The organism is Sphingobacterium sp. 1.A.4 (assembly GCF_002734245.1).
GTDB classification, from domain to species: Bacteria; Bacteroidota; Bacteroidia; order Sphingobacteriales; family Sphingobacteriaceae; genus Sphingobacterium; species Sphingobacterium tenebrionis.
In genome coordinates this window covers 1-44,888 of the sequence record NZ_PEAZ01000048.1, presented here as the reverse complement: position 1 = coordinate 44,888, position 44,888 = coordinate 1, and the positions used below count along the sequence as shown (strand labels likewise).

Here is a 44,888-nt window from a genome sequence, read left to right as displayed (position 1 = left end):
TCAGATGAAAAGCAACAACAGGTTTACCCGGTTCACAATGAAAGGACTGGATAAAGTCGCTGTGGAATTCGGTTTGATGGCCATTGCCCATAACCTCAGAAAATGGGCAAAAAAGTGGAAAGACAAAGCTTTTATCGGTAAACCAGGTGGCAAAAACTCCCTATTTGCGATAAATCAAGCCATCAACATGCTGAAAAGTACAAAACATCGACTTGCAGCCTAATATTGCTCATGAAATTATAATGGAGCTCCAGAAAGCTATAAAACAGAAGAAGGTGCCTTTTTAGACACCTTCTTCTTTTTGTTATCGTTGTTTAGTTTAGTTCGTTAATTTCTCTCGCACCAAGTTCAGTACAAAATCCAATTGTTCCTCTTGTGTAAGATCTGTATTATCCAAAACAATAGCATCTTCTGCTTGTCTTAATGGACTTTCTTCTCGGGTACTGTCAATATGATCTCGGTGAGCTAAATTCTCTTTCACCTCTTCCATAGTGATTTCCTCCCCTTTCGCAGCCAGTTCGGCATATCTTCTTTCCGCACGTACCTGTGGACTCGCCGTCATGAAAATCTTTAGATCGGCCGAAGGAAAAACTGTTGTGCCGATATCCCGACCATCCATCACAATATTTCTTTTCTTTCCCAATTGCTGTTGTTGATGAACCATTGCCTTGCGTACCGCTTTAATCGCACTCACTTCACTCACATATTCAGAAACTTCCATCGTACGGATCGCCTCCGAAACGTCTTCTCCATTCAACAGGATCTGTGTCTTTTCTAAATTGGGTACAAAATCGATGTGGATATTATCCAAAGCTTGCTGTATCGCCACATCATCATCCAAAGCGATATCATTGCGTTGTATGAATAAAGTTACCGCGCGGTACATGGCTCCAGAGTCCACAAATACAAAATTCAACTTCTTGGCTACAGCTTTTGCAACCGTACTCTTTCCGCATGAGGAAAAGCCGTCGATGGCTACGGTAAAGTTTTTCTTTGTCATTTTAATTTGTGCCTCCTATCATGACGCCTGGTTTATTGACCAATGGGATTTTGATTAGATTTTCATCCACAATACTTTCTGGAAGGAAAATATATTTTTTATCATAGATGGTTCCATCGATGTAATAGCTTAGCCAATATTCATTGGTAAGCCCAAACACCTGGATATCAATTGCTTCAATCTTTTGAACAGATTCGGCTTCCATATCGCCAATGAAATGTCTTAATGTGGTGGTTTTCACCTGCTTGCCATCCTTCTCGCCGTATCCTTTGGAAGAAACCAGTACGTTTTTGATGCCGACCGGCTTTTCATTGATCAGGTAAACATTCCACACCTTTGCCGTAGGACTTTCATTTTCTAACACCACCGCTATGGAGATATCCTCAACGATATTTAATGGTAAATCCTTTTTCATTAGAACTATTTTTTCTTCGCTCTGCTAGTTTTAGTGGTTTTAGTAGTGGTTTTGGTCGCTTTTGCTTTTTTACCAGTTCCACCTTTACTGTCTTCTTCCGCCCATTTCAACACATCAGCATAGGTAATTTTCTCTACTTCCGTGCCTTTTGGAATCTTCAGATTCTGTTTACCGAAACGAACAAAAGGTCCCCAACGGCCATTCTCTATTCTTGCCTCTGCATTCTCCTCAAATACACGGATCACCTTATCCTTATCTTTCTGACGTTTTTCTTCAATGATCTGAATCGCCTGTTCTTCCTCTACATCCAATGGATCCAATCCTTTCGGTAAAGAATAAAAACTACTATTATGCCTTATATATGGTCCAAAACGACCAATGGCAACCGTCATTTCCTTATCCTCAAATTCACCAACCTTTTTCGGAAGCTTGAATAATTCCAGCGCCTCTTCCAAGGTAATGGTTTCGATCATCTGCCCTTTACGTAAGGAAGCGAACTGTGGTTTTTCTTCATCATCTGCAGTTCCGATCTGCACCAAAGGCCCAAATCTTCCCACACGTACAGAAATCGGTTTTCCTGAAACGGGATCAACACCAAGTTCGCGTTCATGCGTCGCACGATCGGCGTTTTCAATGGTATTCTGCACCTCCGAATGGAACGGACCATAGAAATTGGATAGCATATCGGTCCATTCTTTGAATCCCTGCGCGATCTCATCGAATTCCTTCTCCACTTTTGCGGTAAAGTGGTAATCTACAATACCTTTAAAATGTTGAACTAAAAAGTCATTAACCAGCACACCGATATCTGTAGGGAACATTTTATTCCTTTCAGCACCCGTGATCTCTGTTTTGCTCAAACTGCTGATTTCCCCATCCTGCAGGGTAATGGTTTGATACACGCGCTCTTTACCATCGCGGTCCTCTTTAACGACGTAGCCACGATTTTGGATGGTGGATATGGTTGGGGCATAGGTAGAAGGTCTACCAATACCTAATTCTTCTAACTTTTTAACCAAGGAAGCTTCCGTGAAGCGCGCTGGAGGTCGTGAGAAACGCTCTGTAGCCTGCATGGTCTTTAAGGTTAAAGCTTGCCCCTTAGTTAATGGAGGTAATAAGGAGTTATCTGCATTATCATCTTCTAGGTCCTCTTGGTCATCGTCCGATGATTCAAAATATACTTTCAAGAAACCATCAAATTTCATCACCTCTCCAGTCGCTACAAATGCTTCAGAACGTATTGATACTTCGATGTTTGCAACGGTTTTCTCAAACTCTGCTTCACTCATCTGTGAGGCAATCGCACGCTTCCAGATCAATTCGTAAAGTTTTCTTTCCGAATTATCCCCATCAATGCTATGTTCGCTGAAATAGGTCGGTCTGATCGCTTCGTGAGCCTCTTGTGCTCCCTGTGCTTTTGTTTTATATTGTCGCTGCTTATGGTATTTGGTCCCATATGCCTTAGTAATTTCATCTTGTGCCGCTTGTAAAGCCGTATCGGATAGGTTTACCGAGTCGGTACGCATATAGGTTATACGTCCGGCCTCATACAATCTTTGGGCAACCTGCATGGTCCTGGCTACGGAGAATCCTAATTTACGACTGGCCTCCTGTTGAAGCGTCGATGTTGTAAAAGGTGCCGATGGCGTGCGTTTAGAAGGTTTGGTTTCTAAAGAGGTAACTTGGTAAGCTGCTTGTACGCAATCTTTCAAAAAGGTATTTGCTTCTTCAAAATTGCCAAAACGCTTAGGTAATTCGGCCTTGAATTGTTCTTTACCCTTACCAGTTTTAAAAATGGCAACTACCTTAAAGCTTGCTTCAGCATTGAATCTATTGATTTCACGCTCCCTTTCAACAATAAGTCTTACTGCAACTGATTGAACACGACCTGCTGACAATGAAGGTTTTACTTTACGCCAAAGAACAGGCGAAAGCTCAAAACCTACCAAACGGTCCAATACCCGTCTAGCCTGTTGCGCATTCACTAAGTTAAAGTCTATTTTTCGAGGTGATTCAATTGCTTTTAGAATAGCTGGCTTTGTAATCTCATGAAAAACAATACGTTTGGTGTTGTCATCCTTTAAACCCAAGGTTTCATATAAATGCCAGGAAATGGCTTCTCCCTCGCGGTCCTCATCGGATGCTAACCATACTGTTTCTGCTGCTTTAGCTAATTTCTTGAGTTCCGAAACGATCGCTTTTTTATCAGAAGGTACTTCGTATTTCTGTTTGAAGTTATCATTGGTATCGATGGCATCATCGGTCTTTACCAGATCCCGAATATGGCCATAACTTGATTTTACTAAAAAATCTTTCCCCAAATATCCTTCAATTGTTTTTGCTTTCGCTGGAGACTCAACTATCAATAGATTTTTCGCCATTTACTATAAGATTTCATGCAAAGAAAACGATTTCAAAACGGAATGCAAATTAAAATATGATATCTGCCAAGTAAAAAACAGCAAATACCACAGAAGCAATACCATTAGCAGTCATAAATGCGCGGTCTACCCGACTGAGGTCTGTAGGGCTTACAATGCGATGCTGATAGATCAACATCAGGCCATACAACGCGACACCAATATAATAGAAGATACCCGTAGGCATAAACCAGATCGGCAATAGTACAAAAATGAAAGATAATATATGTAGCACTTCGGATATCCGTAAGGCGTTCTTTGCTCCAAAATTGGCCGGAATGGAGTTCAATCCATTGGCCTTATCAAATTCCTCATCCTGTAGGGCATAAATGATGTCAAAACCACTCACCCAGGTCAGCACTGCTAAACCATAAAAAATGGGAACAATATTAAAATGACCTGTTACGGCCAAATAAGCTCCAACAGGTGCCAAGCCCAAGCCTATTCCCAGCACGATATGGCATAAGGGTGAAATCCTTTTCATGTAAGAATAAAAAAGGATCACGAACAGGGCGACCGGTGATAACATCAAGCACATCGGATTGATGAAATAACAGGCCAACATAAAGATCAAACAATTGATGATGGTGAAAAGTAAGGCCTGTTTGGGCGCAATCCTTCCAGCTGGAATATCCCGAACCGCTGTTCTTGGGTTGAGGGCGTCGATATCCCTGTCAAGGTATCTATTAAAGGCCATAGCGGCATTTCTAGCCGTAACCATACATAACAACACCAAAAGAAATAATTTCCATTCAAACTGATAATTTGTGGTGTGGATGGCCAAGAAGAAACCGATGATGGCAAATGGTAAAGCGAAAATACTATGTGCAAAAAGCACGAGAGACATGTATTTCTTCATAATTACTCAATCGGCGATACAAAATTTTGATTGACATCGTCTATGGCCTGAAGCACTTTATCGCAACCTAATTTGGTTTCGGCAGAGGTCAGGAAATTCGGAGGGATTTCTTCGAACCATTTTTTTAAGGCACGACGGAATTTCGCTACGTTCTGATCCGATTTTACGCCAGACTGTTTATCCGCCTTCGTGAATACCAACATAAATGGAATCCCCTCTTCACCCAACCAGCAACAGAAATCCAAATCGATCTTTTGAGGTTCATGTCTACTATCGATCAAAACAAAAACACATTGCAGGTTTTCACGGTGTCTTAGGTAGGCGCGAATAAACTTTTCCCATTCTGCCCGGCTTTTTTTGGAAACCTGTGCAAAACCATATCCCGGCAAATCCACCAGATACCAGGTGTTATTGATGATGAAATGGTTGATGAGTTGGGTTTTTCCTGGCTTCTGCGATGTTTTTGCCAAGTATTTACGACCCGTAATGGCATTGATCAACGAGGATTTTCCTACATTGGATCTTCCGATAAACGCATATTCTGGTTTATCAGCTAGCGGTAGTTTTGATACCTCTGTATTGCTACTTACAAATTCGGCCTGTTTGATGATCATGGCACAAAGGTACAATAAATAAGAAAAAATTTATTTACATTCATGCCCAAATTACCTCAAGATGCTAGATATACGACACATTGTGAAGCAGTATGCCAATCATACGGCATTAAATGATGTTTCATTTATAGTCCCTAAAGGACAGATATTCGGTTTGTTAGGTCCTAATGGTGCCGGAAAGACCTCACTGATCCGTATCATCAATCAGATTACTGCACCTGATGCCGGTGAAATCTATTTTGATGGCGAACGGCTTTCTCCCAAGCATATCGGAAGAATTGGTTACCTGCCGGAAGAAAGAGGCCTCTATAAAAAAATGGAGATCGGCGAACAGATGATCTATCTAGCCCAATTGAAAGGCCTTTCGAAACAGGATGCCAAACAACGCATTAAATATTGGTTTGAAAAACTGCAGATTGAATCCTGGTGGAATAAGAAAGTGGAAGATCTCAGTAAGGGAATGCAACAGAAGGTGCAGTTTGTTGCTACGGTATTGCACGAGCCAGACCTAATCATATTGGACGAACCCTTCTCTGGATTTGATCCGGTAAATGCGCAGATCATTCAGGACGAGATCCTGGAACTGAATAAAAAAGGGGCTACCATTATCTATTCAACCCATCGGATGGAATCTGTAGAAATGCTCTGCGACCATATCGCCTTGATCAATAAATCCAAATTGATCTTGGAGGGATCGGTAAAACAGATCAAAAATCAATATAAAAACCAGACGTATAAGATTCAATATGTTTTGAAGCCCGAGCATACATCTCTTCTTGAACATTCCAGCCTCTATGAGATCATCCAACATGAAGTTGGCGAGGAATCTAAATTGACGATTCAATTAAATCCTGGTATCAACCTGAATGAAGTATTGCTTCACCTGATACCGATGATGGAAATCCATCAAATTTTTGAAATCGTTCCAACGATGAATGAGATATTCATTGATAAAGTAACATCAAATTATTAAGAAGACAAGAGCCTAGTTATGAATAAGATTATATTAATCATTCAAAGAGAATATTTAAGTAGGGTTAAAAAGAAAACTTTTCTATTGACTACTTTTTTAGTTCCCTTATTTTTTATTGGTATCTACGTAGGTGCATTCTATCTGACGAAAAAAAGCTTTGAAGACAACAATGCCATTGTCTATGTATTGGACAACACCAACCAGGTCGGCAAGGAGTTGGTGAACAATAAAAACATCACCTTCACGCATTCTGCGGATGAATTGGGTGTTCAATTGAAAAAGGTCAAAGATGCAGGAGATAATACCAGTCTATTGATAATCCCTCAGGATTTCTTCGAAACCCAGAAAATCGAATTTCTATCCTCCGGTAAGCCCAATATCAATACGCAATCCGAAATTGAGAAGCAGTTGGAAACGGTCATGCTGAATTACCAATATGCTAAATTGAATATTGACCCGGATAAAATCAAGAACATCGATAGCTCGGTCAAGATTTCCGCTAAGGAGATCACCGATTCGGGCGAAGCCAAAGAAAGTGATACCCGCATAGCTATGGGTATTGCCATGGCCTTGTCCGTATTGATCTACCTTTCCCTCTTTTTATATGGCGCTCAGGTAATGCGTGGTATTATTGAGGAAAAATCCAATAGGATTGTCGAGGTGGTTATATCCTCGGTAAAACCTTTCCAATTGATGATGGGAAAAATCATTGGTATTGGTCTAGTCGGTATTACCCAATTCATCCTATGGATCATTTTAAGCTTTGGATTAATCAGTTTGGCAACTTCCACGCTGATCGACAAGGATGAGTTTATTGCCCAAACGGAACAACAAGCCGCTCAAAATGTCAATCCGGAGAATGAGGATATGTCGATGGTTGCCAGTTTAGGAAGTGCTTTGGATTCCGTGAATTTCCCTGAGCTATTGACCTGTTTCTTCTTGTTCTTTTTAGGCGGTTATATGCTTTATTCAGCCCTGTTTGCTGCAGTAGGTTCTGCGGTCGATAATGAAACAGAGGCCAATCAGTTTACCATGCCTATTACCGCCCCTCTCCTGTTGGCCTATGTGCTCTCTTTTGGGGTGTTGATAAATGATCCGCACGGAAGCATTGCAACTTGGTTAAGTTTTATACCTTTGACCTCTCCTATTGCCATGTTGGTCCGCGTTCCATTTGGGGTACCAGTATGGCAGATCGCTTTATCATTTGCTTTATTGGTAGCTGGATTTATATTCACCACTTGGGTAGCAGCCCGAATCTATCGCGTAGGCATTTTGATGTATGGCAAAAAAGCCAGCTTTAAGGAGCTGATCAAGTGGTTTGGCTATAAGAATTAAACATAATAGAATTAGAAATCAATAAACGAATTAGCGGCAATACCATCCTATGTCAAGTCTGATCAATCTTACTGTATTCAAGAAGTTCCTATCCTCCAATACTTCCGGAGGAATATTATTGTTTGTCTGTGTGATTTTATCCTTGATAATAGCCAATACTGGGCTTGCTTCTGGATTTAACAACATCCTGCAGACTACTTTTGGTTTCGAGAACGACAGTATCCAACTGAAATATTCCATAAAGGCTTGGATTGACGATGGGTTGATGGCTATATTCTTCCTCTTGGTTGGATTGGAGATCAAAAGGGAATTGGTAGAAGGAGAATTGTCCTCGCCTAAAAAAGCCGCACTGCCTATTCTGGCCGCTATTGGTGGAGCTATCGTTCCTGCCATTATCTATTCGGTTTTAAATAAAGGGGAAGCCACTTTCCATGGCTGGGGAATCCCGATGGCTACCGATATTGCATTTGCCTTAGCGATCATGACCTTATTAGGTAACCGCGTTCCCGCAAGTTTAAAGATCTTCCTAGCGGCTTTAGCTATTGTGGATGATTTATTGGCCATCCTGGTTATTGCTATATTCTATTCCACAGAACTTCATTATACGTATTTGATGTACGCTGCAGCCTTATTGGCGCTTTTGGTAGCCTTTAATTTTTTTGGGGTCAAAAGTATTTGGGCATATATCATCCCTGGTATCTTCATCTGGTATTTTATCCATCATTCGGGAATCCATGCGACCATTGCTGGTGTATTGGTTGCCATGACCTTGCCCACCACGCCGGATGCAACGGAATCTCCTTTGGAAAAATTAGAACATGCTCTGGCAAATCCCGTAAACTTCATCATCATACCTTTGTTCGCCTTGGTCAATACCAATATTACCATACACGGCGAAATGGTAAGCGGATTGACAACTCCACTGGGATTGGGAATTATCCTCGGGCTTTTCTTTGGTAAGGCGATTGGTATTTTTCTCACTTCTTGGTTATGCGTAAAATCAAAGATCGCAAACCTGCCGGAACTGGCTTCTTGGAAACATATGATCGGTGTGGGCATGTTGGGTGGTATTGGGTTCACGATGTCCATTTTTATCTCCATGCTATCCTTTAAAGATCCTGTTTTCATTGAAGAGGCTAAATTTGCCGTGCTTATTGGTTCCTTGATTTCTGGATTTCTAGGCTATCTATGGTTATCAGCGCTCAGCAAAAAGAAAGACAGCTAGCCGGCATCCTTCAAAAATTATCTTCTCATCAACTATCGTCAAAGTAGAATTACAGCTACAAATTGTCGGGCATATTGTTATGGAAATGGTGTAAAAATAATAAAGCTTGAGTCAATCGGGCGATCGCTCAAGCTTTAAAAAATAACCTCTTTATGAGGTAATCAACCTAAACCTAAGACAAAGGTAGATAAATTCTATTAATAAATCCAAATGTTTTGTGGGAATTAGCTTCTGTACTCTGGTCTAAAAATTTTAACTATCTGGAAATCAGAAGATTAAATTTCAAAAAAAAAGGTTTTCAAACGGGGAGAATGAAAACCTTTAATAACCAATTATAAACCTAAATTATGATGATACAAAGATAGTGTACAATTTACACTTTTGCAAATATTTTTTTTTTTTTTTTAAATCCGCTTTTAACCTGAACTAAATGGCTAAACAATATTCGGTTTTTGAAGCTGGGCAGCTTAAAATAATATCTTAACTTTGTATCAAAGAATCAATATATGTTTACAGGTATCATAGAAACTTTAGGACGCGTTACGAAAATAGAACATGAACAATCCAACATCCATTATTTTGTGGAATCCCCTATTAGTTCAGCTTTAAAAATCGATCAGAGTGTTTCCCACAATGGGGTTTGTTTAACAGTGGTCGGTATGGAAGGTGATGTTCACCAAGTAACCGCAATCAAAGAAACTTTGGAAAAGAGTTCGCTTGGCCTGTTAAAAGAAGGTGATCAGGTGAACTTAGAGCGCTGTACACAAATTGGTGGTCGTTTAGATGGACATATTGTTCAGGGCCATGTAGACCAAACGGCGATCTGTGTGGCTGTCGAACCCCAGGATGGTAGTACCCTGTTTACTTTTGAATATGATCCGGAGAAACAAAATGTAACCGTGGAAAAAGGTTCGATTACAGTTAATGGAATCAGTTTAACAGTGGTTAATTCTGGAAAGAATTCATTTTCTGTCGCGATTATCCCCTATACCCTGGAGCATACCAACCTACATCAGGTGGAAGTTGGATCAACGGTCAACTTGGAGTTTGATATCATTGGTAAATATGTAAGCAAGTTGCTTGCTCTGAGATCCTAAAGCGCGAAACCCATTACTTCTTTTTTCCGTTTCGTTTTAAAGCGATCCGGTACCAATTGTAGGATTTCATTTTTCAATAAATTGATGGCCTGTTTCTTCACATAATTCTGTGGAGTGACAATACTGATCTCCCGTACCGGTTCCGGAGCGCGGAAGTAGCGTACATTCTGTAATTGATCTTCATCATAATTACTGATACTCAATTCCGGAAGGATAGTCATACCGCCATTCAGATCAACCATTCTTTTTAAGGTTTCCACACTCCCGGTATTGTAATCAAAAGAACCTTCCTTCGATTGGTTGTGCTTGTAATTGCAGATATTCAAGACCTGTCCGCGCATACAGTGCCCTTCGTTCAATAACCATAGTTTTTCATCAGCAATCTCTTCTGCGCTGAGTATTTTCTTCTGGTATAAGGAACTCTTTTCGGAGACATACGCCACAAAGGTCTCGTAAAATAAGGGAATCTCATTGATGGATGAATCATGTATAGGGGTAGATAATAACCCGCAATCCAAGGTGCCTAATTTTAGTTCCTGTACGATCTGTTCCGTGGTATATTCCCAGATCTGAAGCTTAAGTTTATCGTGTTTTTTTAGGAAGTTAGAAATAACAGCGGGCAATAAATAAGGTGCAACAGTAGGGATTACACCGATTCGTAGTTCTCCAGTGAGCTCTCCTTTCTCGGTCTGTAGCAGTTCATTTATTTTTTTGCTCTCCGTGAGCACGGTCCTTGCTTGTTCTAGAATCTTTTCGCCAATCTCTGTAGGTACTACCGGTTGTCTGCTCCTATCAAAAATCTTCACCCCTAAGGATTCTTCCAGCTTTTGGATCTGCATACTCAGGGTTGGTTGGGTTACATAACATTTTTCGGCGGCAGCAACAAAACTTCTATAGGTATCTACGGCTATAATATATTCTAATTGTACAAGTGTCATTCTATAAATTTTGATTATACAAACATACGACGACTATAGCCGAATTGCTACAAAATTCCTGAAAAAAAGAAGCCTTCAGAAAAAAGGCCTGTTTTAGTATGGTAAAACGATGATTTCGGTAAAAAAACATGGTTAAAGCATACTTAAAGCATGTTTTTGTAACCCAACCATAGGAAAAGCATACTTTCACATTACTTTCAGTATGCTTTTACAATGAAGAAAAGGCTATTCCATGTATCATGAAATAGCCTTTTTTAATGATTATTAATGAGAGAGATTCTTTTTAATCTTGCTTGCGATGCTTGATTTCCAACTCCAGGATAATATCTCTTTTCTTACCTTCTAAAAAGGAAAGGTTGCCAGCCACAAAAATACCTTTTTCATCGGTATTGATGTTTCTGATGCCGTAAACCGAACTTTCATCGTCCGGGTTGCTCATGCCTTCATAGCGATATAGATAATCGATGGTATAATCAGCTGCCTCTGCCAGTAAGCCATCAAACTCAATATTGTAATCTACGGTATATCCTTTTGCCTGTAGATGATCTAAGGCTTCCTTTGCATTTGCATAGTCGTTTTTAGTGGTCATATCAAATCCTTTTTTTGTTTTAAAACAGTTAACTTTGGCTATTGTTTCATTAAATATACTAAATCGAAATCTATTCTGAACATATGGCCCATTCCATTCCTCCCGCAAAAAACACCCCCAGCGAAGCATTTGAAAGATTATTGGAAGTTTTATATACCCTACGTTTGGAATGTCCTTGGGATAAAAAACAGACGATGGAATCCCTACGACATCTGACCATCGAGGAAATGTATGAATTGGCGGATGCCATATTGGATAAGGACCATAAAGAGATCAAGAATGAACTGGGGGATATATTGATGCATTTGGTGTTCTACGCGCGGATTGCCGAGGAAGAACTGCAATTTACCATAGTTGATGTGCTGAATGGTATCTGCGATAAATTGATCAGTAGACATCCCCATATCTATGGAGATGTACAAGCGGAAACCGACGAAGTGGTGAAACAGAATTGGGAAAGCATAAAATTGAAAGAGGGAAATAAGTCGGTCCTTTCCGGCGTGCCTAAAAGTCTTCCTGCATTAGTAAAAGCTTATCGGATTCAGGATAAGGTCAGAGGCGTCGGTTTTGATTGGGAAGATAAAAAGCAGGTTTGGGAGAAAGTAGAAGAAGAATTGGCCGAATTTAAGGCGGAATTCAATATAGAGCAGGAAAACATCAATTTAGAACGTGCAGAAGCCGAGTTTGGTGACCTGTTGTTCTCGTTGATCAATTATGCCCGACATCTGGGTATCAACCCGGAGAATGCCTTGGAGAAAACCAACAAAAAATTCATGTTCCGTTTCAATTATCTAGAAGAGAAATCCAAAGCCGATGGTAAGATCTTGTGTCAGATGAGCCTGGAGGAGATGGATGTTTATTGGAACGAAGCTAAACGTTTAAAATAGCAGGTTTTCCATTCTTATTTCCTTATCTTTAGGCTGATACAAAACCTATATATGAAAATTTTGATAAAGATTTTGAAATGGTTGGGGATCCTGCTGGGTTCTTTCCTACTCTTGACCATTGTTTCACTCTATGTTTTCAAGGTCGATTATATCCTAAAAGGCATTTATGTCATTTACATGAAAGGCCATACAACAGCCTATCTGGACGATTACCACTATTTTGATAACCATACCGTCAAGCATGGCACACCTCAACCATGGCCAATCTCAGCATCCTATAATCAAGTGCCGATCACGGATTCATTGAAAAGAATCCATGAACGATCTGGTTCTATAGCGTATATGATCATTCATCAGGATAGCATCTGGTTTGAGGAGTATTATGGTGGATATTCGGATTCCTCCAGTTCCAACTCCTTCTCCATGGCAAAAAGTATGGTCGCGGCCCTACTAGGAAAGGCCATTGAAAACGGTTTGGTAAAAAGTATAGATCAGAAAGTAAAAGATTTTGTACCTGAGGTGCAAGGTCCATTTGCTGATTCCTTGACGTTAAAAGATCTGGTTTCCATGAGTTCAGGGATGAAATGGGAGGAGAAATATTATGATCCTTTCTCGATCACCACCAGGTTATACTTTGATAAGGATATTGTTGGCGCCTTAGATGCGATGCCGATCAACGCCAAACCAGGACAAGGATTTAAATACCAAAGTGGAGACACCCAATTATTGGGTATAGCCCTGCAAAGAGCAAGTAAGAAATCACTTTCAGCGTTGATGACCCAGTATTTTTGGGAACCCATGGGGGCAGAACATGATGCCCTATGGCAGTTGGACAGTAAGGAAAAGGGCATCGAAAAGGCTTACTGTTGTTTTGCAAGTAATGCCAGGGATTTTGCCCGCTTCGGAAGGCTCTATCTTCAGCATGGAAAATGGAATGGACAGCAATTGCTGGATTCTAGCTATGTTTCGCAATCATTAACCAATCGATTTCCGGATTCTCCGGAGTATGGCTATGGCTGGTGGATGGGGAATTATCAACAAAAGCCTTATTTCTATATGGATGGGCATTTGGGGCAATTTGTGATCGTGGTTCCTGAAGATGACCTGATCGTGGTGAGACTCGGACATAGTAACGACGGTAAAAACAAGGCAGATCCAGCTTCTTCCTTCTATAATTTCATTCATCAGGCTTATATCATGTTGGGCGATCGGATAAAAAGTAATACTTCCGAATAGGATTTCTTACCTTTGCAGCATGAAAAATTTAGCTGTTATCTTTGATATGGATGGGGTTATCGCTCATACGAATCCCTATCATGCCAAAGCCTTTGAAGTCTTTTTTGACCGTCACGAAATCACTTATAGCGAAGAGGAATTTGAAAAGCACATGTACGGTAAACATAACAGCCATATTTTTACCTATTTCTTTAAAAGACCTATACAAGGCTCGGAGTTGTTGACTTTAGAAGATGAAAAGGAAGGTTTGTTCCGTGAAATCTATCAGGAAGAGGCCAAGCCTATCCCCTTTCTCCCCGATTTTCTAGCTGATCTAAAAGCTCATGATTTTAAATTGGGAGTTGCTACTTCCGCACCTCGAGCAAATATGGATCTGATACTCGACCGCCTTTCTATCCGTGATTTCTTTAGTTCTACCTTAGGAAGTGAAAATGTGGAACTGCACAAACCCCATCCAGAAGTTTACCTGAAATCCGCTGAAAATCTTCAAATTGATCCTTCGTCATGTTTCGTTTTTGAAGATTCTTTCTCTGGAGTGACCGCAGGATTAAATGCCGGAATGCATGTGGTGGGCGTATTGAGCTCCCATCAACAAGCAGATCTCCCCATCTGTAAAGCGTATATACAGGATTATAAAGGTTTGAATGCCGATTTTCTATTGAAATTGATGGATTAGGAACATTTTTTCGTTTTTATTAAATTTCAATTTCCACCTAACATATTGACTCTTAATTTGTTTAAATTTATAGAAGCCTAATAGACCTGTAATTTTGACATGAAATTTTTAATATTTATGTCATAATTGCAGTTTATATCCTTTTAAATGGGCTGGGCATTGGTTTTGATGCATACGTTAGAAAAGAAAATAACTAATCTATGAATTTTAATAATTTTACGATAAAGGCTCAAGAAGCCATACAAAAAGCCTCAGAGATTGCTGTGGGGAACCAGCAGCAAGCGATAGAACCCATTCATATTTTAAAAGCATTGTTGACCGTTGATGAAAATATCATCGGGCATCTCTTGAAAAAACTGAATGTCAATCTGAACTATGTGAATTCAGAGGCCGACAAGCAGATTGCCGCACTTCCAAAGGTTAGCGGTAGTAATGTTTATCTGAGTAATAGTGCCAATGCGGTATTACAGAAGGCCCAAAGCTATTTGAAAGAGTTTAATGATGAGTTTGTTTCTATTGAACATATTCTATTGGCTTTATTAACAGCCAATGATAAGGCTTCTGCCCTATTAAAAGATCAGGGCGTAAATGAGAAGGATCTTAAATTGGCCATCAAGGAATTGCGAGGAAACAACAGGGTAACGGATCAGAATGCGGAAGCTACTTACAATGCTTTAGGAAAATATGCTCGGAATCTGAATGAATATGCAGAATCAGGAAAATTAGATCCTGTCATCGGGCGTGATGAAGAAATTCGCCGGGTAATGCAGATCCTTTCCCGCAGGACCAAAAACAATCCGATTTTAGTGGGTGAACCCGGTGTTGGTAAAACTGCCATCGCGGAAGGAATTGCCCATCGGATCATCAAAGGTGATGCACCGGAGAATTTAAAATCCAAAACGGTGTTCTCCTTGGATATGGGTGCTTTGATTGCAGGAGCCAAATATAAAGGTGAATTTGAAGAACGCTTGAAAGCGGTAGTGAAAGAGGTATCAGATAGTGATGGCGAGATCATTCTTTTCATTGATGAGATCCATACCTTGGTTGGTGCAGGTGGTGGCGAAGGCGCTATGGATGCAGCTAATATTTTAAAACCAGCCTTGGCAAGAGGAGAATTGCGTGCCATTGGTGCGACTACCTTGAATGAGTATCAGAAATATTTTGAGAAAGATAAAGCCTTAGAGCGTCGTTTTCAGAAAGTTATGGTGGAAGAGCCTGATACCCAGGATGCGATATCTATCCTTCGCGGATTGAAAGAGCGCTATGAAACCCATCATAAGGTAAGAATATTGGATGAGGCGATCATCGCGGCTGTTGAACTATCACAACGCTATATTACCGATCGTTTCTTGCCCGATAAGGCCATCGACTTGGTGGATGAAGCTGCTTCAAAGTTGAGGTTGGAAATGGACTCCGTTCCAGAATCCGTGGATGAATTGGATCGTCGGATCATGCAGTTGGAAATTGAAAGAGAGGCTATCAAAAGAGAAAATGACGAGAAGAAGGTAAAAGAACTATCTGAAACCATTGCCAATCTTTCCAACGAGCGTGATTCCTTGAAGGCTGCTTGGCAATCGGAGAAGACCCTGGTTGATCAAGTTAACCAAGAAGCGCAAAATATTGAAGATTACAAATTAGAAGCGGAACAAGCTGAGCGTGCAGGTGATTACGGTAAAGTAGCGGAATTACGTTATGGAAAGATCAAGGAAGCGCAGGATGCCGTAGAACGTTTGAAAAAAGAACTGGCAGAAAAACAGGATAGCAGCCGCATGTTGAAAGAGGAAGTAACCTCGGAAGATATTGCAGACGTGGTTTCTAAATGGACCGGTATCCCTGTCAATAAAATGATTCAATCGGAACGCGAAAAACTATTGAATCTGGAGGAAGAATTGCACAAACGTGTGGCCGGACAAGATGAAGCCATTGAGGCGATATCAGATGCGATTCGGAGATCCAGAGCAGGATTGAGTGATGCTAAAAGGCCGATTGGTTCGTTCATTTTCTTGGGAACCACCGGTGTGGGTAAAACAGAATTGGCTAAAGCCTTGGCCGAATTCTTATTTGATGATGAGCAGGCTTTGGTTCGGATCGACATGTCGGAATACCAGGAACGTCATGCCGTTTCCAGATTGATCGGAGCGCCTCCAGGATATGTTGGTTATGATGAAGGTGGACAATTGACAGAAGCTGTTCGTCGTAGACCGTATTCGGTGGTGTTATTGGATGAGATCGAAAAAGCACATCCAGATGTGTTCAACATTTTATTGCAGGTGTTGGATGATGGCCACTTAACGGATAATAAAGGGCGTGTGGTCAATTTCAAGAACACCATTATTATCATGACCTCGAATACAGGATCCCATATCATCCAGGAGAATTTTTCTAAATTGATGGATGGAAACCGTGAGGAAATCATCGCGAAAACCAAGGATGAGGTGTTTGAATTATTGCAGAAATCCATCCGTCCGGAATTCTTGAACAGGATTGATGAAATTATCATGTTTACTCCGCTTTCAAGGGATGAAATTGGAGATATCGTTCGGATGCAGTTTGGAAAGGTCCAAAGGCAATTGGCTGAACAGAATATTTTCTTAACAGCCACTGATGAAGCGTTGGATTGGTTGGCACAGCTGGGTTATGACCCAGTATATGGTGCAAGACCATTAAAACGGGTAATTCAAAAACGTATTCTGAACGAATTGTCGAAAGAAATCCTTTCTGGAAAAATCACTTCGGATTCGGTTATTGAATTGGATAGTTTTGACCATCAATTTGTATTCATCAATAAGGATAAGAACAAAGAAGGATAAAATAGTTTTTACGATTATTCATTGATCTTTAGGTCAGCTAAATTATATTAAACAGGGGAACAGTGGTGTTCCCTGTTTTTTTTATTTTTGAAAGGATTAGGATTGAACCCATGCTTAAGATTTTAGAAAAACATATTAATGCTATCGTTCCTATGCCTGCGGCGGACTTTCAGGAACTAACAACTTATGTAGAAGTTGTTTCCTTAAATAAAAAAGAATACCTGCAGGAACTGGATCACTATTCGAATGACCAATATTTTGTGTTACAGGGATGTTTAAGGATGTTTACCCTGAATGAAAAAGGGGTAGAAATGACTACCGACTTTGCCTTGGAGAACTGGTGGATCTCAGATCATAAATCGTTGTTGCAGGAAACCAAATCCTTATGTGCCATACAGGCAGTTGAAAAAAGTGTGGTCTTACGGATGAGTAAACAGAATGAAGTGAAAATATGCGAACGATTTCCTGTCATGTATGGTTATTTTTCGGCAGTTTATCGAAAAGCATATGCCGCTGCTCAATACCGAAACATCTTATTTAAACTTTATTCTAAAGAGGAAATCTACCTACAGTTCAGTAGGAATTTTCCTGATTTTATGCAACGTGTCCCTCAGTATTTAATAGCTTCCTATTTGGGCTTAACGCCGGAATATGTTAGTGAAATACGCAAGAAAAGTATTTCTTAAACTGGTTTAAGATTTCTTTGGCGCTAATGGATTTACTTTGTGGTATTAAATAATTGAAAAAATTAATTAGACATGAAAGCAAGAATGAACATTTCGGCGATTGAGCCAAAGGGATATCAAGCGGTATTGGGATTAGAAAATTTCGTACAGCATTCTGGTTTAGAGAAATCGCATATTGAATTGATTAAGATCAGAGCTTCCCAGATAAATGGTTGTGCGTTTTGTATTAATATGCACACAAAAGATGCGTTGAAACAGGGGGAAACGACTCAACGAATTTTTTTATTGGATGCTTGGAGGGAAACCAATCTTTATGATGAGAAGGAACGTGTGATTCTGGCGATGACGGAAGAAATTACGATGATTTCTAAGGCAGGATTAAAGGAAGAGACCTATGCGGAGGCGGAAAAGGTTTTTGATGAGGGGTATATCGCGAAGATAATATTGGCTATTGCTACGATTAATGTTTGGAATAGAATAGCGATCAGTTCTTTGACACAGCCTTTGTAGAGGGGTGCGGTGTAAAGATTGCTTCGTTCCTCGCAATGACGCGGGGTGGTGATAAAGATTGCTTCGTCGTACCTCCTCGCAATGACGTGGGACTCCTCGCAATGACGCGGGGTGGAAAAAATAAAAAGAGGAACAAATGTTCCTCTTTTTCAATATCCACATAGGTCTAACGTCTAAAATCTATCATCTAACGTCTAAAAAACCTACCCAAACACATACCTTATCTCATCCCTTAAATTATACCGGGATGCCATGACTTCACCATAGGCGCCGGCGGTACGGATAGCGATCAGGTCTCCCCTTTCTGAAATAGGAAGGGTAACTTCCTTTCCAAAGCAGTCGGAGCTTTCACAGATAGGACCTACCACATCATAATTAAGTAATTCTTCCTGGTTTGAGCTGCCTAATTTTTCGATCTTATGGTAGGCTTGGTATAAAGCTGGACGCATTAATTCCGTCATTCCTGCATCTAAGATCAAAAAGTTCTTTTTGATTCCGCTTTTGGTGTACAGCACCTGGCTTACCAAGGTTCCGGATTGGGCCACAAGCGCTCTACCTAATTCAAAATGTACTTCCTGATTGGGATTTCGCTCCAAGAACTTATCAAAAACATCAAAATAGGCTTCAAAGTCAGGCATCGGGTTTTCATCAGGCTGTTGGTAATCAACGCCTAATCCCCCTCCTACGTTCAATACTTTAATGGTCGTTCCACGCTCTTCGAACCAATTCTTCCATTCATTCACCTTTACACAAAGGCTTTTGAATACATTCATATCGGTGATCTGCGAACCAACATGAAAATGCAGACCCAACAGGTTCACATGCTCACATGATCGTAGTACCGAAGCCGCTTTCTCCAATTCGGAATTGGGAACACCGAATTTATTCTCATCCAGACCGGTGGTGATGTAATGGTGTGTATGCGCATCCACATTCGGATTGATCCGAAGGGAAATATTCGCTTTTACACCCAATTTACCAGCTAATTCATCAATGATCAACAGCTCTTGGATAGATTCCACGTTGAACGCAAATATTTGTTGTTCCAAAGCCAGGATGATCTCCTTATCGGATTTGCCTACGCCAGCAAAAGTGATCTGCGAAGCTGGGAAACCCATATCGATGGATTTTTGTACCTCATTGCCACTCACACAGTCGGCCCCATATCCCTTTGATTGGATAAGTTCCAAAATACGGTCGTTGAAGTTCGCTTTAAGGGCGTAGTGTAAATGAAATCCCCGCTTGTCAGCAGCTTTTTTAGCGGCATCCAAGGTATTTGCCAAAAGCTCCATATCATAATGGTAGAATGGCGTTTCTAAGGATTTCAAATGATTGATATCTAATTGATGTATGTTCATTATAGGTTTAGAAAAGTCTGTTATGTAAAGATCTTAGTGCTTCCACTTTATGTTCAGAATCCAACAGGATGGAAACGTTATAATCGGAACCGCCATAAGACACCATGCGTAATGGAAGATGTTTTACAGCATCTAATACGCGCGCGGCATAGCCATGGGTGTTGGCACCAAAATCACCAACCACACAGATGATAGTCTGATTTCTGTCAACACTTACCCTACCGAAGTCTTCCACTTCGCGGATGATGTCGCCCAGGTTCTTGGTATCGTCGATGGATAAGGACACAGCCACTTCGGAAGTGGTAATCATGTCTATCGGTGTTTTATAACGCTCAAAAATCTCAAAGATCTTGCGTAGGAAACCATAGGCCAAAAGCATTCTGGAGGAATGGATATGGATAGCCGTAATTTCATCCTTAGCAGCTACCGCACGGATAAATCCTTTCTGTCCACCATCTTTCGAAATCAGGGTTCCATAGGCATTAGGATCCATGGTGTTCAATAACCGTACTGGCACATTATATTTTTGTGCTGGGAATACGCTTTGAGGATGCAGGATCTTAGCTCCAAAGTAGGCTAATTCTGCCGCTTCATCAAAGCTAAGGTTAGCGATTGGAGTCGTGTTCTTCACGATACGAGGGTCATTGTTATGCATCCCATCAATATCCGTCCAGATCTGTACCTCATCAGCTTGAATTGCTGCACCGATCAAGGAAGCGGTATAATCTGATCCACCGCGACGCAGGTTATCTATCTCACCGAAGGAATTGCGACAGATAAAACCTTGCGTGATGAACAGGGTGTTTTCTGGTGTTTCTTCTAAAATAGCCTCCAACTTCTCTTTGATAAAAGGCACGATAGGTTCATTATCCTCATCGATTTTCATGAAATCCAATGCTGGCAATAGCACAGACTTCACTCCTTTTTCCTGTAAATACAGGTGCCATAGATTAGTGGACATCAATTCCCCTTGCGCAAGGATGATCTTATCCTCCACATGCGTAAACAGGTCGTTTGATAAGGAGGAGATCAAGTTAAAGTGATAATCGATCAATTCTTTTCCATTCTTATATCCGTTCTCTGTGCTGAAGAGTTCCTTGATTAAGTTTTCGTACTTATCCTTATGTTCACTAATTAATTGTTTGGCCTCGTCCTTCTTACCATTTAAAAGGGCTTTAGCAATTTCTACCAAGGCATTGGTCGTTCCAGCAACAGCTGAAAGAACAACAATTTGACGTTCTGCGGGATTTACTATGTCTAGTAATCCTTTGATACGTTCAGCACTTCCTACGGATGTTCCTCCGAATTTTAGAATTTTCATATCTACTTTTTATACAATTTTTTTTGCGGGTGTGAATATAGGTTTTTTCACAAAAAAAGCGGCACAAATTCCTAAATGGTTTTGTGCCGCATACATTTCTATGCGGAAGAACTACTTCTTCAGGTTCTCTATCAACAGCTGAGCAAGTTCTTCACCGATTCTTTCCTGCGCCTCATTGGTCGCAGCACCAATATGTGGTGTCAAGGAAATCCTCGGATGTGTTAATATTTCTGTTCTAGGGCTAGGCTCGTTGTCAAAAACATCAAGTGCTGCAAAGGAAACTTTGCCGGAATTCAATGCTTCAACCAAAGCCAGTTCATCAATTACACCACCCCTAGAGGCGTTTACCAATCCTACTCCATCCTTTAATAAGGCGAATTCTTCTTTTCCAATGACAGGTTTATCGGTAAATGGAACATGTAGGGAGATGAAGTCAGCTTGACGGAAAATAGTTTCCAGATCAGCCTGTTCAACTGGAACTTCCACTTGGATTCCGCCGGAAAGTGTTAATGTTAAGGATTTAGGTCCTTCAAAAAGATCAGAATATAACACATTCATCCCTAATCCCAAGGCAATTTTGGCTGTTTCGCGGCCAATACGACCAAAACCAACCACGCCTAATGTTTTTCCCTGTAATTCTACGCCAGCTGCATAAGCTTTTTTTAATGCACCAAAATTGGTCCCGCCCTCTAGAGGCATCTTGCGATTGGCATCGAATAAAAAACGAACGCCATTCAATAAATGGGCAAATACCAATTCCGCAACGGAATGCGAAGATGCAGCAGGTGTGTTGACTACGGCAATTCCCTTTGATACGGCATAATCCACATCAATGTTGTCCATGCCTACGCCACCACGACCGATAACTTTAAGATTTGGACAAGCATCGATCAATGCCTGTCTTATTTTTGTTGCACTACGAACGGTTACTGCATCGTAATCGTTCAAACGAAGAGCAAGCTCCTCTTGAGGAATATGGATGGTATCTACGATAAATCCTGCATCCTCTAATATTTTTTTACCGATGGGATCAATTCCATCGTTTGCTAAAATTCTCATTAATTATTATTTGTGATTTTCTTCAAATTCTCTCATGGTATCGACTAAAGCATTGATGGATGAAATGGTCAATGCATTGTAAACCGATGCACGGAATCCACCAACGGAACGATGACCTTTGATACCTACTAAATTACGTTCTTTTGCTAACGCTAAGAATTCAGCTTCCAATTCAGGACTGTCCATAACAAACGTAATATTCATTCTCGAACGGTCTTCTACAGCGGCTGTTCCCTTGAAGAATGGATTTCTGTCAATCTCCTCGTACAAAGTACGTGCTTTAATGATGTTCTCCTGCTCAATGACATCCACCCCTCCTTTCGCTTTTAACCAACGAAGGTTTAACATGGAAACATAAATGGAGAATACTGGCGGCGTATTGTACATGGATCCTGCTTTTGCGTGGGATTCATAATCAAAAATAGTTGGGAAGGTACGGCCTGATTTTCCGAACAATTCATTTTTGATGATCACAAGCGTTACACCTGCCGGTCCCATGTTTTTCTGAGCGCCAGCGTAGATCAGATCGAACTCGGAAACATCAATTTTTCGGCTTAGGATATCCGAAGACATGTCTACTACCGTTGGAACTGCAGTTGCTGGTTTTTCAAAAACTTCGGTTCCATAAATGGTATTATTGGAAGTATAATGGAAGTATGCTGCATCTGCTGGGATTTGGAAATCCTTGGGGATGTAGGAATAATTCTGGTCACTCGAAGAAGCCACGATCTCGACATGTCCTACTTTTTTTGCTTCTTTAGCGGCCTTAGTTGCCCAAACACCGGTATCTAAATAAGCTGCCCTCCCATTTTCTGGAAGAAGATTCATAGGAACCATGGCAAATTGTTGCGTAGCACCACCTTGTAAGAAAAGAATGGAATAATCTTCAGGGACATTCAATAGCTCCCTAACGAGACGCTCAGTCTCTACGACTACCTCTTCAAATTCTTTGGAACGATGCGAAACCTCTAAGATAGAAAGACCTGTACCATTAAAATCAAGCACTGCTTTTGCAGCTTCTTCAAAGACTTCCTTTGGTAGAATACAAGGACCTGCACCGAAATTATGTTTCATTTTTTACTGTTAAATTGTTAAAAATAAGGATGATAAATCGTCTGGTGAAACGGATTTTATCGTAAGAAAGAACAAAGGTAAAACATTTTTAAAATTTTTTAAAGCAAATTCCTTATTTGTTTTAAAAATCACAAAATATATTATTGTTTGATATTAATTTGTCATACAAAAGGCATTTAGGCTTCCATAAATTCTTTTGTCAAAAAAATTAACAATTGCCTTTGAATGTTGATATTTTTAATGCCTTAAATACTGTTTAATGCCACAAAAATTGTGTACCTTCGCCTGTTAGGTGTAATCAATTGGATGATCCACCTGAATGTTTGATTGAAACCAAAAAAGAATGGCTGAAGAAACAGAAAACGAAAACAACTTAGTGCCTGCCGAAAACAGGATTATCCCCATCAATATTGAAGACCAAATGAAATCGGCCTACATCGATTATTCGATGTCGGTAATCGTTTCTCGTGCCCTACCGGATGCACGTGATGGTTTCAAACCCGTTCACCGCCGTGTATTGTACGGTATGTTGGATTTGGGGGTAACTAGTGGAAAACCTTTTAAGAAATCTGCCCGTATTGTCGGGGATGTATTAGGTAAGTATCACCCACATGGTGATTCATCAGTTTACGATACGATGGTTCGTATGGCTCAAGATTGGTCCTTACGCTATCCATTGGTCGATGGACAGGGAAACTACGGTTCCCTAGATGGTGACCCACCAGCGGCAATGCGTTATACCGAGGCTAGACTTCGGAAGATCGCTGAAGAAATGCTTGCCGATATCCAAAAGGACACGGTAGACTTTCAATTGAACTTTGATGATTCCCTTCAGGAACCAACCGTTCTTCCGACCAGGATCCCGAACCTATTAGTAAATGGTGCTTCTGGTATTGCGGTAGGTATGGCCACCAATATGGCACCTCATAACTTAACAGAGGTGATCGATGGGACTATTGCTTATATTGATAATAGGGACATTGAGATTTCGGAACTGATGACCTATGTAAAAGGTCCTGACTTCCCTACTGGTGGTTTAATCTACGGATTTTCTGGGGTTAAAGATGCATTCGAAACTGGTCGTGGCCGTATTGTGATGCGCGCTAAGGCGGAGATCGAAACGACCAAAACCGGTAAGGAAATTATTGTGGTAACAGAGATCCCTTACCAAGTGAACAAAGCAGAGATGATTAAACGTACTGCTGACTTGGTCCATGAAAAGAAAATCGAGGGAATTTCTGAGATCAGGGATGAATCGGCGAAAGATATCCGTGTGGTTTATGAAATCAAGCGTGACGCCAATGCCAATGTGGTATTGAACAACTTGTATAAATATACCGCTTTACAGACTTCTTTCTCGGTAAACAATATCGCCTTGGTAAAAGGTCGTCCGATGTTGATGAACTTAAAGGATATGATCCATGAGTTCGTTGAACACCGCCACGATGTGGTTATTCGCAGAACGAGGTTTGAATTAGCCGAAGCTGAAAAACGTGCGCATATATTAGAAGGATACTTGATTGCATTAGATCACCTGGATGAAGTCATCCAATTGATTCGTAATTCCGATACGCCTGAAGATGCGCGTGTTGGATTGATGGAGCGATTTGGATTGTCTGACATACAGGCAAGAGCTATCTTGGACATGACCCTAAGAAGGTTGACAGGACTAGAGCGCGATAAGATCAAAGAAGAATATGCGGAATTGATGAAGACCATCGAATACTTAAAAGAAGTTTTAGCGGATGAGTCTTTACGCTTTAAGATCATCAAGGAAGAACTTGTTGAGGTTAGGGAGAAGTATGGTGATGAGAGAAGATCTCATATCGTACATTCTGCAGAAGATATGCGTATGGAAGATTTCATCGATGATGAAGAAGTGGTGATCACGATCTCCCATAACAGTTACGTAAAACGTACGCCATTAACAGAATACCGTCGTCAAGGACGTGGAGGTAAAGGTGCTATCGGGTCAACAACCCGCGATGAGGACTTTACCGAGCATATTATTACGGCATCTGCACATAACTACTTATTGTTATTTACAGAAGCTGGACGTTGTTTCTGGCTACGTGCCTTTGAGATTCCGGAAGGAAGCAGAACATCTAAAGGAAGAGCACTACAGAACATCATCAATATTCCAAAAGATGAAAAGATCAAGGCTTATATCAAAGTCACCAATCTGAAGGATCAAGAGTACCTGGAAAACAACTACATCATCATGTGTACGAAAAAAGGTACGATCAAGAAAACATCATTGGAAGCATACTCAAGGCCAAGGGCAAATGGTATCAACGCGATCAACATCAATGATGGAGATCAATTGATTGAAGCAACCTTGACTTCGGGTACAAGTGAAATTGTGATGGCGCTTCGTTCTGGTCGTGCGATCCGTTTTAACGAGTCGACTGTTCGCCCAATGGGAAGAACGGCAACTGGTGTTCGCGGAATCACCTTAGCACATGAAAAAGATGAGGTAGTTGGCATGATTAGTGTTAATGATCAAGAGACAACTGTATTGGTAGTTTCTGAAAAAGGTTTCGGAAAACGTACGGATATTGAAGATTACCGAATCACAAACCGTGGTGGTAAAGGTGTAAAAACCATTAACGTAACGGATAAGACCGGTGAACTTGTTGCGATCAAAGGTGTAACCGATGAGAATGACTTGATGATTATTAATAAATCAGGAATTGTTATTCGAATTGGTGTGGAAAGTTTACGAGTGATGGGACGTGCAACGCAAGGTGTAAAACTAATTACATTGAAAGATACGGATGCAATTGCTTCCATTACTAAAGTAGAAAGACAAGAAGAGGAAGAATTTGATGGCGAAGAAACAGAAAATCAATCTGAAAATAGCTCAAGTAATCCTGAGAATGAAGAACAAGAATAATCTATTTATCGGAGCATTAGCTCTCCTATTTGTATTATTTTCACAAGCCTCTTATGGGCAATCTGCCTATAAGGAGGCTAGTAATGCGTTTGCTTTATATACGCAGACTGGAGATATCAAGAATTTAGATAATGCCATGAAACAATTGGGCAATATCTATAAAACAAAAAAAGACTCCACGAAGACTAGGGTAAATGTGTTGCGCGCAATGGTGTTAAGTTCGCTTGCTTATGCGGATTCTAATCGTACCGTAAAGACGAACATCAATCAGGATCCTATTGATCTTACTTTCCAAACTCTTGGAAAATTAACTGATAAGGATAAGGAAGGATATCCTGGTGAGATGGATTACGTGAAGCAGAATTTGGCAGCAGCATTGATTACCCGCGCGAATAAGGCTCTGAAAGACAGTAAATTTGATGCGGCATATCAAGATTTCAGTAAAGTGGATGAAATGCACGTCAAATCGGAAGATGTCACCTATAACCTGGCATTATTAGCCAATAAGGCTGGTAAATTGCAAGAGTCGGTTAAGTTTTATAAAGCTATTCTTGAGTCGGAAAAAGTTACTCCACAGCAATACATTGAACTTTCTGATATTTATGATAAATTAGGGGAAAAGCAATTGGCTTTGAGTACGCTTGAAACTGGTAGAACCAAATTTCAGGAAGAAAAATCCTTATTGTTCCTTTTGATTGATAAATATGCGAAGAACAAAGCTTACGATGCGATTGTTCCTTTAATTGGAGAAGCATTAAAATACGAACCGGAGAATGTAGATCTTAATTATTTAGCGGGTTATGCAAATGAAAATGCAAACCAGGTAGCTATAGCAAAGACTTATTATGAAAAGGTTTTGCAATTGGATGCAAATAATTATGAATCTAATTTAGCCTTGGGATTAATCTATTTAAAAGATTTCTTGTCTGATACCTCGAATCAAGAAGCGCAATATAATGCACAGAACTATCTTTTAAAAGCGAATGAGATTAAGCCTTATGAGATCAATGCGTTGAAATCATTGGCGATGTATTATGAAAAGGCGGAAGATGCAACACAATTGGATCGTGTAAACATGTTATTGAACCAACTTACAAATTAATAAACAAAACAAATACGATATGAATCTGAAGAAATCCATATTATTGGCAGGCGTACTTTTGGCGACAGGAACTACTGCTGTATTTGCACAAGCTAGTAACGTAAAAAAAGCTAAAGCTGCAATTATTAAATTTGAAGAACTAAAAGCTGCTGGAACGGCTGCTTTAGGGAAAACAAATCTAACTACTGCTCAAGAAGCTATTGATGCAGCTGTTGTGCATGAAAAAACAAGTAATGATCCAGAAGCTTGGACTTACTATGCCTTAGTTTATTCTAATATTGCATTTATCGATAAGAATGCAGATGCTGCTACCAAAGCTTCCGAAGCTGTTAAAAAAGCAACTGAATTAGATAAGGAGAAAAAGCATACAGATAATATTACTGTTGCAAGCCAAACATTAGGTCAGTTTAAATTCAATCAAGGTGTTGCTGCATGGGATAAACAAGATTATAAAAATGCATACAATGAATTCAACGATGCATTGACTTATCTTCCTGGTGATACGACATTGACATTCTACGCTGGTTTGTCGGCTGTACAGACAAAAGATTATGACAATGCGATTCCTAAATACAAGGCATTGATCCCTAACAAGGAATTCTCAAGCCATAAGACAGTATTATTGGATCTTCCAAAACTTTATATGTCTAAAGGTGATACAACATCGGCATTAGCTGCTGCTGCTGAAGCGGTTGCTGCTTATCCAAACGATAATGATGCTGTTGTACAGAATATTGAGTTTAATTTGATCACAGGTAATGAGGCGAAGATTTTGAGCGATATCGAAGCGCAAATCACGAAAGATCCTCAAAATAAAAGCTTGCACTACTATTCTGGTTTAGCATATGGTACAGCTGGAAATACGGAGAAAGCTTTAGCGGCTTACAAAAAAGCGTTAGAGATTGATCCTAATTATCCTGAGGCAAACATCAATGCGGCTGTTGTGATCATGAATTCTGGTCGCGATGAATTATTGGCGATCAATGATGATAAAAATTTACCTGCTGCTGAATACAACAAAAAGCTTGCTGCGATCAAAGCGAAAATCGCTACAGCTCTTCCTTATTTGAATAAAACAATCGAGTTAGATCCAAATAATAAAGATGCTTTACGTAGTTTGAAAAGTTACTACGACTTTATCGAGGATACAGCGAAATCTACTGAAATCCAAGCGAAGTTAGATGCTTTGAATTAATCAAAGTATGGAAATACAAAAAGCCATCCATTTCTGGATGGCTTTTTTGTTTTGTATTAATTTATCCCAATGCGACATCCAATACCATCATCACCACAAATCCCAAGACAAATCCTAAGATAGGAATATCGGAATGTTCTTCTTGTTGGGTTTCTGGGATTACCTCTTCGATAACCACAAATATCATGGCTCCTGCGGCAAATGCTAATGCATAAGGCAAAATAGGAAGGAAGAATCCAACTGCAAAAGCGCCAAGAACAGCAAAAATAGGTTCCACCACGGCCGATAACTGTCCGTATTGGAAACTCTTCCATCTGGAAAGCCCCATTCTCCTTAATGGCATGGATACGGCAATTCCTTCCGGAAAATTCTGAAGTCCAATTCCCATCGCCAATAAAACTGCCCCAGCAATACTTGCTTCTGGAGATCCTGCTGCCGCTCCGCCAAACAATACCCCTACTGCCAATCCTTCTGGAATATTATGCAGGGCAATGGCTATGGTCAATAAAGTGGTTCGATGTAAGGATGATTTTGGACCTTCTGATTTTAAAAAGTTCAAATGCAGGTGTGGCATGAGCTTGTCCAAGCCAAATATGAAAAGTGCACCCAATATAAAGCCAATGGCGGCTGGCATTACTTTTTCAAATCCACTGCCGTCGCTCATTTCTATTGCTGGTGACAATAAGGACCAAAAACTAGCAGCGATCATAACGCCTCCTGTAAAGCCCAACATGCCATTCAATAGTCGTTTGTTTACTCCTCTGAAAAGAAAAACGGATGCTGCTCCTAATGCGGTCACTCCCCAAGTGAATAAACCTGCTAATAAAGCTGCTGTAACGGGATTTAAGGTTCCCAAATAGGCAATTAATTCGTCGATCATTTAAATAACTAATTAAATCGCTTTGAAATTAACTATTCTTTGGAACAATCCTATCTATTCTATTGATTATTAAATGAAATTCAAAAAAAAAAGCTCCCGAAGGAGCTTCTAGAGCTGAGTGTATGCTATTTAAGGTGTGATCTTAGCATCCAAGCTGTTTTTTCATGTTTTTCTAGAATGCCAACCAAAAAATCTTCTGTTCCGGCATCCTTGTTTTTTTCCACTTTATCGATATCCTCTCTCAAGGAAATGATCAGGCTTTCAAAATCGTTGAGGATTTCTTTGATGAATCCCTTGGAATCATTTTTACCATAAGCCATTTCTGTTAATTGGGTTATTTCTAACCAAGCTTTCATGGTTCCAACAGCATAATGGCCAATGGATCGAACTCGTTCCGCTACTTCATCAATGATTTCCGCCAATTCATCATATATCGTTTCAAAAAATAAATGTTGAGCATGGAAGTCAGGTCCTTCTACGTTCCAATGAGCGTTTTGAACCTTTGTATACAGCACATTTTCATCTGCCAATAATTTATTCAATATTTCAGCTACTGCTGAGGTGTTTTTTTCTGTAATTCCGATATTAGTTTTCATGGTATTATATAATTTATTTGTTGTTTATACTTTTTAAGAATTTATTCTAGTATTTACTTGCTTCCTCAAGTTTCTGCAGTGCCTCCTCCCCTAATCTCAGTTGAATAGCGGCTTCAAAGGCTTCAAGATGTTCCGTTTTGGTCGCACTAGCAATAGGTGCTGTGATGGTAGGTTGGGCTAATAACCAAGCTAAGGCTACTGCGGAAGGGCTTGTTCTGTATGCATTGGAAACTTCATTTAATGCCGCTACAATTCTTCTTCCCCTTTCATTCCAATAACGTTTCTGAATGCCTTCTCCCCTAGCTGATTTTATAAAATCAGATTCGGTTTGATATTTCCCACTTAGAAAACCACTTGCTAAAGAATAATAAGGAATAACGGCTAATTCATTTTCCTCAACTAATTTCAAATAGGTCTTTTCATAGTTCTCCCTATCGTATAGATTATATTCTGGCTGTAGGCTGATGTAAGCAGGCAAATTTTGTTCTTTGGAAATAGTTAAAGATTCCTGCAACCGAGCAGCTCCAATGTTTGATGCTCCAATATGTTTTATTTTACCTTCCTGGATCAAATCTTCATATGCCCTTAACGTCTCTTCAATTGGCGTTACTTCATCATCATAATGAGTTTGATATAGGTCTATATAATCGGTCTGTAGTCGTTTTAGAGAAAGTTCAACCTGCTCCTTGATATAACTCGCCTGGGTATTTGGTTTGGTATCATATCCAAATCGGCCACCAACTTTGGTCATGAGAATAATTTTTTCTCTATTTCCTTTGCTGTTGATCCAGTTTCCTAAAATGGTTTCAGATTCGCCGCCTTTGTTTCCAGGTGCCCAATGGCTATAATTATTGGCTGTATCGATGGCATTGAAGCCTAAATCCATAAATTGATCCAAGATATCAAAGGATTGCTGTTCATCTAAGGTCCAACCGAATACATTACCACCAAATATAAGAGGAACAATCGTTAAGTCTGATTTTCCCAATATTCTTTTGTTTTCCATATATATCCCTAATTTTGATGTATACAATTTACCAATAAAAACTGCAATTAGAGATATTTTAAAGGCATTTTTATGTCATTTTAGGTTTGAAAATTGCTGGAATTTGAACTTCATCATTATTATCTTAAATCCTTCTTAATATTTGTATTTTTGCCCCGAATTGAACTGTCATTAAATGAGTAATATATCATTCCTTCATCGCTTTCAGCACGATGTATCGCATATCAAAAAACCGGAGAAATTTACATTCCCCTTTTGTTATGAGCCGCATGCGTTAAGTATGCTTGCTGCAAAGCAGGTGCAGGAATATTTATTGACCCAAAAAGATTTCGAACATAATTTTGGGCTAGAGGATCATAATAGTGGTTTAGTGATTGGAAAGATGTTTGGGGTTTTGGTCGTTGAAGATGAACATGGTGGCTTAGGTTATCTTGCCGCCGTTTCTGGGAAGCTGGCTGGAACGAATCAACATCGTTATTTTGTACCTCCAATCTTTGATATGTTAAAGCCTGAAGGTTTTTTTCTTGAGGAAGAACAAGAGATCAATCGGATCAATAGGGAATTGAAACAAATAGAAGAAAATGGAAAGCTTCAAGCTTTGAAACTTCAATTTGAATCTGCCAAGGAGGAACAACAAAAATCACTTTCTGCACTCCGGAGGTTGCATAAGCAAAATAAAGCGGAAAGAAAGCAAATTAGAACCATCCAAAAACCGATCCTTTCGGAAAATGCTTATCAGGAATTAGAAATTGATCTCATTAAGCAAAGTTATCGGGATCAACATGAATATGATGTAGCAAAGGGAAATGCTTTAAAGGTGATAGAACGTTTCGAGGAAAAGTATCTTATGGAACAACAGCAGATCGAAGCGTTAAAGAATGAGCGTAAAGAAAGGTCGTCATCCCTGCAGAAACGCCTATTTGATCAATACCATTTTTTGAATGCGCAAGGGGAATCAAGATCAGTGTTAGATATCTTTCAAGAAGCTATTCAATTGCAACCTCCTGCAGGAGCTGGAGAATGCGCTGCCCCAAAATTATTGCAGTTTGCCTATCAACATAAGCTAAAACCTATTGCTATGGCGGAGTTCTGGTGGGGAGAATCGCCAAATACAGAAGTAAGAAAACATTTATCCTTCTACCCTGCTTGTCGAGGTAAATGCGAACCCATCTTAAACCATATGCTACAGGGATTGGAAGTTGATGATAATCCCATGCTTCAGCATCCGGATAGTGATTTGGACATTGATATTATATACGAAGATGAATCGATCATTGTTGTCAATAAGCCAGCAGAGTTTTTATCGGTTCCCGGGATCAATGTTAAGGATAGTGTTCAGACCAGAATATTGGAAAGATTTCCAGAAATAACCGGTCCATTGATTATCCATCGTTTGGATATGTCGACTTCTGGAATTTTAGTGTTGGCAAAGAATAAGGAATCCCATCAATTTATTCAAGATCAGTTTATAAAACATACTGTTAAAAAGCGATATACCGCCATTTTGGATGGTGTAATAGAACAGCAGGAAGGACTTATTGATCTACCGTTACGAGTAGACTTGGATGATCGTCCAAGGCAAGTGGTCTGTTACGAATATGGTAAAACGGCTCAGACAAAATTTAAGGTTCAAGCAATAGAAAACGGAAGGACCCGGATCCATTATTTTCCTTTAACAGGTAGAACGCATCAATTACGTGTGCATTCAGCGCATAAAAAAGGCCTCTTCTGCCCTATTCTGGGGGATGATCTTTATGGCCAACGGGCGGATCGTCTACATCTGCATGCAGGCTTTATCGAATTTACCCATCCCATTTCTAAGGAAAGGATAAGTTTTACGCTCGAAGATCCGTTTTAGTTAACTGAAATTTACTTATCTTGGATGTAAATAACTCCTTTTATGGAAATCTTAAAATACGCCTATCAACACCCACTTTTCGAAAAAGAAGATCTGGAAAAAATTTTTGCTGCCCATGAAAAAATTCAGGTATCTAAGGGTGAATTCTTGTTGAAGAAAGATCAGGTATTGAATCAATTTTATATTCTTGAAGAAGGGTTGGTTCGTACTTTTCTATACGATTATGAAGGGAATGAAATCACGACAGGCTTTTCTGGAAAGAATGAAGTGGTTATTGAGGTGGCCTCTATTTTTCAACGTATCCCATCCCAGGAATATATCCAATGCTTAACGGATTGTGTGCTATGGAAATTAGATTATGATGGATTTCAGGAACTTTTCCATCAGATTCCGGCCTTTCGGGAATGGGGTCGAGCATGGATGGCTTTCGAATTATACCTCAGCAAAAAAAGAGCAACAGAGATGATCACGGAGCCTGCAAAAAGTAGATATCTCCATCTCATGAAGGATAAACCGCAGATCATCCAACAGGCACCACTGAAATTCATTGCTTCCTATCTGGGGGTAACGGATACTTCTTTGAGCCGAATTAGGAAGGAAATCATAAATGAATAACTATAAACATGGCTGAATATTTCGAAGATAAAACCTTTACAGCAGAAGATCTTGGCGATCGACCCTTAGTAAAAGGAGAATACGAATACTGCAGATTTGAAAACTGCAATTTCGAACGGATGGACCTTTCCGAAATGAAATTTGTGGATTGTACTTTTTCGCATTGTAATCTTAGTCTAGCCAACTTGGAACATAGTATGATTCAAGATGCAAAATTCGAACATTGTAAGTTATTAGGATTAAAATTTGATAGCTGTAATCCCTTTAACCTGAGTTTTAGCTTTGATCATTGTATCCTAGATCATTCCTCCTTTTATCAATGTAAACTGAAGAAAACAAAGTTCATATCCTGTAAACTACATGAAGTTGACTTTGAATCTGCGGATCTGCTGCAGGCGTACTTTGAATATTGTGATTTATTAAATAGCACCTTCCTAAATTCCAATTTGGAAAAAGCAGATTTTTCAACTTGCATAAACATACAATTAGATCTAGATCAAAACGCGGTTAAAGGCGCAAAATTTTCTATTTCTTCCCTACCGGATTTATTGGTGAAATATAAAATACAAGTAACTGGGTAGGCATGGATCGGATTGATTTAGCGAAGAAGAAACATTTACCGAAAATTTTAGCCACACTCCAGCAGTTGGGCATATACAAAGACCGATTGGAAATTCAATTTTTAGGAATTAAAAGCCAACAGCTGCTTCAATTATGGGTAAGAAATACGGGCGATACTTCATTTCAACTTTATCAACAATTTCCCTTGACGGCTTTTTCAGGTACTTTAGGACCAAAAGAAAAAGAAGGTGACCTTCAGATTCCCGAAGGGAACTATTTCATCAATCGTTTTAATCCTAAGAGTAAATATCACCTTTCTTTAGGAATCAATTACCCGAATGAGGAAGATCTATTCCTTGGTCGAACCGGCTCTGATATCTTTATCCACGGTGGATCAACTTCCAAGGGATGTTTGGCTATTGGTGATGAAGCCATCGAAATTGTTTATTTATTGGCTTTAATGGCTAAAGATAATGGACAAAAGGAAATACCTGTCCAAATAGTTCCATAAAAAAACACCGAAACAACAGTTCCGGTGTTCACTCATTTGTTAAAAGACAATTAAACGGTTTGTTTAATCGGAGTATCTTTTTTGATCTTTGATATTTTCCATTGTAAGAGTACGATGGAAAGAATTAAGGTGATACTAGCAATCCATCCTAAGCCCCAAATAGCATCTTGGACAAATTCTACAGATCCATTTTCAATGATCAAGGTTCGGAATATCTGTAGATAGTGTGTTAAAGGAATCATGTTGGCAATAGCAACTATCCAATCCGGCATTTGACTCAATGGCCAGGTAAAACCACTCAGAATAAAACTAGGCGTAGCGATCACCATCAGGATTTCGGTGGCTTTCAATTGGCTAGGAATAGCCAGGCTGACCAAAATACCAATAAAACTGACAGCTGCTAAGAACAATAGTGTAGTCCAAAAGAAGGCCGTTCCATTAACATGCAATGGCATTCTATACCATAATGAAAAACCATAATATAGCCCATAGATCAAAATCGACATAAATAGGTATGGTAGTATTTTCACCAAAATCAAAATGAATACATTTTGTGATTTTCCAACCAACTCTGCAAAAGTTCCTTTCTCAAATTCAGAAGAAAAACTAAGGGCCAATCCCAGCATCATGACCTGCTGTAAAACAGTCAGTAAAACTCCGGGCAGCATGAAATAAAGGTAATTACCACTACGGATATGCTGTTTGATAATAGTCGTTTTAAAGGGTTCATATTGCTGTGCTGCGACAAACTCTGGGACTCCCTTTTTTTGTTGGGCTTTGATTTGAATTCCTGCTTTCATGGTTCCGGCTGCTACATTCACAGCCATCATCGCATAGTTTGATGTTAAGGTGTTGGAAGCATTCACAAATAAGGTGACTTCTGTTGGCCTATTGTAATTAACATTCGAAGAGAAATCTTTAGGTATTTGGACCACGACTGTTGCTTCATGTTTCATGGCCTCATCGTTGGCTTTAAAAGCATCATCCAATACTTTTGCCACATAGATAACTTCCCCGTCATTGAACATGTCGATTAGTTGCCTACTCAAGGGGCTGCGATCTTCATCCACCACGATAATAGGTAGATGCGTTACTTTTCCTTTTTTATAGACCCCTCCTACCAATACACCATAAAGAATCGGAGCACCAAGAAATAGTACCAAAAGGACCTTATTCTGAAAGAATAATTTGAATTCCCTTTTGATCAGTGCTATAAAATTTTTCATTTTCCCCTCCTTTTAGTCTTCTTTTATGATAAATGTTGCTTTTGTCAAGAGATCTTGAACCTGTTTTGGATCTATAGCCTTTAAGCGTATCTCAAACATGGATTGCTGCTCTTCAAAATCTGGATAAGCGGTACTGATGTTGGCATAAGCAGTTAAAGGTTTAACCGTCTCGATACGAGCTTGAATTTCCTTATTGTTCATATAAGGGATGACCAATGTTTTTTGGCTACCCTTTTGAAAATCCTTGATTTTTCCTTCAGGAACCGTTACTCTGAAATAGGTTCCATCCTGAATATATCCTGATACCAAACTATATCCGGCCAAAGCCAATTCTCCGGTTTTGAGATTAATGTTTTCAATACTCATATCCTGCGGAGCCAAAATATATCGCTCTTTAGCAGCTACCGTAACTTCAGATACTGCACCTAAGGCACGTTCCTTTTGGCCTAAAGCCATTCTCTGCTGTTCAATTCTTGCTCCATGTTGGACGTCGGCCAATTCTGCTTGCGCAGCTAAGTATTGGTTTTTTGCGCCTTGGTATTTGGCATAGACTTCATCGTATTTTTGCTGTGCAACTAATGAGTCCTTCAATAGGTTATTCATCCGATTTAAAGATTTTTGGGCAAAGTCATATTGTTCCTTTAATCCGGATACTTTTGCGTTCAATTGTTTCATCTGTCCATCAGTGGCACCTTTAACAGCCATTTCATATTGGGCCTGTGCAGCGTTGAGTGCTCCCTGAGCCTGAATGGATTTCGCATCCACTTCAGGAAATTCCAGGATAAGTAAGGTGTCTCCTTTTTGAACAAATTGTCCCTCCTCTACCAATACCCGCTGAATCTTACCAGGGATTTTGGTGGTTACGGCAATTTGATCCCTTTCAATTTTACCTTCTATTTTAATTTGTTTTTTAGCTTCTGTTTGACAGCTCTGTAATAGTAAGTATGCACTTAGGCTATATATTAATTTTTTCATGGTTATCGAGTAATAGTTTCGTATAAGTTTCCGTTAGCTTTCAAAAGCTCGCTAGCTGCTTGACGTTGTGCCAGCACTTGCTGGAAGTAGTTTAAAGACTGTTTATAATATTCGTTTTCAGCTTCCAGGCGTTCCGTAACATCTGTCAAACCTTCTTCAAATTGTCTGGATGCAAGATGAAGGTTGTTTTTGGCAATAGCTACCTGTTGCTCATTCACTTTGGTCTTTTTCAAAGCAAGCTGATAATCTATCGTGGTTTTTTTCTGTAATAAGGAAAGCTTTTCCTGTGTATCCAACAGTTTGTTGTCATTGATCTGCATATCCAATTTTGCTTTCTCGATGGCAGTTTTATGTGCCTTTCCTTCAAAAATGTTCCATTTCATTCCGATTCCTACCGCATAATTAGGTGCCATCTGAAAATGATTACTTTCCAGTTTTAGGTCGCCCATTTTAGGAAGATTTTTGATGGTAAAATCTGTTGAAAATGCATTGATATAGGATAGATTACCAAATGCAAAAACCTGGGGTAATCTACTACCCTTTTCTTTTTTGTATACATATTCATAAGCTTTGCCTGCAGCCTCTAAAGCTTGAATTTCCTTACGGTTCATTGTTTGGGCATCTTCCAGATTCAAGCTGAGTTCCTGCAAATTGTAATTAGTTTCTTTTAAGCGTTCTATCGGTAGTCCTGTCAGTTCTTGTAGTTTGAAGAATAAGAGCTCCCGATTACTTTCCAGTTCTGCTTTTCTACTTTCCAATTCCAACATCGCCAATTTAATCTTGTCCCGATCATAGGGAATAGCTAAACCATTATCTATCGCTCGAACCACTTTTTCGTGTTCCTTTTGCAAGCGTTTTTCAGAATCTTGAATAAGTACCTCCACCTCTTTCAACAACATCAGTTGATCAAAACTCAAGACCACTTCTTGAGCTAATTGATCATAACCTGCTTGATTCATTAAATCCTGTGCTTTGAATTTTTGTTCGAGGGCTTTTTGTCCGTTAGTGATCTGCAGTCCACTAAAAATAACCTGGGTGGCAGTTACCCCTGCCATGGCTACTTGTGAAGAAACATTTAATTGTTGCGTGCCATCAAAAATGGAAGTTCCTAAAAGGGGCAATTGTTTTGTAGGAAGATCTACATCCATATTACTGTTCAAATAGCCATACATGGCATTTGCACTAACATGAGGTAGGAATTTTCCTTTTACATGCTCCCTTTCCAAGGAAATCTTTTGATTTTCCAAGGTGGCATTCTGAATAGATCTGTTGTGTTGAATGGCTTGTTCTACCGGTTGTTTAAACTCTTTAAATCCGATTTGTTGAGCTTGAACGGCTATTGTAGAACCAAATAATACAGCCGTATTTATTAAAGCCTTTCTAATTGTTTGATTGTTCATGACCAGTTTGTATTATCTTTTAACAATACAAAGGTAATGAGGATAAAGGAGGATATTTTTAAGATATCTTAAAAAAGGTCTATACCTTTCCTCTAATTACGGATAAAGTTTGTTGTGATATGCCAAGATAGGATGCAATATGTCCTAAGCTGGCATTTTGGAATAATGTAGGGTTTTGGGTTATAAGACCTTCATACCTTTCCTGGGCAGTTTCAAATTGTGTGTTGTAGAACCTGTTCGAAAAATTGATCAATGAATCCAATAGCACTTTCTGAATGATCTGATTGACGGTTATATTGGTTTTGGCAAGTTCTTCTATGGGAGCAAATGGCATTAGCCATATTTTAGATGGCGCTAATGCTTGAAATCCAAAAAGTGAAGGTTTTCCGTAGAATACACTTTCAATACCTGTACTAAAGCTGTTAGGACCGAAAAAATAATGCGTAATATCCTTTCCGTTTTTATAGTAATAGATTCTGGTGAATCCACTCTCAATGAAATAGATATACCTTAAATGACTGTCTGGTTCAAAAATAATATCTCCTTTTTGATATTCCTTCTGTTCCATGATCTGGTCGAAGAATTGTTCAACCTCATCATTAATATGATAATATTCACTAAAAAAATTCAATAAGGGTGTTCCCATGAAATAAAAATAAGGCTTTTATTTCCGATTATTAAACTAAAATTTCCTTTCACGTCCCTTTCTTATTTGGAACTGTTCTAAACAAGCTATAAGTTTGTAGTGTTGTTTATAATGATTCTAAATAATTACATGAGACTTACTTTTTACATACTTTGCTATTCCTTATTACAAACATCAATTAATCCTGTTTTTGGTCAAACATCTTTGGATAAGGATCAGCGCCAAAAGCAGGATTCTTTATTTCAAAAACAAGTTATCGAGCAGGTGGTTGTGACAGGACAAATAAAGCCAACCTCCTTAAAAAACTCTATATATGCCGTTCGAACCATCAATCGGGATGATATCATTCGACGAGGGACAAGCGATATTACCACTCTTCTGAATACGCAATTAGGAATCCGCTTTAATAATGATTTGGTTCTTGGTGAATCGGACATTGAATTAATGGGTATGAGTGGGCAAAATGTAAAGATCTTATTGGATGGCATTCCATTGATTGATCGTGGAAGTACGAAACAAAGTCTGTCACAGATCGACATTAATACGATCGAGCGCATTGAACTTGTTGAAGGACCTGTGTCGGTCATTTATGGAACGGATGCTTTGGCAGGTGTAATCAATATCATTACAAGAGATGCAAGTATCTTAAAGAGCCAATGGAATTTGGAAGTCAGACTTCTTGAAGAAACTGTAAATACCGAATATAATCCAGCCTATGCAGAAGGTCGACATAACCTACATGCCAATCTGATTTACAGCAAAAATAATTGGTATGGGAATATGACCGCCAGCAGGAATACCTTTGGTGGATATCAAGGCAATCTTTCTGGAAGAGCACTGGCCTGGCAACCGAAAGACCAATACCTGGCATCAGGAAAAATAGGTTATAATCATAATAATCTGCATGTATTTTACAATTTTAGTTTGCTGGACGAGGATATTTATACACCGGGGAACATCTTACCTAATAACAGATATATAGATAAGAATTATCTAACTAACCGATATAACCATATGGTTCAAGCCGACTGGAAATGGAAGGAAAAATGGAATTTTGTAAGCTCCTTTACCCAACAGAATTACAGGCGTGCCACCGTAACCAATATACATGACTTTGAAAAAGGTACGATGGAACTGAGTACGGGCGCTGGTGAACAGGATGTTTCTACTTTTTATCAAAGTTTTGGGAAAATTACTGGTCATTATAAATGGTCAAATCGATTGGATTTATTGAGTGGCGTGGATATTGACTATGACCGGGGGTCAGGAGCCCGCATTCAAGATCGTTCTGAAATTTGGGATCTTGCAGCTTTTATAACGGCAGATTACCGACCAATTTCTTGGTTGATGATTAGACCTGGCCTACGGTTTATCCATAATTCCATATATGATGCTCCTCCGGTAATTCCTTCTATTAATGCAAAATTATTATTGAACGAACGTTTTGATTTGAGACTTTCCTATGCTCGCGGTTTTCGGGCACCAAGCCTAAGAGAACTTTATTTTAACTTTTTTGATAGTAATCATCAAATTGAAGGCAATAAAAATCTGAAAGCTGAACATAGTAACAGTTACCATTTAAATCTAAATTTTGAAAAAGCATTTCATTCACAAGCATTTCTAAGGACAAGTTTTGGTAGCTACTACAATCAGTTTAATAATCTGGTCACGATGAGTATGAAGCCTGGGGATAACAGAGTGAATACTTACCTCAATTTGGCCCATTATAAAACTACTGGATTTAACCTTGCCAATACCTTTTCTTATAAACACACGAAATTAGATCTTGGCCTTGGCTATATAGGTAGATATAATATGCAAAAAGCGATTAATCAGGAATTAAAACAATTTTTATGGACGCCAGAGCTTAATGCCGGAGTATCGCAAGAAATACCTCGATGGGCGACAAATATTTCTGTGTTTTTTAAATATAATGGCAAAAGGCCAGGATATGAAACCATACAGACCAATACTGGCGTAGAAGCTAGACAGACCAGTCTCGCCAGTTTCCAACAACTCGACCTGAGCGTGAATAAAACCCTTTTCAAAGGTTTAAACCTACAGGCGGGTATTCGGAACTTGACCAATACAGAAAATATTGAAAATACGGCTACAGTTGGTTCAGGAGCGCATAGTTCTTCCGTTTCGTCTGTACCTATTAGTTATGGAAGATCATACTTCTTTGGTTTGCTTTACAATTTGAATAAATAATATGAGAACAATTACTACTTTAAGTGCTGTTGCGATTTTAGGATTTTTAATGTTAGGATCTTGTAAAAGACAAGATGCACCTATCCCTAAAATAAAACCTTCTGATGGAAATAAATTAACATTAGACGGTGGACCTGGCGGTTCGTATGCCGAAAATGCGGTATATGTTGATTTGAGCACAGATAAACAATCGTCAGTTAAACGAAGTTCTTGGAACTTAGGCTTTCATTGCGGTGCAGAATTCAGTGTTATTCTGAATAGTTCGATGGATATGTCGGCAATGGTTACCAATTCCACCGATATTAAATCAGTCAATAAAACTAATTTCGATGTTGAACAATTGAAGTTAGATATCAAGCCTGAAAAACTGAAGATTTATGATGATACATTAGGTAGGCTAAATCATAATGTCATCGCTGAAATCAAGGCCAATGCTAACGACAATAAGGTTTATGTAGTTAACAGCCCAACTCCCAAAGGCGATGATGAATTTTGGAAAGTTAGGATCGTAAGAAGCGGTACAAATGCTTATACCCTGGAATATGCGAAATTAGAGGATCAACAAATCAAATCATTAAGTATTACCAAAGAGGAGGCTTTTAATTTTAAATTCATCTCCTTCGCCTCAGGTCCGGTAAATGTAGAACCCAAAAAAGAAGAATGGGATTTTGTATGGACAAGATCGATCTATTTCACTTCCATGGCCGGAACTCCTGTACCCTATTCTTTCAGCGATTTAATATTTACCAACCATCTTTACAAAGTTACTTCTGAACAAATCATCTTTTTGGACAAAGATGGAAAAAGCAATGGTAAACCCACTTATGATGAATTTGACGAAAGCAAATTATCCTTGGTAACCTTTAAACCCAATAGAAATGTGATTGGTGCTAATTGGAGAAGTGCTTTCTCTCCTGGTGCCTATAAAGATCGTTACTATGTAATCAAGGATAATCTTGGAAACATCTATAAGTTGAAATTTATCGCCATGGGTGCTGGAGGTGACGGCGGAAAACGTGGATATCCTGAATTGGAATATAAACTTGTAAAAGCCTATTAACATGAAAAATATTGGATACTTGTTCGTATTTATGGCCTTTTCGCTGTTTATTTCCTCCTGCCAAAGTGGAAATTCGGAAACACAGAGCACTGCAGCCAATAACCCTGATTCATTACGCATTGTTTCGTTGAATGGTACTATTACGGAAATATTGAGCTTAGCCGGATTAGAAGATCAGATCGTAGGCACTGATGTAGCTTCGACCTATCCAGAATCCATGAAATCCAAACCTAAAGTTGGTCATAATCGTAAAATCCCGGTGGAAGGTGTATTAGCCTTAAACCCCAATTTGGTTATCGGAACCACAACAGAGGTTCCAAAAGAAACTGTTGAACAGTTTAGACAGGCAGGTCTAAAGGTCTTACTGCTTGATCAGGAGTATTCTGTTGAAGGCTCGAGGAACCTTATCCGTGCATTAACCGATTCGTTGAACCTGAAACTTAAAGGAGATTCCATTCTTTCATCGTTTGATAAAGAAATTGCGGATGTAAAGTCTTTCCCGGAATCCCACGGAAAGCCTAAGGTTCTATTTATTTATGCGCGAGGCAGTGGTACCATGATGGTTGGTGGATCAGATACCCAAGTGGATAAAATTATCCAATTGGCAGGAGCGGTGAATCCAGCAAAAGATTTTAAGGACTATAAACCATTAACATCAGAGTCTTTGGTGAATTATAATCCTGATGTATTGTTGCTGTTTGATTCTGGATTATCCAGCTTAGGTAGTGCTGAAGGCCTATTATCAGTTCAAGGAGTAAAGCAGACCAAAGCAGGCAAAAACAAGAAAATTATTGCCATGGATGGGCAGTTATTATCGGGCTTTAGTCCACGGTTGCCACAGGCGATCAAAGAGTTACATACTAAAATTCATGAATGATAGAAAAATATAAAACGATTTTCATTATCTCTCTACTACTATTTCTAATTGGCTCCTGCATACTTTCCATATGTGTAGGGGCCATAGAAATACCCTTAGGTGATTTAATGAAAATAATTAACAAACAATTCCGATCAAATAATCCTGTTGAATCCCAACAGGAGGCCGTGTTAATGGCCATCCGTATGCCCAGAGTCATCCTTGGTCTTTTGATCGGTGGAACATTAGGGATATGCGGTACAGCCATCCAAGGGATTTTCAGAAATCCATTGGCGGAACCTGGGCTGATAGGGATATCCTCTGGTGCATCCTTATTTGCCGTGATGTTCATAGTATTAGGAAATCCCCTGTTTTCTAGCTTAACGCATTATATGGGTTACTATGCTTTAGCTATAGTTTCGTTTTTAGGAGCTCTGCTCACGACAACCGTACTTTACAAGTTTTCAGTGAGGAAAGGAAGAACTTCCATCACAACCTTACTTTTAATGGGCATTGCTATCAATGCATTGATCGGGGCATTGGTGGGTCTTTTTACATTTATTGCGAATGATGAAGAGTTAAGGAATATCACATTTTGGAATTTAGGAAGTTTGGGAGGCGCTAGCTGGCAATCAGTTACTGCCCTGCTCCCATTTGCATTGATTTGTATGGGCTCTTTGCTATTCTTTGGAAAACCCCTAAACGCCTTATTGTTGGGCGAATCCCAAGCGGAACATCTAGGGATTAATTTGCAGCAAACCAAAAGGAGTATTGTGGTATTAACAGCGATCGGTGTGGGCGCCTGTGTGGCCCTTTCTGGAATCATCGGCTTCCTGGCACTTCTTGTTCCACATTTATTGCGGATGACCGTTACGGCAGATCATAAGTTCCTACTTCCTGGCTCCATACTTTTGGGAGCTAGTTTATTGGTATTAGCAGATTTATTGGCTAGAACGATCGTTATTCCTGCCGAACTTCCGATAGGAATCATTACAGCTATCATGGGTGTGCCGATGTTTTTAGCCATTATCATAAAGAATACGAAGGAAGGAAATATATCATGATTTCCATCCAAGGACTTAATTATTCCATTGGATCCCAAAGGATTCTTCAGGATGTTCATATTCGGGTTGCTGGCGGTGAATTGGTTGGGATTATCGGTCCTAATGGTGCTGGGAAATCCAGTTTATTAAAGTTAATCAGTAAGGAGTATCATGGATATTCTGGTGAGATATTGATTAATGGAAAGAATTTGAAGAAATATAAGATTTTGGAATTGGCTAAATTCAGAGCTGTTCTTCCGCAGAGTAATTATCTCGCTGTAAATCTTAAGGTTTTGGATATTGTTTTGATGGGTAGATATCCGCATTTCAATTATAAGCCGAGTTCTGAAGATATTAGGATTGCGAAATGTTGTTTGGATGAAATGGGTATGGCGGGGTTTCAGGAAAGAATGATTTTTACGTTATCAGGAGGAGAACAACAAAGGGTGCAATTGGCAAGGGTTCTTGCCCAGATTTATCAGCAAAGGGACGGGATATTGTTGATGGATGAGCCGATCAATGGATTGGATCTGGAGTATCAACAGGTTATTTTGGAAAAGGCAAAGGATTTGGCAATGCTTGGAATGTGTGTTATCTGTGTGTTGCATGATATCAATTTGGCGGCACAGTATGCAGATAATATTCTTTTATTGAAAAATGGGAAGGTAAAGGATTTTGGACCTCCTGAGGAGGTTTTGACGGAGGAAACGGTTTTTGAAATGTATCATACAAAAGTGAAAAGAATTGAAAAAGGGATTTTGGGGTATACGGGCATTCTTCCTTCAGGGATGGGATGATAAATAGGTCATTGTGATTTTACGTCATTGCAATTTACGTCATTGCGTTTTACGTCATCGTAAGTTTGTAGGGAAGTTATAGGAATTAAAGAGACAGAATATAATTTTGTATTTCATTTAGGATACAGCGAGAGAGGGAGTAAGATTTTTAATCGTCATTGGTCCTTGAGAGACCCTTCGCAATGTTAATCCCCCTCTCTTATTCCTATCATAAACTTGGACAGTTCATTAGGCCAGGAGCCTGTTTTTACGATTGATAAGTTATGATAAGAGCTGCTGTGATCCACAAATATGATATACAAATATGGTAACAGGTATTGATTGTTCAAAGGATTATTTTGACATTTCTGTCCAATCGGGAGAGAAAGAGGT

General features: G+C 39.4%; 41 protein-coding genes. 23 read left to right on the top strand and 18 right to left on the bottom strand.

Annotation, left to right across the window (positions count from 1 at the left end; all coding sequences use genetic code 11):
• A partial coding sequence (locus CRJ00_RS19350; RefSeq protein ID WP_218962196.1) for a transposase occupies positions 1-223 on the top strand: 223 nt, incomplete at its 5' end.
• 96 nt (positions 224-319) lie between these two features.
• Here CRJ00_RS19350 and cmk read toward each other — a convergent pair.
• Genes cmk through yihA form a run of 5 tightly spaced genes read right to left on the bottom strand, consistent with a single transcriptional unit; the run spans position 320 to position 5,308 of the window.
• A complete protein-coding gene (cmk, locus tag CRJ00_RS07570) occupies positions 320-1,000 on the bottom strand; it encodes a (d)CMP kinase (protein WP_099366270.1) in 681 nt (226 codons plus the stop codon).
• Between the two features lies 1 nt (position 1,001).
• Positions 1,002-1,415: a hypothetical protein gene (locus tag CRJ00_RS07565; RefSeq protein WP_099366269.1), complete on the bottom strand. Its 414-nt coding sequence runs from the start codon at positions 1,413-1,415 to the stop codon at positions 1,002-1,004.
• 5 nt (positions 1,416-1,420) lie between these two features.
• On the bottom strand, positions 1,421-3,796 hold the full coding sequence (gene topA, locus CRJ00_RS07560; protein ID WP_099366268.1) for a type I DNA topoisomerase: 2,376 nt from the start codon (positions 3,794-3,796) through the stop codon (positions 1,421-1,423).
• A gap of 49 nt (positions 3,797-3,845) precedes the next feature.
• Positions 3,846-4,694 carry a UbiA-like polyprenyltransferase gene (locus tag CRJ00_RS07555; protein WP_099366267.1) on the bottom strand — a complete coding sequence of 283 codons (849 nt, stop codon included), beginning with the start codon at positions 4,692-4,694 and terminating at the stop codon, positions 3,846-3,848.
• A gap of 2 nt (positions 4,695-4,696) precedes the next feature.
• Entirely contained in the window at positions 4,697-5,308 is a 612-nt protein-coding gene (yihA, locus tag CRJ00_RS07550; protein ID WP_099366266.1) for a ribosome biogenesis GTP-binding protein YihA/YsxC, read from the bottom strand.
• 61 nt (positions 5,309-5,369) lie between these two features.
• Here yihA and CRJ00_RS07545 point away from each other — a divergent pair, with 61 nt between their 5' ends.
• The 4 genes from CRJ00_RS07545 to CRJ00_RS07530 all read left to right on the top strand — a co-directional run bounded on the left by CRJ00_RS07545 (position 5,370) and on the right by CRJ00_RS07530 (position 9,938).
• Positions 5,370-6,281: an ABC transporter ATP-binding protein gene (locus tag CRJ00_RS07545; RefSeq protein WP_099366265.1), complete on the top strand. Its 912-nt coding sequence runs from the start codon at positions 5,370-5,372 to the stop codon at positions 6,279-6,281.
• A gap of 18 nt (positions 6,282-6,299) precedes the next feature.
• Entirely contained in the window at positions 6,300-7,616 is a 1,317-nt protein-coding gene (locus CRJ00_RS07540; RefSeq protein WP_099366264.1) for an ABC transporter permease, read from the top strand.
• A gap of 49 nt (positions 7,617-7,665) precedes the next feature.
• Positions 7,666-8,841 carry a Na+/H+ antiporter NhaA gene (nhaA, locus tag CRJ00_RS07535; protein ID WP_099366263.1) on the top strand — a complete coding sequence of 392 codons (1,176 nt, stop codon included), beginning with the start codon at positions 7,666-7,668 and terminating at the stop codon, positions 8,839-8,841.
• A gap of 506 nt (positions 8,842-9,347) precedes the next feature.
• Positions 9,348-9,938, top strand: coding sequence for a riboflavin synthase (locus tag CRJ00_RS07530; protein ID WP_099366262.1), 591 nt, complete (start codon positions 9,348-9,350; stop codon positions 9,936-9,938).
• On the opposite strand, the gene CRJ00_RS07525 is transcribed toward CRJ00_RS07530, so the two are convergent.
• Entirely contained in the window at positions 9,935-10,876 is a 942-nt protein-coding gene (locus CRJ00_RS07525) for a hydrogen peroxide-inducible genes activator (protein ID WP_099366261.1), read from the bottom strand. The two genes, CRJ00_RS07530 and CRJ00_RS07525, sit on opposite strands and share 4 nt — an antisense overlap.
• Positions 10,877-11,159: 283 nt before the next feature.
• Positions 11,160-11,465, bottom strand: coding sequence for a hypothetical protein (locus CRJ00_RS07520; RefSeq protein WP_099366260.1), 306 nt, complete (start codon positions 11,463-11,465; stop codon positions 11,160-11,162).
• A gap of 83 nt (positions 11,466-11,548) precedes the next feature.
• Here CRJ00_RS07520 and mazG point away from each other — a divergent pair, with 83 nt between their 5' ends.
• The 6 genes from mazG to CRJ00_RS07490 all read left to right on the top strand — a co-directional run bounded on the left by mazG (position 11,549) and on the right by CRJ00_RS07490 (position 18,270).
• Positions 11,549-12,352: a nucleoside triphosphate pyrophosphohydrolase gene (gene mazG / locus CRJ00_RS07515; protein WP_099366259.1), complete on the top strand. Its 804-nt coding sequence runs from the start codon at positions 11,549-11,551 to the stop codon at positions 12,350-12,352.
• A 51-nt stretch (positions 12,353-12,403) separates the two neighbouring features.
• Positions 12,404-13,588, top strand: coding sequence for a serine hydrolase domain-containing protein (locus CRJ00_RS07510; RefSeq protein ID WP_099366258.1), 1,185 nt, complete (start codon positions 12,404-12,406; stop codon positions 13,586-13,588).
• A gap of 19 nt (positions 13,589-13,607) precedes the next feature.
• Positions 13,608-14,264 (top strand): HAD family hydrolase, encoded by a 657-nt coding sequence (locus tag CRJ00_RS07505; protein ID WP_099366257.1) that lies wholly within the window; start codon positions 13,608-13,610, stop codon positions 14,262-14,264.
• A gap of 200 nt (positions 14,265-14,464) precedes the next feature.
• A complete protein-coding gene (clpB, locus tag CRJ00_RS07500) occupies positions 14,465-17,074 on the top strand; it encodes an ATP-dependent chaperone ClpB (protein ID WP_099366256.1) in 2,610 nt (869 codons plus the stop codon).
• Between the two features lie 110 nt (positions 17,075-17,184).
• Positions 17,185-17,760: a Crp/Fnr family transcriptional regulator gene (locus tag CRJ00_RS07495; protein WP_099366255.1), complete on the top strand. Its 576-nt coding sequence runs from the start codon at positions 17,185-17,187 to the stop codon at positions 17,758-17,760.
• 72 nt (positions 17,761-17,832) lie between these two features.
• On the top strand, positions 17,833-18,270 hold the full coding sequence (locus tag CRJ00_RS07490) for a carboxymuconolactone decarboxylase family protein (protein WP_099366254.1): 438 nt from the start codon (positions 17,833-17,835) through the stop codon (positions 18,268-18,270).
• Positions 18,271-18,473: 203 nt separating this feature from the next.
• Here the strand turns inward: CRJ00_RS07490 and lysA are convergent, their stop codons facing one another.
• From lysA to serC, 4 genes are all read right to left on the bottom strand, one after another.
• Positions 18,474-19,628: a diaminopimelate decarboxylase gene (lysA, locus tag CRJ00_RS07485; protein WP_099366253.1), complete on the bottom strand. Its 1,155-nt coding sequence runs from the start codon at positions 19,626-19,628 to the stop codon at positions 18,474-18,476.
• Positions 19,629-19,635: 7 nt separating this feature from the next.
• Positions 19,636-20,949 (bottom strand): aspartate kinase, encoded by a 1,314-nt coding sequence (locus CRJ00_RS07480; protein ID WP_099366252.1) that lies wholly within the window; start codon positions 20,947-20,949, stop codon positions 19,636-19,638.
• 111 nt (positions 20,950-21,060) lie between these two features.
• The gene (locus tag CRJ00_RS07475; protein WP_099366251.1) at positions 21,061-22,008 is read right to left on the bottom strand and encodes a D-2-hydroxyacid dehydrogenase; all 948 of its coding nucleotides are present in this window, start codon (positions 22,006-22,008) and stop codon (positions 21,061-21,063) included.
• A gap of 6 nt (positions 22,009-22,014) precedes the next feature.
• Positions 22,015-23,082 carry a 3-phosphoserine/phosphohydroxythreonine transaminase gene (gene serC, locus CRJ00_RS07470; protein ID WP_099366250.1) on the bottom strand — a complete coding sequence of 356 codons (1,068 nt, stop codon included), beginning with the start codon at positions 23,080-23,082 and terminating at the stop codon, positions 22,015-22,017.
• A 343-nt stretch (positions 23,083-23,425) separates the two neighbouring features.
• On the opposite strand from serC, the gene gyrA reads away from it, so the two are divergent.
• From gyrA to CRJ00_RS07455, 3 genes are read left to right on the top strand one after another with little or no spacing between them, the layout of a single operon-like run.
• The gene (gene gyrA, locus CRJ00_RS07465) at positions 23,426-25,978 is read left to right on the top strand and encodes a DNA gyrase subunit A (RefSeq protein ID WP_099366249.1); all 2,553 of its coding nucleotides are present in this window, start codon (positions 23,426-23,428) and stop codon (positions 25,976-25,978) included.
• Positions 25,962-27,080: a tetratricopeptide repeat protein gene (locus tag CRJ00_RS07460; RefSeq protein WP_180268447.1), complete on the top strand. Its 1,119-nt coding sequence runs from the start codon at positions 25,962-25,964 to the stop codon at positions 27,078-27,080. Before gyrA ends, CRJ00_RS07460 begins: the two co-directional genes overlap by 17 nt.
• 19 nt (positions 27,081-27,099) lie before the next feature.
• Positions 27,100-28,275, top strand: coding sequence for a tetratricopeptide repeat protein (locus CRJ00_RS07455; RefSeq protein ID WP_099366247.1), 1,176 nt, complete (start codon positions 27,100-27,102; stop codon positions 28,273-28,275).
• A 61-nt stretch (positions 28,276-28,336) separates the two neighbouring features.
• Here CRJ00_RS07455 and CRJ00_RS07450 read toward each other — a convergent pair whose 3' ends face one another.
• The 3 genes from CRJ00_RS07450 to CRJ00_RS07440 form a co-directional block, all read right to left on the bottom strand.
• A complete protein-coding gene (locus CRJ00_RS07450) occupies positions 28,337-29,155 on the bottom strand; it encodes a ZIP family metal transporter (protein ID WP_099366246.1) in 819 nt (272 codons plus the stop codon).
• Positions 29,156-29,280: 125 nt separating this feature from the next.
• Complete coding sequence (locus CRJ00_RS07445; RefSeq protein ID WP_099366245.1) at positions 29,281-29,751, bottom strand: Dps family protein; 471 nt, start codon at positions 29,749-29,751, stop codon at positions 29,281-29,283.
• 46 nt (positions 29,752-29,797) lie between these two features.
• Complete coding sequence (locus tag CRJ00_RS07440) at positions 29,798-30,757, bottom strand: aldo/keto reductase (RefSeq protein ID WP_099366244.1); 960 nt, start codon at positions 30,755-30,757, stop codon at positions 29,798-29,800.
• A 175-nt stretch (positions 30,758-30,932) separates the two neighbouring features.
• Between CRJ00_RS07440 and CRJ00_RS07435 the strand changes: the two genes are divergently transcribed.
• The 4 genes from CRJ00_RS07435 to CRJ00_RS07420 are packed head-to-tail and all read left to right on the top strand — an operon-like array spanning position 30,933 to position 34,302.
• Positions 30,933-32,615 carry an RluA family pseudouridine synthase gene (locus CRJ00_RS07435; RefSeq protein WP_099366243.1) on the top strand — a complete coding sequence of 561 codons (1,683 nt, stop codon included), beginning with the start codon at positions 30,933-30,935 and terminating at the stop codon, positions 32,613-32,615.
• Positions 32,616-32,657: 42 nt separating this feature from the next.
• Positions 32,658-33,230, top strand: a complete 573-nt coding sequence (locus CRJ00_RS07430) for a Crp/Fnr family transcriptional regulator (protein WP_099366242.1) — start codon at positions 32,658-32,660, stop codon at positions 33,228-33,230.
• Positions 33,231-33,238: 8 nt separating this feature from the next.
• A complete protein-coding gene (locus CRJ00_RS07425; protein WP_099366241.1) occupies positions 33,239-33,811 on the top strand; it encodes a pentapeptide repeat-containing protein in 573 nt (190 codons plus the stop codon).
• A gap of 2 nt (positions 33,812-33,813) precedes the next feature.
• Complete coding sequence (locus tag CRJ00_RS07420; RefSeq protein WP_099366240.1) at positions 33,814-34,302, top strand: L,D-transpeptidase family protein; 489 nt, start codon at positions 33,814-33,816, stop codon at positions 34,300-34,302.
• Between the two features lie 50 nt (positions 34,303-34,352).
• Here the strand turns inward: CRJ00_RS07420 and CRJ00_RS07415 are convergent, their stop codons facing one another.
• The 4 genes from CRJ00_RS07415 to CRJ00_RS07400 form a co-directional block, all read right to left on the bottom strand.
• Positions 34,353-35,528: an ABC transporter permease gene (locus tag CRJ00_RS07415; protein WP_099366239.1), complete on the bottom strand. Its 1,176-nt coding sequence runs from the start codon at positions 35,526-35,528 to the stop codon at positions 34,353-34,355.
• Positions 35,529-35,540: 12 nt separating this feature from the next.
• Positions 35,541-36,503 (bottom strand): HlyD family secretion protein, encoded by a 963-nt coding sequence (locus tag CRJ00_RS07410; RefSeq protein WP_099366238.1) that lies wholly within the window; start codon positions 36,501-36,503, stop codon positions 35,541-35,543.
• A gap of 2 nt (positions 36,504-36,505) precedes the next feature.
• On the bottom strand, positions 36,506-37,903 hold the full coding sequence (locus tag CRJ00_RS07405; protein ID WP_099366237.1) for a TolC family protein: 1,398 nt from the start codon (positions 37,901-37,903) through the stop codon (positions 36,506-36,508).
• A 79-nt stretch (positions 37,904-37,982) separates the two neighbouring features.
• A complete protein-coding gene (locus tag CRJ00_RS07400; protein ID WP_099366236.1) occupies positions 37,983-38,549 on the bottom strand; it encodes a Crp/Fnr family transcriptional regulator in 567 nt (188 codons plus the stop codon).
• Positions 38,550-38,753: 204 nt separating this feature from the next.
• On the opposite strand from CRJ00_RS07400, the gene CRJ00_RS07395 reads away from it, so the two are divergent.
• Genes CRJ00_RS07395 through CRJ00_RS07375 form a run of 5 tightly spaced genes read left to right on the top strand, consistent with a single transcriptional unit; the run spans position 38,754 to position 44,516 of the window.
• Positions 38,754-40,760: a TonB-dependent receptor plug domain-containing protein gene (locus CRJ00_RS07395; RefSeq protein ID WP_180268446.1), complete on the top strand. Its 2,007-nt coding sequence runs from the start codon at positions 38,754-38,756 to the stop codon at positions 40,758-40,760.
• 1 nt (position 40,761) lies between these two features.
• Positions 40,762-41,820 carry an HmuY family protein gene (locus CRJ00_RS07390; RefSeq protein ID WP_099366234.1) on the top strand — a complete coding sequence of 353 codons (1,059 nt, stop codon included), beginning with the start codon at positions 40,762-40,764 and terminating at the stop codon, positions 41,818-41,820.
• A gap of 1 nt (position 41,821) precedes the next feature.
• Positions 41,822-42,697 (top strand): heme/hemin ABC transporter substrate-binding protein, encoded by an 876-nt coding sequence (locus tag CRJ00_RS07385; RefSeq protein WP_099366233.1) that lies wholly within the window; start codon positions 41,822-41,824, stop codon positions 42,695-42,697.
• Positions 42,694-43,740, top strand: a complete 1,047-nt coding sequence (locus tag CRJ00_RS07380; RefSeq protein ID WP_099366232.1) for a FecCD family ABC transporter permease — start codon at positions 42,694-42,696, stop codon at positions 43,738-43,740. Before CRJ00_RS07385 ends, CRJ00_RS07380 begins: the two co-directional genes overlap by 4 nt.
• A complete protein-coding gene (locus CRJ00_RS07375; protein WP_099366231.1) occupies positions 43,737-44,516 on the top strand; it encodes a heme ABC transporter ATP-binding protein in 780 nt (259 codons plus the stop codon). The genes CRJ00_RS07380 and CRJ00_RS07375 overlap by 4 nt, the downstream gene beginning before the upstream one ends.
• The last annotated feature ends 372 nt before the right edge of the window (positions 44,517-44,888 follow it).

Coding starts and splice junctions, on each gene's coding strand:
- CRJ00_RS07545 (WP_099366265.1), top strand. CDS start 5,370: ATGCTAGATATACGACACATTGTGAAGCAGTATGCCAATCATACGGCA.
- CRJ00_RS07375 (WP_099366231.1), top strand. CDS start 43,737: ATGATTTCCATCCAAGGACTTAATTATTCCATTGGATCCCAAAGGATT.
- CRJ00_RS07390 (WP_099366234.1), top strand. CDS start 40,762: ATGAGAACAATTACTACTTTAAGTGCTGTTGCGATTTTAGGATTTTTA.
- cmk (WP_099366270.1), bottom strand. CDS start 1,000: ATGACAAAGAAAAACTTTACCGTAGCCATCGACGGCTTTTCCTCATGC.
- CRJ00_RS07425 (WP_099366241.1), top strand. CDS start 33,239: ATGGCTGAATATTTCGAAGATAAAACCTTTACAGCAGAAGATCTTGGC.
- topA (WP_099366268.1), bottom strand. CDS start 3,796: ATGGCGAAAAATCTATTGATAGTTGAGTCTCCAGCGAAAGCAAAAACA.
- mazG (WP_099366259.1), top strand. CDS start 11,549: ATGGCCCATTCCATTCCTCCCGCAAAAAACACCCCCAGCGAAGCATTT.
- CRJ00_RS07380 (WP_099366232.1), top strand. CDS start 42,694: ATGATAGAAAAATATAAAACGATTTTCATTATCTCTCTACTACTATTT.
- CRJ00_RS07510 (WP_099366258.1), top strand. CDS start 12,404: ATGAAAATTTTGATAAAGATTTTGAAATGGTTGGGGATCCTGCTGGGT.
- lysA (WP_099366253.1), bottom strand. CDS start 19,628: ATGAACATACATCAATTAGATATCAATCATTTGAAATCCTTAGAAACG.
- yihA (WP_099366266.1), bottom strand. CDS start 5,308: ATGATCATCAAACAGGCCGAATTTGTAAGTAGCAATACAGAGGTATCA.
- CRJ00_RS07555 (WP_099366267.1), bottom strand. CDS start 4,694: ATGAAGAAATACATGTCTCTCGTGCTTTTTGCACATAGTATTTTCGCT.
- CRJ00_RS07415 (WP_099366239.1), bottom strand. CDS start 35,528: ATGAAAAATTTTATAGCACTGATCAAAAGGGAATTCAAATTATTCTTT.
- CRJ00_RS07450 (WP_099366246.1), bottom strand. CDS start 29,155: ATGATCGACGAATTAATTGCCTATTTGGGAACCTTAAATCCCGTTACA.
- clpB (WP_099366256.1), top strand. CDS start 14,465: ATGAATTTTAATAATTTTACGATAAAGGCTCAAGAAGCCATACAAAAA.
- CRJ00_RS07475 (WP_099366251.1), bottom strand. CDS start 22,008: ATGAGAATTTTAGCAAACGATGGAATTGATCCCATCGGTAAAAAAATA.
- CRJ00_RS07540 (WP_099366264.1), top strand. CDS start 6,300: ATGAATAAGATTATATTAATCATTCAAAGAGAATATTTAAGTAGGGTT.
- CRJ00_RS07385 (WP_099366233.1), top strand. CDS start 41,822: ATGAAAAATATTGGATACTTGTTCGTATTTATGGCCTTTTCGCTGTTT.
- CRJ00_RS07445 (WP_099366245.1), bottom strand. CDS start 29,751: ATGAAAACTAATATCGGAATTACAGAAAAAAACACCTCAGCAGTAGCT.
- CRJ00_RS07420 (WP_099366240.1), top strand. CDS start 33,814: ATGGATCGGATTGATTTAGCGAAGAAGAAACATTTACCGAAAATTTTA.
- CRJ00_RS07495 (WP_099366255.1), top strand. CDS start 17,185: ATGCTTAAGATTTTAGAAAAACATATTAATGCTATCGTTCCTATGCCT.
- CRJ00_RS07435 (WP_099366243.1), top strand. CDS start 30,933: ATGAGTAATATATCATTCCTTCATCGCTTTCAGCACGATGTATCGCAT.
- CRJ00_RS07480 (WP_099366252.1), bottom strand. CDS start 20,949: ATGAAAATTCTAAAATTCGGAGGAACATCCGTAGGAAGTGCTGAACGT.
- CRJ00_RS07490 (WP_099366254.1), top strand. CDS start 17,833: ATGAAAGCAAGAATGAACATTTCGGCGATTGAGCCAAAGGGATATCAA.
- CRJ00_RS07410 (WP_099366238.1), bottom strand. CDS start 36,503: ATGAAAAAATTAATATATAGCCTAAGTGCATACTTACTATTACAGAGC.
- CRJ00_RS07520 (WP_099366260.1), bottom strand. CDS start 11,465: ATGACCACTAAAAACGACTATGCAAATGCAAAGGAAGCCTTAGATCAT.
- CRJ00_RS07430 (WP_099366242.1), top strand. CDS start 32,658: ATGGAAATCTTAAAATACGCCTATCAACACCCACTTTTCGAAAAAGAA.
- gyrA (WP_099366249.1), top strand. CDS start 23,426: ATGGCTGAAGAAACAGAAAACGAAAACAACTTAGTGCCTGCCGAAAAC.
- CRJ00_RS07455 (WP_099366247.1), top strand. CDS start 27,100: ATGAATCTGAAGAAATCCATATTATTGGCAGGCGTACTTTTGGCGACA.
- CRJ00_RS07525 (WP_099366261.1), bottom strand. CDS start 10,876: ATGACACTTGTACAATTAGAATATATTATAGCCGTAGATACCTATAGA.
- serC (WP_099366250.1), bottom strand. CDS start 23,082: ATGAAACATAATTTCGGTGCAGGTCCTTGTATTCTACCAAAGGAAGTC.
- CRJ00_RS07505 (WP_099366257.1), top strand. CDS start 13,608: ATGAAAAATTTAGCTGTTATCTTTGATATGGATGGGGTTATCGCTCAT.
- CRJ00_RS07400 (WP_099366236.1), bottom strand. CDS start 38,549: ATGGGAACACCCTTATTGAATTTTTTTAGTGAATATTATCATATTAAT.
- CRJ00_RS07405 (WP_099366237.1), bottom strand. CDS start 37,903: ATGAACAATCAAACAATTAGAAAGGCTTTAATAAATACGGCTGTATTA.
- CRJ00_RS07565 (WP_099366269.1), bottom strand. CDS start 1,415: ATGAAAAAGGATTTACCATTAAATATCGTTGAGGATATCTCCATAGCG.
- nhaA (WP_099366263.1), top strand. CDS start 7,666: ATGTCAAGTCTGATCAATCTTACTGTATTCAAGAAGTTCCTATCCTCC.
- CRJ00_RS07460 (WP_180268447.1), top strand. CDS start 25,962: ATGAAGAACAAGAATAATCTATTTATCGGAGCATTAGCTCTCCTATTT.
- CRJ00_RS07440 (WP_099366244.1), bottom strand. CDS start 30,757: ATGGAAAACAAAAGAATATTGGGAAAATCAGACTTAACGATTGTTCCT.
- CRJ00_RS07530 (WP_099366262.1), top strand. CDS start 9,348: ATGTTTACAGGTATCATAGAAACTTTAGGACGCGTTACGAAAATAGAA.